Origin of the sequence: Corynebacterium sp. 5QC2CO, from assembly GCF_024580435.1 — a bacterium.
In the GTDB taxonomy this organism is placed as follows: domain Bacteria; phylum Actinomycetota; class Actinomycetes; order Mycobacteriales; family Mycobacteriaceae; genus Corynebacterium; species Corynebacterium jeikeium_D.
This window is the reverse complement of record NZ_JANIKI010000005.1, coordinates 1-57,671: the sequence shown is the minus strand read 5'-3', so window position 1 is coordinate 57,671 and position 57,671 is coordinate 1. Positions and strand designations below refer to the sequence as shown.

Below are 57,671 nucleotides of genomic sequence, written 5' to 3'. Positions count from 1 at the left end.
AGGGCGTAGGCTACGGTGGTTACTTCCGCTCCGGTCACGAGAAGGAGTGGGACGAGCTGCTGGACTGGTTCCAGACCAACAAGGGCTAAGTAGGAGGTTTCATGGCGATTGCCAAGGTGGAAACGCCCTTTGGAGCGCTTGGAATCGCCACCTCCGCTCGAGGGGTCGTCGAAGTCAATCTCTTAGGTCCCGTGCTTGACGACGACCCCAGCGCCGCCGACCCCGAAGCGCAGGCGGTGGCGGAACGGGCAGCGCAGCAGTTCCGCGAGTATTTTGCCGGGCAGCGCCGTGAGTTTGCGCTGCCGTTGGACTGCGACGTATTCACGCAGGATTCTTTCCGCGCTCGTGCGCTGACCGCACTGCGCGATGTGCCGTATGGCCAGGTCGTGACCTACGGTGAGCTCGCTGAAATGGCCGGCTCACCCCGTGCCGCCAGGGCTGCAGGCTCGGCCTGTGCCACCAATCCGCTGGGTATTCTGATTCCCTGTCACCGCGTGGTGCCCGCCAGTGGGGGAGCGGGGTCTTTCGGATCCTATGCCGGCGGCCGCGAAATGAAGCGCTGGCTGCTCGAACTCGAAGGTTGGCAACCCGCTAATCTCTAATGCATGACTTCACATTCTCCGCGCGACCAGTTCGCCACCGAATTTGAGAACATCATCCGCAACCGCCGTGCCACGCGCGTCTACGCTGACGAACCGCTTGACGACGCTGACGTGCGCCGCCTCCTGGAGCTATCTCTGGAAGCTCCCAGCGCCTTTAACATTCAGTCCCGCGCAATCGTGCGCATCGAGGACCCTGAGGTGCGCCAGAAGGTAGCGGAAGCTGCCGGTGGTCAGAAGCAGGTTGCCAATGCGCCGCTGCTGCTCGCCTTCATTGGTGAGCCGACCGGATGGAAGCGCGGTATTCCGCGCCTGGTTGAGGCCAACAAGGCGACTGGCCTGTGGGACGAAGTTGCCGCTGCTGAGCGGGAGGCCTCGATGACCTCCTTCCATGAGGCCCGCGAGGAAAAGGGTCTCTCCCGCGAGTTCGCAATCCGCGACGCCATGATTGCCGCTTCTTTCGCTATGGTCACTGCCAGCGCCTTTGGTTGGGCTAGCTCCCCGATGACGGGCTTTAGTGAGCAGAAGGTCAAGGAAGCTATCGGTGCCGGTGACACCGATGTGGCGGTAGCGTTGTTGCTGGCCATCGGTGTCCCGGGTGAGTTCCCGGCTCACCCGGGCCGTTTCGAGTTCGAGCAGCGCGCCTACACCGACCGCTACGAGGCGTAGCAGCCCTAGCCCTACAGCGCGAGCGCTACCTCGACGGCCTGGCGGATGGCACGCTTTGCGTCCAGCTCAGCGGCCACGTCCGCGCCGCCGATGATGGTGACATTGGAGTTATCGCCGGTGACGCTCTCGCGATCCTTTCCGCCCAGGCAGTCCAGATTGGATACCTGACCAGTACAGACAATCACGTTGTCAACCGCGATGACCTGTGGCTTTTCATCGATGGTGATGTGCAGGCCCTCGTCATCGATACGGTTGTAGGTCACGCCGGTGTACTGCTTGACACCGGCCTTCTTGATCTCCGCACGGTGAACCCAACCAGTGGTCTTGCCCAGGCCCTTACCGATGCGGGAGGTCTTGCGCTGCAGCAGGTGCACCTCGCGCTCGACCTCGAACTGCTCAGCCGCGCCAGAGACCGTGCCCGGCTTGGTCAGACCCGCGCGGAACTCCGCAGGGTCGCCGACGCCCCAGGCGTCCTTCCAGGCTTCGATGGTCTGGTTCGGTTTGCGAGTGAGGTATTCACACACGTCCACACCGATACCACCAGCACCGATGACAGCTACCTTGTTACCGGCCTGCTTCGCACCTGAGAGCAGCTCGTCGTAACGAATGACCTTCTCGTGGTCGATACCGTCAATGCCCGGGATACGCGGGGTGACACCCGTGGCCACAATCACGTGGTCAAACTTGGTCTTGAGCTCGTCGACGTCGGCACGCGTGTTCAGGTGAACTGGAACTTCGAGCACCTCCAGGCGACGGGAGAAGTACTTCAGCGTCTCGCCGTAGTCCTCCTTGCCCGGAATCTTTGCGGCGAGATTGAACTGGCCACCAATCTGGTCGGCGGCCTCGAAAATCTCCGGGTGGTGACCGCGCTGAGCTGCGGCTTCCGCGAAAGCGAGTCCAGCCACACCAGCGCCGATGACGGCGACGCGCTTGGCCTTGTCCTTCGACACCGGCACGGATACCAGCTCGGTTTCGTAAGCCGCCTTTGGGTTGACCAAACAGGTGGAGCGCTTGGCCGCGAAGGTGTGGTCCAGGCAGGCCTGGTTACAGGCGATACAGGTGTTGATCTGGTCAGCTCGACCATCGCCCGCCTTGATGGCGAAGTCCGGGTCAGCCAGCAGTGGGCGGGCCATGGAAATCAGGTCCGCATCGCCGTCAGCGAGGATCTTCTCCGCAACCTCGGGGCGATTGATTCGGTTGGAGGCTGCCACCGGGACGTCGACAAGCGAACGGAGGCGACCTGTCAAATCCGTGAATGCGGCGCGCGGTACGGACGTAACGATGGTGGGGACGCGTGCTTCATGCCAGCCGATGCCGGTGTTGAAGACATCGACGCCAGCCTCGACGAGACGTTGCGCGAGCTCAGTGGTCTCGGACCAGGTCTGACCGTCTTCCACCAGGTCAAGTAGCGAAATGCGGTATTGGAGCAGGAATTCCTCACCGACTTCGGCGCGAATGCGACGGACAATTTCGATGGGCAGGCGCATGCGAGCCTCGGCGCTGCCACCCCAGTTGTCCGAGCGGTGGTTGGTGCGCTCGGCCAGGAACTGGTTGAGCAGGTAACCCTCGGAGCCCATAACCTCGATGCCGTCGTAACCAGCACGTTTCGCGAGCTTCGCAGCGCGGACATAGGCGCCGATAGTGCGCGAGACATCAAAGCCGGTGAGGCGGTGAGCCTTAAACGGGCTAATCGGCGACTGACCGGTATTGGCGGAGCGCGCCAGCGGGCTGTAGCTGTAACGACCGGCGTGCAGCACCTGCAGCACGATGTGGCTGCCGTGGGAGTGCACGAGGTCAGTAACGCGGCGGTGATTATCCGCCATGCGCTTCGACGCCATCATTGAACCGGCTGGAGTCAGCCAGCCTTCGATGTTGGGAGCATAACCGCCGGTGACGATGAGCCCCACGCCACCTTCGGCACGCCGACCCAGGTAGGCAGCTAGTTTCGGGATATCACGGGTGCGGTCTTCCAGACCGGAGTGCATTGAGCCCATGATGATGCGATTGCGCAGAGTTAGAGGACCGACATCGAGAGGGGAGAGAAGATGTGGGAAGTGAGGCTGGTCAGACATGCAACCAGTATCGCGGTTTTAGCGCCGGTGTATGGGGTGAATCGGAAAAATTCCTGCACAGTTTTATATACGTTTCACGTGGAACATCAGGTGTAAAGCACGCGCAGTTTTGGGCGCAGAAAGGTGTCCTATGACTACAGTCGGGAATATCAGTAGACGCATGTAGCAAGGAGTTGAGCCCCCATGACCTCTGAAACTTCAACTAATGGCAAGAAAGTAGCTGTAGTTACCGGTGCTTCCTCCGGCATTGGTGCCGCCACTGCCAAGCAGTTCGCAGCTGAAGGTTTCCGCGTTGTGCTGGGAGCCCGCCGCGAGGACAAGCTCGAGGCTGTCGCGGAGGAGATCCGCGCCGCCGGTGGTGAAGCGACGGTCTACAAGGTCGATGTCACCTCTGACGACGATGTGGCGGCGCTGGCTAAGGCCGAACCGCGCGTCGACGTGCTCGTTAACAACGCAGGTGGTGCCTGGGGCATGGAGTCGGTTGAAGGCGCCGTCGAGGAAAAGTGGCGCTGGATGTACGACGTCAACGTGCTGGGCACCCTGCGCGTCACCCGCGCACTGCTGCCCGCACTGAAGTCCACCAGCGGCATTGTGCTCACCGTCGGCTCGATTGCCGGCCGTCAGGTCTACACCGGCGGTGCCGGCTACAACGCAGCCAAGCACGCTGAGCGCGCCCTGGTGGAAGTCCTGCGTCAAGAGGTTGCTGCCGATGGCGTGCGCGTCACCGAAATCGACCCGGGGCGCGTCCACACCGACTTCTCACTCGTGCGTTTCGACGGCGACGAGACCAAGGCCGCAGCGGTCTACGACGGCGTTGAGTCGCTGACCGCCGATGATATTGCCGACATCATTGTGTTCGCGGCCACCCGTCCGAAGCGCGTCAACATTGACTTCCTGCAGGTGACCCCCATCGACCAGGTGGGCGGCGCGAAGCCGAAGAAGTAAACCGACTACATAGAGGAGCCGTACATGAGCATCGATATTGCCGCTGACACCAAGATTGCCCTGGTCACGGGCGCAAGCCGCGGTATTGGCCTGGCGGTCGCCAAGGATCTCTCCCGTGATCACCATGTCATTGTGGGCGCTACCAGTGCTGAGTCTGCTGAGAAGGTAGCGTCGCAGTTGCCGTCGGCAAGCGTATTCGTTGCTGATCTGGGTGATACCGACGCCGTAAACGCGGAAGTGGCAAAGTTGTTGGAGGCGCTCGGTGGGCGCGGGCTGGATGTGCTCGTGCACTCGGCGGGCGTGTACGTCGATGGGGACGTGGCGGAGGTTTCGCGTGCGGACTGGTCGCGAATTATGGACATCAACGTCGTCGCCGTTGCCGACCTGACCCGCCAGCTGCTGCCGGCGCTGCGCAAGGCAGAGGGCACGCTGGTGACCATCAACTCGGGCTCGGGATTCCGCGCTTCAGCTGGTACTTCGCCGTATGCGGCGTCGAAGTTCGCGCTGCGGGCCTTCACCGATGCGCTGCGCGAGGAAGAGCGTGGCGCGGTACGAGTCAGCTCCGTGCACCCCGGACGCGTCGATACCGATATGCAGGTTCAGCTGCAGTCGAATTGGCACCGCGATGATGCGGATTGGCGTTACGACGGAACGAAGTTCATGCGGCCTGAATCGATCGCAGCCGCAGTACGTCTGGCCGTTGATACCGGAGCGGATGCCAACGTGGATGAAATCCAGGTGCGCCCGCGCGGATAGTCGCGCAAAAGGTAGCTGAGACAAGCAAAAAGTGTGCCCACCAGGCGGATAGCCGGTGGGCACACTTTCGTGTGCAGGCTTCTTACTGAGCGTCCAGGTTCAGGCGCTCGTGCATTGCCTTGACCTCGCGCGGGACAACCTTGCCGATGGCGTTGCGCGGCAGGGAGTCAACGAAGAAGACGCGGTCCGGAGTGGAGTGCTCGGCCAGAGTTTCGCGGACGTACTCGCGCAGCATGTCCTCGGTGAGGTTCTTGCCGGCCTCATTGTCCTCGCGGACAACATAGAGGAACAGGTCAGCGAAAATCTCATCGTTTTCGTTGCTGCCGTGGCAGAAGACATCGGCGATACCCGGCACCGGGCCCAGAATTTCTTCGACCTCGCGTGGGAAGACGTTCTCGCCGCCCTTGATCACCATGTCGTCGGAGCGACCACAGATGTACAGGTAGCCGTCCTGGTCGATACGGCCGAGGTCACCAATCTGGAACAGGCCATCGACGGTGGTGAACTTGTCCTTCTTGTTCAGGTAGCCGATGAAGGAGAGCTCCTGAGCGGTGTGGATCATGCCAACCTCACCCGGCTCGACTTCCTTGCCGTCGTCACCCAGGATGCGAACCTTGGCGCCAATTGCCGGGCGACCTGCGGAGTCCGGGCGGGCTGCGAGGTCCGCGCCGGATGCGATGGAGCACAGGCCGGCCTCGGTGGAGCCGTAGAAGTTACAGATAACCGGACCGAAGCGGTGAGTCAGCGCGGAGACGAGCCAGCCCGGGATGGCGTTACCAGAGGAGACGATGAAGCGGAACGGACCAATCTTGCGGTTCGGCTCCTCATCCAGAACATCCTTGATCTGGCGCAGGAAGAAGGCTGCGGAAATCATGCCGTTACAGCCGTACTGTTCACACTGGTCAACAGCCTTCTTCGGGTCGAAGACACGCATGGTGACAATGGTGGAGCCGGTAGCCATGCCAATCAGCACATTTGCCCAGCCCCAGGCGTGGAACATGGATGCGGACTGGTGAATTACCATGTTGCGGCGCCACGGAATACGCTCGGCGATTGCACCCACAGTTGCCGGTGTCTTCGGCTCATTGCGCAGGACACCCTTCGGGATGCCGGTGGTGCCGGAGGACATGATGATGATGCGTCCCTGTTCCGGCTTCGGATCTAACTTGGCGTTCGAGGTACGGCCTTCTTCAATGAGGTCTTCCATGAACAGGAAGTTCTTGCCCGCGTTCTTGCGGGTCTCTGGCTTGGTCACGGAGGTAATAACGACGGTGACATCGTCGAGGTCTTCCGGCAGGTTGCCCAGGAACTCGTCATCGACGAACAGGAACTTGGCCTTATTCTGGTCAACGACGCCGCGAATCTGAGTCGGGCCGGAACCGATGTTCATCAGCATAATTTCGGAGCCGATGAATCCCTTGATAGCCATCGGCAGAATAATGCCGCGGCCGTTACGTGCGATAACACCGAAGCTGGACTTCTGAGTCATGCCACGGTCCATCAAGGCACGAGCCAGGGCGTGGGCGTTGTCCAGCAGCTGAGAATAGGTCAGTTCGCCGTCATCATCGACAAGGGCGAGGCGATCCGGGTAGCGCAGCGCACCCATGGAAATCAGGCTGGCGACGGAGAACTTCAGGCGACGCAGGTAATCGAGGACCTTCGGCGCCGTCTTCGGAGTCATGTACAGGGCGCCGGTACGCAGGAGCGGTGGAATCGACTGGGCAAAAGCCTTGATTTGCAGCCCAAGTGGTACTTGCGGAGCCTTCATTTCAGCTGCCATGGGTGAGAATCCTCCAAGGTGATGGACAAGCGATTAATAGTGCCAAGCGACTCTTCAGTCACATTGACACCATCAGTCACGATAGTGCGTTTTTGTAACAACCAGACTTTAACAAACCTGTGCCGCGTCAAAAAGTAGTTTCCAGCAAGAAAAGTAAAAATACGCAGTCAGTGTGCGCAGCGCTTTACGACGGATACCTTTTTCGCGAACGGACTCGAGGATACAGTGTTATCAAACGGTTATAAACCGACAGGAAGCAGTGAATATAACGAGATGATAACACTGTGGTAACGAATTCAATTCTGATACTGACGTATATAACTCTATGAATCCAGGGGTTTTCGGTTGGTTTCTTTGAAGGGGGTGGGCCGTAAGTGAATGGCGGTCGCCCCCAGAAATTAGGGGCTAGGAATCTTCAGGAAAAATGAAACGCTCGCGACCGAGAGGGGAGGGAGGTTGCGAGCGCGTAGCTGAATAGGTGGCATATTCGCCGGCTTGAGCCTCGGTGTGTGGCATCGGTGAGCGCCGGAGGAAGTTGCCCTAATTCAGGGTTAGGGCGGCAAGTGCGGGGTCATCCTCTGGTGTGCAGGTGGAGAGCCAACGGTCGATGGCATCGTACTCCGCCTGTGTGAGCCACAGGTGGTATTTCTGTTTTACTGCCACCTGGCGAGCGACATACTGGCAGCGAAATGGCTTATTGGCGGGTACCCAGGATGCGGCATCGCTATCCCGCTTCTGTTGATTGGCGGGGCCATCGACGGCCAAGAGGTTGAGGGGGTCATTGGCAAGGTCCTGCCGAACCTCGGGTGGGAATTGCTGTGCCCCCTTTTGCCAGGCGTCGCTTAAGGCTACGACATGGTCGATTTGAACGGCAGAAGAGGTATCGCGGCCACGCTGGAACTCAATCATCGTGCCGGTATAGGGATCCAGTAATTGCCCTGAAAGCACGACGCAATCGCGGCTATTTGGTTTGTACTCCTTATTAATAAGGTCACGATTCAAAATATCGTTTCGCGTGTCACATCCGTTGTGCCCAAACTCGGCAGAGACGTCGTCACTCCAACGTTGTCCGAACTCATCGCGCGCATAGCCGGTTTTCGGTGCGCGCCCTTTTACCTCCAGCTGGTTGAGGGCGCTACGGATGCCGTCGATAGGCGATGTGCCGGGCGCTGGGGTGTCCGGGGCGTCCGGGGAGTGGGGCGCTTCAGGAATCTCGGGCGCGGGTTCCTCTGGCTCGGGCGTGAATGCGGGTGCCGGAGCCGGGCTGTACGACTGGCTCTCTGGAGTGGGGGCTGTGGGAGCCGTGCAGCCGCTGAGGATTGTCACTGCGCCGATAAGGAGGGCGAGGCCCTGCAGTGGCGAGCGGAAACGACGGTTGACGAGCATGGAGCTAACCATAGCGGTGGGAGCGGATTGGGTATGGAGGGAGGTTTGCCAAAGAATCGAACAACTGTGCGTAGTTGGCGGGGGTGGTAGCTCGATTAGGGGGTTATGGCGTTAAAGCAGGTAGTGAAAGCCCGATTTTAGTCGAACGGGAAGGGCATTCTAGCTCCTTCGGGGGTGGGTAAATATAGCCAGTTCCCTAAATACGTATTGCAATACGCCTAGATGAAAGTGCATTGTTAAAACAGTTGGAAATATAGATAACCCGTGTCCCCCAATTGGCACATTGCACCTACAAGGGGAAAACAGCCATGACAGCTAAGACAGCCATGACTCTGACCGAAACAGCGACCACATTGCCTCGTGGTCCTCAGAGGGAAGGTCTCTACCACCCGTCGAACGAACATGATGCGTGTGGCGTGGCCTTTGTTGCCGACATTTACGGTCGCCAGACCCATGACATTGTCGAAAAGGGCATTCAGGCACTGGTCAACCTCGACCACCGCGGTGCCGCCGGCGCTGAGAAGACCACCGGCGACGGTGCCGGCATTCTCATTCAGGTTCCGGATGCCTACTACCGTGCTGAGCTGAGCAAGGAAGGCGTTATTTTGCCCCCGGCCGGCACCTACGCCACCGGTATTGCGTTCCTGCCGCAGTCGCGCATGGCCACCCTCGATGCCATCCGGGCTATTGAAGATATCTGCGCCGAAGAGGGCATCGAGATTTTGGCATGGCGCGATGTGCCGATTAACGCTGACGGGCTTGGTCAGATGGCTCGCCAGGCTATGCCGGTGCTGCGTCAGCTCTTCGTTACCGCGAAGAACTACGAGGGTCGCCAGCTCAGCGATATCGATCTCGACCGCAAGATGTTCTTCCTGCGTAAGCGGTGCGAGCGTGAGCTGGGTGAACAGGGCGCCGGCGAGGGCTCTGGTGGCGACACCGTGTACTTCCCGTCGCTGTCCAGCCGCACGATCGTCTACAAGGGCATGCTGACTACTCCGCAGCTGAAGGATTTCTACCTTGACCTGCAGCAGAAGGAAGTCACTTCCGCGCTCGCCATCGTGCACTCGCGCTTTTCCACGAACACTTTCCCGTCCTGGCCGCTGGCACACCCGTACCGCTACGTCGCTCACAATGGTGAAATCAACACCGTGCGCGGCAACGAGAATTGGATGCGCGCCCGCGAGTCGCTGATTCGCTCTGGCAAGCTGGGCAACATCGACCGCGCGCTGCCGGTGTGCGACCCCAACGGTTCTGACACTGCGCGTTTCGACGAGGCCCTGGAGTTGCTACATCTCGGTGGTCGCAGTCTCCCGCATGCGGTCATGATGATGGTTCCGCAGGCCTGGGAGCACGACGACAACCTCAGCCCGGAGGTTCGCGCGTTCTACGAGTACCACGCCTGCCTGATGGAGCCGTGGGACGGCCCTGCAGCCATCTGCTTTACCGACGGCCAAGTCATCGGCGCCACCCTGGATCGCAATGGCCTGCGCCCGGGGCGCATCTGGGTGACCGACGAGGGCCTGGTGGTCATGGCCTCCGAAGCTGGTGTCTTGGATATCCCGCCGGAGCAGATTGTGCGGCGCACGCGCGTCCAGCCGGGGCGCATGTTCCTGGTGGACATGAAGGCCGGTCGCATTATTGAGGACAAGGAGATTAAGTCCACGCTGGCCGCTACCGGTCCATACGAGGAATGGATCAAAGAGGGCCTGGTCGACATCACCGACCTGCCACGAGAGCGCTACCAGTACATGCCGCATGCCCGCGCGGTGTTGCGGCAGCGCGTCTTCGGCATCACCGAGGAAGACGTTGACCTAATCATCCGCCCGATGGCACTCACCGGCGCGGAGGGCCTGGGTTCGATGGGCTCAGACACGCCGATTGCGGCACTGTCCAACCGCCCTCGCATGCTGTTCGACTTCTTCTCGCAGCGGTTCGCGCAGGTTACCAACCCGCCGTTGGACTCGCTGCGCGAAAAGTCCATCACCAGTATGAATACGTTGCTGGGTGCAGAGACCAACATCCTGGAGCCCACCGCCGATGCCGCCCGTCGCATCCGGCTTGAGCATCCAATCCTGGACAACCACGACTTTGTCACCCTGTGCCAGGCGGGCAAGAACGAGGAGTATTCTGAGTTCCGTGCCGAGGTCATCTCCGGCCTGTACCCGGTCGCCCGCGGTGGCCGCGGCCTGCGCAACGCTATCCGTCGTGTCCGCCGTGAGGTCTCTGAGGCCATCGACCGTGGTGCCCGACTGATTGTGCTGTCTGACCGCGAGTCCAATGAGCGCTTTGCCCCCATCCCGTCGCTGCTGCTGACCTCTGCGGTCCACCACCACCTGGTGGAGGAGCGCACTCGCACGCGCGCCAGTCTCATCATTGAGGCTGGCGACGCCCGCGAGGTGCACCACATGGCCATGCTGCTGGGCTTTGGCGCCGATGCCATTAATCCGTACATGGCTTTCGAAACCATCGATGAGCTGCGCATGAAGGACCAGCTCGGTGATCTGACGCTGGATCAGGCCTGCTCGAACTACTGTAAGGCCGCCTCCAAGGGCGTGTTGAAGGTCATGTCCAAGATGGGTATCGCCTCACTGCAGTCCTACCGTGGCGCACAGCTGGCCGACACCGTAGGTCTGTCGCAGGAGTTCCTGGACGAGTACTTCACCGGCGCTGTTTCTCCGCTGGAGGGTATCGGTCTCGACGAGGTCGCAGAAGATGTTGCAGCTCGTCACCGCAGCGCATTCCTGCCGCGTCCGGAAGAGCAAGCACACCGCGAGCTGGATCTCGGCGGCGAGTACAAGTGGCGTCGCGAAGGCGAGTACCACCTATTCAACCCGGAGACCATCTACACGCTGCAGCATGCGACCCGCACTGGTCAGTACGCGGTCTTCCGCGACTACACCAACAAGGTCGATGAGCAGACCAAGCAGCTGGCAACTCTGCGCGGCATGCTCGAGTTCGCCTCGGACCGCAAGCCAATCGACATTGATGAGGTCGAACCGGTCTCCAGCATCGTCAAGCGTTTCTCCACCGGCGCGATGAGCTACGGCTCCATCTCTGCGGAGGCACATGAGACGCTGGCCATTGCTATGAATCGCCTAGGTGCGATGTCCAATTCCGGCGAGGGCGGCGAAGATCCAGACCGTTTCGAAATGGAGGCCAACGGCGATTGGAAACGCTCTGCCATCAAGCAGGTAGCATCGGGCCGCTTCGGTGTGACCAGCCACTACCTGTCCAACTGCACCGACATCCAGATCAAGATGGCCCAGGGTGCAAAGCCCGGCGAAGGTGGCCAGTTGCCACCGAACAAGGTCTACCCGTGGATTGCGGAAGTGCGCATTACCACCCCGGGCGTGGGTCTGATCTCGCCACCACCGCATCACGACATCTACTCGATTGAGGATTTGGCGCAGCTCATTTACGACCTCAAGAACGCCAATCCGCGCGCCCGCATTCACGTGAAGCTCGTCTCCGAGCAGGGTGTGGGTACTGTCGCCGCTGGTGTGTCGAAGGCGCATGCCGACGTTGTGCTGATCTCCGGCCACGATGGCGGCACTGGTGCTTCGCCGCTGACCAGCCTCAAGCACGCTGGCGGTCCGTGGGAGCTGGGGCTCGCTGAAACCCAGCAGACCCTGATGCTCAACGGGTTGCGCGACCGCATCCGCGTGCAGTGCGATGGCCAGCTCAAGACCGGTCGCGATGTCGTGGTCGCGATGCTGTTGGGCGCTGAGGAGTTTGGTTTTGCCACCGCTCCGCTGGTGGTTGAGGGCTGCGTCATGATGCGCGTCTGCCACCTGGACACCTGCCCAGTCGGTATTGCCACCCAGAATCCGACGTTGCGGAGCAAGTTCACCGGCCGCGCCGAGCACGTGGTCAACTTCTTCACCTTCATCGCCCAGCAGGTCCGTGAATACCTCGCTGAGCTGGGTTTCCGCACCATCGATGAAGCGGTCGGACATGCCGAGTGCCTGCGTCCGCGCAAGAATCTGGGCAACCTTCCGCGCGTCGCAAAGCTTGACCTGGAGCGAATCCTGCACGTCGGCGAGAGCCCCTTCTTTGCGGACCAGGATCCCTACTGCACGAAGGCGCAGGACCACGGGCTTGAGGGCGCGTTGGACGAGCGCCTCATCGACGAAGCGCAGCCCGCGCTGCGTACGGCGCGCGCGAATGGGCTGGCACCGACACCGGTATCGCTGCACCACGCCATCAGCAATGTGAACCGTTCCGTGGGCACGCGCCTGGGGTACGAAGTCACCAAGGTCGCAGGTAAGCAGGGGCTTGCCGACGACTCCATCGTCGTCAACCTGCTCGGTTCCGCCGGTAACTCGCTGGGCGCGTTCCTGCCGGCCGGTGTGACCATCAAGCTGGACGGCGATGCCAACGACTTCGTCGGCAAGGGCCTGTGTGGCGGCAAGATTGTGGTCCGCCCTTCGCGTTCGGCCCCGCCGACCGCGGATGTGGCTACCGACACCATTGCCGGAAATGTCATTGGTTTTGGTGCCACCAGCGGTGAAATCTTCGTCCGCGGCACTGTCGGTGAGCGCTTCTGCGTGCGTAACTCCGGTGCTACGGCCGTGGTCGAGGGCATCGGTAACCACGGTTGCGAGTACATGACCGGTGGCCGCGTCGTAGTGGCGGGCCCGGTCGGTCACAACTTCGGCGCCGGTATGAGTGGCGGTATCGCTTACCTGCTGGATAACGAGGCGACGCGGGCGAACATCAACACCGAGTTGGTCGATATCGTGCCGCTCGATGATGAGGACATCAGCTGGTTGGAGGCCACGCTGTCGAAGCATCGCAAGCTCACGGGTTCTAAGACTCGGTTCCCGGCTGCACAGTTCATCAAAATCATGCCGCGTGATTACGCCCGAATTCTCGACGTAGTCGCGAAGGCAAAGGACAACGACGCTGACATCAACGAAGCAATCATGGAGGCAGTAACCAATGGCTGATCCGAAGGGTTTCATGAAATTCCAGCGCGAAGAGCCTGCTCATCGCCCGGTTCCGCTGCGTCTGATGGACTGGAAAGAGGTCTATGAGGAGGCTAGCAACGAGCAGGTGCAACAGCAGGCGACCCGCTGTATGGACTGTGGCGTGCCGTTTTGTCACTCGGCCTGCCCGCTGGGCAACATCATTCCGGAGTGGAATGACCTGGTTCGTCAGAACCGCTGGCACGAGGCTTTCGAGCGCTTGCACGCCACCAACAACTTCCCGGAGTGGACGGGCCGCCTGTGTCCGGCACCGTGTGAGGGCGGTTGTGTGCTCGGCATCAACGACGATGCGGTGACCATCAAGAATATCGAGTTGGCTATCGTCGAGCGCGGTTTCGATGAGGGTTGGGTGCAGCCGATTGTGCCGACTTTCGACACCGGCCAACACATCGCTGTCATTGGCTCCGGGCCGGCGGGTCTTGCTGCAGCACAGCAGCTTACTCGCGCCGGGCATGATGTCACGGTCTTCGAGCGCGACGACAAGATTGGTGGCCTGATGCGCTACGGCGTGCCGGACTACAAGATGGAGCAGCGTTTCCTCGACCGTCGTCTTGAGCAGATGGAGATTGAGGGCACCGAGTTCTGCACCAACATCTCACCGACTGCCGCTGACCTGGCCGATTTCGACGCTGTTGTCTTGGCTACCGGTGCGTCGCTGGCCCGCGACCTGCCCGTCGATGGCCGTGATCTGGAGGGTATTCACCAGGCTATGGAGTACCTGCCGGGAGCCAACCGCGTTGCCGCAGGCGAGCTCGACACCCCGCCGATTGATGCCAAGGGCAAGAAGGTTGTCGTCATCGGTGGTGGCGACACCGGCATTGACTGCTTCGGTACCGCGCTGCGCCAGGGAGCGGCGTCCGTCACGCAGTTTGATATTCGCCCACGTGCGCCGAAGTCCCGTGCGGCGTCGACTCCGTGGCCGATGTACCCGCTGGTCTGGCGCGTGGCGACTGCTCACGAAGAGGGCGAGTACACCATCACCGGTTCCGAACCACCAGAGGTTACCGAGGCACTCGGCCTCAACGCTCGCGTCACCGGCGAGACTCTGGGCAAGCGCGTCTTCAACGTCAACACCGTCTCCTTCCACGGCGAGGACGGTCACGTGACCGGCCTGTCCGCCAACGAGGTCGAGGTCATCGATGGCAAGCGTGTGCCCATGGAGGACACGGATTTCGAACTCGATGCCGACCTAGTTCTCATCGCGCTGGGCTTCTCCGGTCCGGAGCGCGGCGGTCTGCCGCATGAGCTGGGTATTCAGTTCAACGATCGCGGTGTGATGATGCGTGACGACGACTACCTCGCCGTGCGCAGCGACATCGAGCAGAACTTCGACGGTCCGGTGTTCGTGGCCGGTGACAATGGCCGCGGTGCCAGTTTGATCGTGTGGGCTATCGCCGAAGGTCGCGCCTGCGCCGAGGCCGTGGACCAGTACCTGATGGGCGAGTCCAATCTGCCTCGCGCGGTGGAGCCAGAAGACGCTCCAATTAAGTTGTAAACCCTGGTTTAGTTCACCACTATGTTGCCGCGTGCCCCCATTTCGGCATGCACCATCTGGTGGTCGACAAAGCGGTACGTGCCTAGCTCCGGGAATTCGGCCTCAACATAACCCCCCTGAGCGGCACCGAGGTCAAGGGCTTGAGCACCGCCCACGCCGTCGTCAAGCAAAAGCGCGCCCTCCTTGTACACGCGATGGAACTGCGTGCCGACGATGTGGAAGCTCGTGCCCTTGTTGGGGCCGGCGGCGAGTACCCAGAAACGTACCGTCTCACCTGCGCGAATACGAATTGGGTGGGTGAGATACTGGTCGGGGTAGCCGTTGAACTTGTAGATATCGGGGTCCTCGGCCATGGCCTTGTCGGCGTCGGGGCCGTCCTCGCCCCAGTAGCTTTCCGACTGCACCAGAAGAACCTCGTGGTCGACTTCGGTGAGATTCGGTGGGTCGATGATGACGGCACCGTGCATACCGGCGGCGATGTGCATGGACATGGGCATGGTCGCGCAGTGGTACATCCAGATGCCCGCACGGTCAGCGCGGAAACGGTACTCAAGCTTCTCACCAGGGGCGATGTCGCGCATCGGCTCATCCGGCGAGATAATGCCGGCATGAAAGTCGATGGAGTGACTCATGGTGCCATCGTTGATGAGCGTGACGACGAACTCGTCGCCCACCTTGCCGCGCAGAGTTGGCCCCAGCGGTTTGCCGTTGTAGACCCAGTGCTGCTGCTCGACGCCAGGGGCAGCGTAGCCGGTGAATTCGCTGGCCCGCAGCGTGACGTGGTGAACCGTGGCATCCTCGGCGGGTTCTAATAGCGGGTTGATGGTGGGGGAATCCGGGCCGGGTAGCTCGCCGACATTCCCGAGTGCGCCTGGTGTTGCGTGGTCGGAGTGGCCGCTGTTCCCGGTGCGGTGTGAATGATCCGAGCCACCTGCATTGACCGTGAGCGTCATGCCCATCTGGCGGTGACCAGCAATGGTGCACCAGCCGTCAATGTCACCGGGAACAACCGGCACTTCAATGGTGGCGGAGTTGCCAGGGGCGACACGTCCGGTGTCCTCCCCGGTGGCCAAGCGCAGATCGTGGACCTGGGAATCAGCGTTGACCATGGTGATGACCAGTCGGTCGCCGGGGTTTGCCTCTATAACGTTCGGGGTATAGGTCATATCGTTGGCGGTCACTGTGACCTCGACGGTTTCTCCGGTGGGCGCAACATCGCTGGTGGTTTCAATGCTTCCCGTACCGCCACCGCCACCGCTCAGCGCAACGCCGACGGTTACTACCAGGCCCAATACAGCCAGAGCAGCGGTAGTTTGAGCACCGAGTCGACGTGCAGTTGCGTGCAGTTCGACCGGCTTCGGTGATGCTTCCTTGTTAGCCCGTGCCTTCTGACGTTCCTTCAGCGCACTAATCTGTGCCTTCGCGGCACGGCCGACAAGTGGCAGATAAGACACCAAGGCAAGGGAGACCATTGCGGAGACCGCCACTTTGGTCCAGGAAGGCAGCGGCATTAGCCACAGTGCCAGACCAATATTGATGGTCGACCAGCGGAATGCGCCCGCGCGGTCAAGTTCCTTCATGCCGGCAGAGACTGGGCCAGCTCCTCCGCCGATGGTGGCGGGCAAGAGTTGGCTCATCATGCCGATGAGCAACTGGGCGCCGAAACCGATTACCAGCGGCAGCGTGAGGGATGAGATTACGAAGCCGTCGTCAAGCGCCTTGACTGTGGCGACTGCGAGTGTGCCGATTAGCCATACGATGGCGGCCGCGACAGACAGCGCCGGGTAGCTGAGGCGGTCGCGAGGGTCTTTAGCGACGGTCATGACGTTGTGCGCCCACGGGATGGCGGCTATGACCCAGCCGATAGTGATAATGCCAAGGCCGACGGAGTCCAACCAGTTGATGCTGGTCAGTGCGCCGATCGCGGTAATCGCGATACCTATGAGCTGTATTGCTAGTGCCAGCTTCGGGCGGGAACGCGGCGACATCTGGGTTCGCCACAGCGCTGGGAACATGGTGATGAGCGTGCCGCAGGCCGCGAGCCCGAGGAAGCCAATGAGGTTGACGGCTTCATGTGCCAGTAGGAGGTCGTCGTGAAGCGCTTTGCCCTTCGGAGATGCGAGGATGGCGCCGAGTGCAGCGCCGATGGGCAGTAGACATGCCGACGCGACGTAGTGCGCAACGGAAATGGCGAATGGCCGATCGCGCTTCGCCATCAGGTCGCGGCCGAGGGAGATTGCATGCCATGCGACGGCGACGCCGACGACCGCCGCGCCGACGGTGGTCACCGGCCACCAATCACCCAGCTTGCCAACGACCGTAGCGACAATGCCTACGTTGAGCAGGTAAATGTTTGTTAACTGAATGTGCCGATTGCCATCGGGCACGTCGATTTTCAGTAGCTTCTCGGTGAAGTGGCGGCCCCAGATGAGGATGGAGTTGGTGACTGCGCCGAGGGTAAAGAGGTGTACTAGCAGCCAACGGCCATCGGTGACGAAAGGGTGAATGAGTGCTGCCACGATGATGGAGGCGAACCACCAGCGCACTGGCATGCCGGCCTTGCGATGCCAGGACATGCGGCGCTTCTTGTCAGGCTTTTTAGGCGGTTTGGTTGTGGGGGATTGGGGTTCTGGTGTGGCGTGCGACGACATATATCAATAATACGCATACTGGGTGCGCATTTAATATGGGCGCATGTAAGAGTGCTTTTATTTGGGCAGGTCTTCGCCGTTTTTGTAGGCCTGCCAGAACTGTGTGGTCTGCTGCGCCCGACGCGTTGATGATGTGCTCACGGGGGTGTAACCCTTTTGTCAAAAACGATTGTTTGAGTATTCACGCAAATACTTCCTTGAATAAATATCTCAATAAAGAGGTGATTTTGCATTAATTGCAATCGTTAGGAAGTGGCTACGTTAGAAGTTAGTTTGTACAGCTAGTTATATGAATGTAAACAGATTGAAGTTTCAGTAAATAGTTGGTGAAACGTTGTTTTACCAGGGAGAATGATAGGAGAAAAGGGTGGCCTTTTGGCTACCCAAGTGCTGGGGTAGCCCTATGGAGTAAGGGGCTGTAAATGTAGTTCATATCGCATAGTATGCCAAGCCTGTGGAACGCATTGTGCGTAGGAAAATTTAACCAGCAGTAAAAGGCATAAGAATGTTTATCCGAGACTGGAAGCAGCTCGCCTGGTGTGTATTTGACGTACTCGCCTGGCTGATTGCGCTGTCCGCCGCTAACGGAATCGTCCGCGGTGAATTGGTATCTTTCTCTGAAATATCAGGCACGAACTTTTTGGTTGTCGCTGTCGCCGTGGTAGTCATCGTCTTGGTCGGCCTGCTGCTCGGGGAATACACCAACCCGCAACGCGTATGGCCCGGCAGTCGAACTGAAGATATTGTCCTGCTGGCTATAAGCATGGGCGGCGCTACCGCAGCCACTGGTTTAGCTCAAGTCCTGAAGACCTTCCCGGAAATTGAGTGGTATGTTCCGTTTGCTGGTGGTTGTGTCGCGACTTTGGTGAGTATTTATACCCGTACTCTCGCTCGCTGGATTACCAACAACTTTGGCTCCCGCCAGACGGATGATCGCTTGATTGTTCTCGGTGCAGGCCGGCGGGCCAAGTTCTTTATCAACAGCCTGACGGATTCTGGTATCTCCCGTGAGAACCGCTTCCACTTGGTGGGAATCGTTGATCCCGATGAAAACGGCGAGAACCATATTTCTCGCATCCACGGTCTCCGTGTGATTCGTGGCATTGATCAGCTGGGCGAAGTCGCATCGCGCACTTCGGCGCAGTCGGTCATCATTGCTACTGATGAGCCGCTGTCCACTGAGTGCATTAATGTCCTCAACCACATCTGTGAGGAATCGTCGCTGCGTCTGCTCGTTCTGCCTCCAGTGGAGGAGTACTCGCGCCACCGTGGCGCTGTCGCTACCGCGCAGGTGCGCGAAATTAACATCGCCGACCTCATTGGCCGTCAGCCGCTGCACCTGGATGAATCCAAGGTCGCTTCCATTATTCGCGGTAAGAAGGTGCTGGTCACGGGCGCTGGCGGTTCTATCGGTTCCGAGATCTGCCGACAGGTTCACCGCTTTGAGCCGGCAGAACTGATCATGCTGGATCGCGATGAGGGCGGCTTGCACTCCACGCAGCTGTCGCTGACGGGTTCAGCGCTTCTCGACGGTTCCGATACCGTCCTGGCTGATATCCGAGACGCGGAAATGCTGACTCAGATCTTCACCGAGCGCAAGCCCGATGTTGTCTACCATGCAGCGGCTCTGAAACACCTGCCGCTGCTGGAGAGCTACCCGGCAGAAGCGGTGCAAACCAATGTCATTGGCACGCAGAACGTGCTGGATGCAGCGGCTGCGGCCAATGTTTCAACGGTTATTAATATTTCCACGGACAAGGCTGCGAATCCGGCGTCGATTCTGGGTGAATCCAAGCGTGCCGCGGAACGCCTGACTGCGCACATGGGGTGCACCCATGAAGGTGTCTGGGCATCTGTCCGCTTCGGTAACGTGTTTGGCTCGCGAGGTTCGGTCATTACGACTTTCCAGCGTCAGATTGAAGAGGGCGGGCCGGTTACCGTGACGCATCCTGACGTTCAGCGCTACTTCATGACCATCCCGGAGGCGTCGCAGCTGGTGCTGCAGGCCACCGTTATTGCAGAGTCCGGTGAGACTCTGGTGCTGGAGATGGGCAAGCCGGTCAGGATTGCTGAGCTGGCGGAGAATCTCATCAACCTCCATGACGCAGACGTCGAGATCGTCTATACGGGTCTTCGTGACGGTGAGAAGATCTCTGAGGACTTGGTTGATGACCGTGAGGTTCCCAAGATCGGTGACCGTCATCCGCTAATCACTGAGGTACGTGTTGAGCCGGAACAGCTGAATTCGCGGATTCTGCCCTGCACACATAATCACGATGCTGCACGCCGCTGGCTTGCAGAGCACGGTGGGGGCGCAAAGCAGTATTGCGGCGCATCCCACCGGTGCACAATCACTTGCAACCGCTAGCTCGAAAGCAAAATAGTTAGGATGACTCCCCACCGTGACAACCACCAGCTCCTCTAACTCCGGGCAGCTGGCGCAAAGAGTTCGAACAGTTGCGACGATTTCGGCAGCTTCAGCGCTCGCCGCAATCGTCGCCTTTGTGGTCAGTATTCTTTCCGCGCGAGTGCTGGGGCCCGCCGGTCGAGGCGAGGTCGCTACCGTTTTGCAGTTCGCCTATATTGTGGCACCATTCGTTGGCTTTGGGGCCGATCGGCTTTTGCTGCGCCGCGATGATTACGACCACGGTCTCATTCCGAGTGGTTTTGCCATGACTGTAGTCACTCTGATTGCCTGTGCCATCGCAGGCGTCGTCTACGGACCGTGGACGGCAATGGCCGGCGTTGTCGCCTTGGTTACCGTGTCGTTTTCCATGGTTCGTGCCATGGCTATCAGCCGGCATCGGGTGTCCTTCTTCGTCGCGGTATTCGTCTGTTTCCAAGGCTCGGTGCTGCTGATTAGCACTGCGCTGTATTTCGCTGGAGTCGAGGACTGGCGCTGGTGGGCTGCGGCCTACATTTTCCCGGCGCTGCCCCTGGCAATCTGGTCGCTGGCGAAGTCACGCGAGCATACCGATTCCCGTGTCGGCGGAGTTGTAGAGACAGCTCGTACAAATGCCCCGTTCATCGCATCGGGTCTGGGGCCGCTGACGACGACACGCTTGGGGCGCGTTTTACTGCCGGCGCTGGCCTCGCCGGCGTCGTTAGGCCTTTTCGTGGTCGTGGCGACGGCGACAGAGCCGCTGTACTGGGTCGCGCAGTCGGTCGCCGATCAGCGCACTAGCGACCAGAGGGGTCGCGAACTCACCCCGTCTCGCGTGCTCCGACATCTTGGCATAGTCACTGCAGCGTACGGCGCACTTGGTGCTCTCGGTGGTGTGGCACTCTACTTCCTCATCGTGCCGGTATTCGGCCATGAGTTTGAGCCTGCCCGGGAGTTGGTGCTGCCACTGACTATCGCGGCCGTGGTGCTCGGCTGCTACCGACACCTGTGCGGTGAAATTCTCGGCAGCGACAATCCCCGTCGAATTGGCCGAGTGGAGCTCATTTCCGCCGTCATCGCTGTCGTTTGTTACCCGATTGGCATTCTTCTCGGAGATGCCCTCGGCCTCGCGTGGACCAGCGCAATTGTCTACTTTGCAGCAGCAGTTGTTGCCGCAGTGGCGCTGATGCGGCCAAGCGAAGGCCAGAAGAATCCATCAACCACAACTGAAGAACTCCCCGTCGACGTAATCGAGGAAGCCTAAACAATGCGAATCACTTATATCCACCAGCACTTTGTTCTCCCCGGTGAGCCGGGTGGTTCCCGACCCTACGAGTTTGCCCGCCGAATGGCCGCCGCAGGCCACGAGGTGACAATGATCTGTGGTCGCGATGAGGCCATGGATAAAACTGTTGATGGTATCCACGTGCGTCGTCTAGCGATTCCGTACCGCAATGAAATGTCGAAGCGCGAGCGTATCGTCAGTTTCTTGAACTTCCTGGTGCGCGCCTCCGCGGTCGCTGCCCGTGTGCCTGCCGACGTGATCTACGCGTCCTCGACCCCGCTGACTGTGGCGGTTCCGGGAATTGTGGCGAAGTTTACCCAGCGTGCGCCGTTGGTGGCGGAAATTCGTGACCTGTGGCCAGAGGTGCCGATCAAGTTGGGCTACCTCAATAATCCGGTGGCAATTTTCCTGGCCAAGCAGCTGGAGAAGGCATTTTATGCAGCATCGAGCGAGGTCGTGGCGCTGTCGCCGTCGATGGCCGATGGCGTCAAAGAGGTCGCTCCGAAGAAGCGCGTGACCGTGATTCCGAATGCGTCGGACTTTGAGCGTTTTGATGTCCCGGCCGAGCAGCGTGCAGCTTTCCGCAAGGAGCAGGGCTGGGGCGATGACGTGGTGGCGGTCTACGCCGGTGGTTTTGGCATGTCCTACCAGCTGGAGTGGCTTGTGGATCTGGCGGCGCAGCTGCGTCGTGATGGCGTGGAGAATGTGCGCTTTGTCCTGCTGGGGCAGGGAAGCGACTCGGATGCGTTGTACCAGCGCGCCGAGAACGCTGGCCTCGATGCCGATGCGATGTTCCTTGGCCGTCAGCCGAAGGAAGATGTCGCCAAGTACGTGTCTGCCGCCGATATCGCGCTATCGCCGCTGCGTGATGACCCCTGCCTGGAGGGCAACTCCCTGAACAAGGTCTTCGATGCCATGGCCGCATCGCGTCCGGTGGTGTTCAACCACGGTGGCTGGCTGGAGGAAGCCGCAACCGAGCACGATGCCGGTTGGCGTCTCTCGCGCGATATTCCGACCGCGGCTAAGCGATTCGCTGAGATCGTCTCCGACCGCGATGAGATGCGCGCAGCTGGACAGCGCAACCGCGAACTAGGTGAGAAGCGTTTTGCCCGCGACAGCCTGTACAACCAGCTCATCGAGGTACTCAACCGCGTCCGAAAGGTGCAGAAGTAATGATTAACGCCGACGCTAACAAGCCCAATGAGCGGATCTTTCTTTCGCTCGCGACAGTCACCGAAGCCGAAGAACAGGCCGTCGTTCGTGCACTCCACTCTGGTTGGGTCGCGCCGCTGGGCCCCGAGGTAGACGCGTTCGAGGCGGAGATTGCCAAGCGCTGCGGTGTTGATCACGCGCTCGCGCTGTCTTCCGGCACCGCTGGCCTGCACTTGGCGCTGCTCGCACTGGGCATTGGGGAAGGCGATTACATTCCGGTTTCCACCATGACCTTCGCGGCCACGACCAACGCCATTGCTTACGTCGGCGCTACGCCGGTGTTTGTCGATGCCGCGGAGGACGGAAACATCGACCCTGAGCTGCTGCTCCGCACCGTCGATGAGCTGCTTGCCGAGGGCAAGAGCGTTCCCGCCGTGATGATTGTCGACCTCTTTGGCCGCTGCGCCGATTACCCGGCCTTTGCGCCACGCCTGGAAGAACTCGGCATCGCGCTCATCGAGGACGCCGCCGAGGCGCTCGGTGCCAGTGTCGATGGTCAGCCGGCCGGCAGTTTCGGCCGTGCCGCCGCGCTGTCTTTCAACGGCAACAAGATTATGACCACATCCGGCGGTGGCATGCTGCTGTCCAACGATGCTGACCTCATCTCCCGCGCCCGCTACCTGTCCACACAGGCGCGTCAGCCCGTCGCTTGGTACGAGCACACCGAAATCGGCTACAACTACCGCCTTTCCAATCTGCTTGCCGCACTGGGGCGGGCGCAGCACTCGCGGCTGGACGGCATGATTGCTCGCCGCCGCCAGATTCGCGATGCGTACCTAGATTTGCTCGCCTCGCTTGACGACGATGCCCCTGGTAAAGGTACCCGCTTGCTCTCTGACTCCGATGTGCGTTTCACCGAGAACTGCTGGCTGACCTCAATTGTGCTGCCACAGGAGGCCGTCGATAAGGGCATGTTGAGTCCGGACAGCGTGATTGCAGCACTTGGTGAGGCCAACATTGAGGCTCGTCACCTGTGGAAGCCGATGCACCTACAGCCGGTGTATGAGGGCGCGCGGGCGACCATCAACGGCACTGCTGAGAATCTTTTCTCCCGTGGCATTACTCTTCCTAGTGGTCCGGCGCTGGATGATGATGACGCCGCGCGGGTGATTGGTGTTTTGAAGGAAGTGCTGGGATGACCAATGCTATCGATGCGGGAATAGCCCGGATATCGCAACTGACAGCTATCGAGGCGGTTCTGTGGCTGTTCTCAGTCGTCGTAGTGACATCGTGGACGGATCCGCTGCAGGGTGCGCAGATCGGTACCATTTTGTTGGCTTTGTTCTGCCTGCGTACGTTCTTGGGCAACGGCGGTCGGATGATCACACCGTTGGGCGTATTTACGCTTGTGACCCTCTTTACGGCAGCTTTTCCTGCTTATGAAGCGTGGGATGACACAAGAGTTTCAACCGAAGCGTTGCGCACAGCCGTTGGCCTTACCTACTTGCTGACCTTTCTCGTGACCATGATTTCTTGGCGCTTTGGCCGAGAAATACGTTTCGATAAAAAGGTGCTTCCTGGCCGGTGGCTTTTCATCCTCATCGGCCTTGTGCTGTACGCGTTTTCGTACCAATTCCGCGCCTCTGAGCTACTGCCGGGCATCATTATTGAAAGCCCGGCAATTGTGGGAATCCTGCTGGTTGCTTTTGGTGCCTGGTGGTCGCGATCGGTGATTCTCCTGGTACTTTCGCTGCCGGTAGTGTTAGGTATGTCGGCGGTATATGTCCTAGATATTCATAGTGGACAAGGCCGTTTGCGTATCGCCGCCGTGGGACTTGGTCTCTTGGTGTTGTTCGCGATTCGTGTTCGTGGTTTTTGGATCAAGCTTCTGACCATTCTGATGGGCCCCGGTGCGTTGATGGTGTTTGCAACGCTGCGTAAGGCTCACCAGGAGAGCATCAATAAGGGTAATTCAGCCAACCGCACGGGCCTGGAATCCTTGACTGACCCGTTTGTTACCTTCGCAAATCTGGTCGATCTGCATGAGCAGGGGCGCTTTGAATTTCAAGGTGGCAAAAATCTGCTGACTCCGCTAACGCCGATTGCGCCGGAGAGCTGGGATTTACCGCGCGCAGTGGGGTACGAGCTGGTTAAGTACTGGAAGCCAGAGAAGGCAATCCCAAAGTACGACTGGTATTCGGTGGCCGCTAACGCTACCGGTGAGTGGTACTGGATGTGGGGCAGCATTGGTGTCGTCATCGGTGGATTTGTACTGGGACTCGGCATTGCCCTGTTTAACTGGGCAGTTACTCGTGGACATGCTGCACTACAGACGCGCTGGTGGGCTCCAGCATTGTTTATAGCCGCAGTGACTTTCGCGGCTGGCCTGGGCGACCTGGTTTGGGGCGGCCTGCATATTTACTGGTTCCGAACCCTGCCGCGAATTGGCCTTGAAATTGCTGTTGCGTTCTTCGTTGCCCTTGTGGTTGGAATCGTTTCCGTGTTCCGCGGCGACAAGACTAAGTCGGCCGAAAGTAGCGCGGAAGAGGAACTTACTTCTCAGCCAGAGCAGGCGGCGAGCGCTGTCGAGCAAGCTGCTGATGAACCTGCATTCGAAACGGATGAGCAGCTGGAGCCGGAACTGGAAACCGAGCCCGCAGCCGAGGCCACAGCGGAAACCGCAGTCGAGCCAGAACCCGCAGCCGAGCGCGAGCCGGTCACGGTCACCGATACCGCAGAGTCGGTTGTTTCGGAGTCGAGGCCAGCGGTGGCCGTCGTCAAGCAAAGTGTGCCTGACAACAAGAATGACAACAAGAAACTGCGCGTTGCGGCAGCGTCGTTTGCCGCGGCTGGTGCAGTGGGTGCGATCGGATGGCTGGTCAGGAACCGTTCCAATGCGGAAGTCGATGCGCGTGCCGAAAAGCTTCTGCGCGAAATGTTCAACGAAAAGTAGGAGATGACCAATGGATTCACCGAGCATCCGTGCGCAACGGGTAATTAAGCGTGGCATCGACATCGCGGCATCTGCAGCGGGCTTGATTGTGCTGTCGCCAGTTATGGGCGCTACGGCTCTGGCAGTGCGACTTTCCATGGGAAAGCCAGTCCTATTCCGCCAGGAACGCCCGGGCCAGGATGGTGAGCCGTTTAATATCCTCAAGTTCCGGACGATGCACCACGTCAATCCGGCAAAGGGGCTTGTCGACGATGCGTCCCGCCTCACCGAAGTGGGAAAATTCCTTCGGTCCACAAGCTTGGACGAGCTCCCGGAGCTTTTTAACGTTCTGCGTGGCGATATGAGCCTCGTTGGTCCGCGCCCGCTGCGCATGAAGTACCTAGAGCGCTATTCGCCGCGCCAAGCACGCCGCCATGAGGTGCCACCGGGAATTACGGGGCTTGCCCAGGTTTCGGGCCGCAATGGCATCACATGGGAAGAACGTTTCGAGTACGACGTGCAGTACGTGGATAATTGGTCGCTACTGCTCGATGCAAAGATTCTGCTCGACACGATCTTGGTGGTGCTCAAGCGCGAAGGCATCTCGGAAGAGGGGCAAGTGACTATGACCGAGTTCACCGGTTCGTCGGATGAGAATTCGTCGGATAAGAACGTTTCGGCTAACGCAGGTTCTTAATCACACTTGCAGGAACACCGGCGACAACGGTGTAGTCATCGACATCTCTAGTAACTGCGGCTCCGGATCCGATGTACGCTCCCTCGCCGACGGTGAGACCGGGGTTGATTACGGAGTTGGCGCCTAGGGTGCAGGCTTCGCCAAGCGTGACAAAGCCCGACACAGCATTGAGCGGGAAGATTGTGCAGTAGTCCCGCAGCACCGCATCGTGGCCGATTGTGACATTCATATTGATTTGGGCATGCTTGCCTACCTCAATATTGCAGGTCAGGCGCGCTCCGGGGCAGATGACCGTGCCCTCGCCGAGCGTGACCAGCGCGCCAATGCTGGTGTCTGGGTGGACCAGAGTCGCAGGCACGAGCCCTTCGATATCTGCGCGTTGCGCAATCGAACGTCGAGCAGCGCCGCTGCCAATTGCGACTGTGTAGTAAACCCCCTCGGGCAAGTCCGCGAGGACCTCAGTTTTGCCCAAGAGTTGCACGCCCATTTTGTGGAAAAAGGTCATATCTGGGGTGCCATCATCGATAATGCCTAGGATTTCCCACTGCGCTGGTAGGCCGTTGGCTGCTGCGTAGTCGTTGATGTCCTTGATGAAGCTGACCACGTTTCGGCCAAAACCACCAGCGCCGACGATGACAATTCTCTCGGTTTTCTCGCTATTAATCCACGGATTAGGCATGCCGCTTATTATCCCACCGCAGAGGCAATTATGCGTAATGGCCACGGCCGGAAATCAGCCTGTGCCACCGATACTCGTAGGTGCGGGGAGAGTGATGACAGGTGGGGGCATCGTAATGCGTTGCGTGTTTAACGACGCGTCAACTCCGACCCAAGCGGTCTGGAACCGATTTACTACGCGTTGGAGGTTTAGATCCGCTTGGAGACATGATGCCAAGCGGTTCTGCGCTTTTGTTTTCCTCGTACATAGATTTATCTGGGAATGACTGTTAAGTACCCTTAACAGCTATGAACATATTACAGCTTTTAAACTGGGCTAATCTCAATCTCGAACAAAGAAAAGGAAATCGAGTTCCGAGAGTGAGGTGAAGAAGATGCCCGCCCTAACAATTTCAATGCAACGCATTGCTGACTTAGCGGATGTCCAGCGTCCATTAGTAACTATGTGGCGCAAGCGTCACTCCGGCGGGTCCGATGCTCCTTTCCCGGAACCACTATTGCCAGTTGAATCCGCTGCAGCGAGAGATACTCAACTGAAGTTTGATGCTATCGAGGTAGCAAAGTGGCTCGTTGAGACTGACCACGGAAACAACTCCGATGCTGTTGCGGATGCGCCTTTCTACAGCGACTTGTTTAACGAAGCTGTCGAGGATCCTCGAGTGTGGGCGGCGCTTGTTGCACATGCCCGTGGCGGTGAGGAGGTAACCCCGGAGACTGTCCGTGATGAGTTGTTCTCGGAGTCACTGGTGCCATCTGAGATTTTGGAAGGCGACCTGGAGCACGCGGTGACCTCCGCAAATATCCTGGCTGAAGCGGCATTTTCCGCAACCAAAGTGCTCGTCGAGATTATCCGGCGTCGTCGCTCGCAAACGCCAGAAGCGCTCGTCGAGAACGCAGAGGCGCTACTTGCCGCCATTGGCTCGGAGCTCATCAAGGAATTGCACCGTGATAAGGAGACTCGGGAGGTTCTTGCTTTTGGCCCAGGTGGCGGCGCGTGGGCGCAGCACGCTATTGAATCCCACGAGTCGCCACTCGGTATTGGCTTTGAACACGACGATTTCACTCCAGAGCTCTGCCTGAGCCTAGCGCGTGGAATCGAAGTCCTGGAAGTAACTGATGAATGGGACCCGTCTGCGGTCGCATTCCTTCAGTGGGCAAGCGCCAAGCAGGACGACGCCCAAGAGCTCTTCGATCAGATTGGCTACGTGCAATCGGGACTCGATGCGCGGGGCTGCGTCGTTGTTATTGCTCCGGCTGAGCTCCTCATTGAGTCTAGCAATGCTGTGGTGAACCTTGAACGAAGGAACTTTCTGTGGGGTTCGAAGAATAATCTGCATTCTTCCCTGCGGTATGCGGCGCTGTTTCCTCATGGGTGGACGAGAAGTCTTGGGCAGAGCCAGCTCGCGCTGTGGATTCTGCGAACGCGAGATCCAGAGAAGTTCGATTCCGATCTTGTCATTCTGGCAGATTATTCCTCCCTCGATTTCAGTGGTACTCGCCCGCGTCAGTTCGTGATGGATGTCTTGGCTGCGGTCAATGATGAGGTTTCTCCTCGTCAGCACGCGTTTTATAACTCACTGGTGCTCACCGACGAGAACCTACGCATGCGGAATTCGCTGCGCCCGATCCGCGAACGGGTATCCGAAAAGGAGGAAATCGCAACAATCGCCGAGTTGCGACTCCAGGCCGACGCGGTGGGTGTCGACTTGTCGCGTGTGCCGAACCTCCAGCAGGCGGGCAATCCCTACGAGATTCACCGCAGAAAGCTCCTTAGCTGGACCGAGGCGACCAAACAGCCGGCACCGTTGGTGAAGGTCATCAAGGGATCGAAGCTGCAGGACCTGGATACTGGAAACCCGGATGGAACCATCCCGGTTATTGGTCGAAGCGAACTGAGCGGGCTCGCGCCAGCCGGAGCACGGAAAGCCAACATCGTCGATATCAGTGTGAAGCTGCCTCGCTCAACCCTGACCGAGCCCGGTGACGTGGTGTGGATTTACCTCAATAAGCCCGTTGCGATTGTTGATGCGCAAGGAGGCTCGCTGGTCGAGGCACCTGCCCAGATTCTGCGGTGTATGAAGACCAGGGCTCGGAGCAAGACCCCTCTTGAGGAAGTCACATCACCGTATCTGTTGGCGGAGCAGCTGGGCCACGCGCAGACCAAGGACAAGAAGGCGTGGCAGGTGCCCGTAATTGAGCAGCGGGATGCGGAAGTGTTCGAAGCAGTGATGCGTGAGGTGGATGCACGTAGAGCAGAGTTGCTTGAGCAGCTCGAGGGCATTTCCGCTTTCCGACGTGACTTCGGTGTGTCGCTGGCAAGTGGCGGTATTCGGGCGGCACCGGAGTAATCGCTGCTTGGCGAGGATTCGGAAATCGTATCTAAACAGCTTAATCAGATAGCTAAATCTAAGAGTTAAGGAAACGAAGTAATGGCAAGAAAGAAGAAGGAAGCGGTCAAGGTTCCTTCCACAATGAGTGAGATTAAGGACATGCTGTGGAAGTCCGCGGATAAGCTACGCGGGTCCATGGATGCCTCGCAGTACAAGGACGTTGTGCTGGGGCTCGTATTCCTGAAGTATGTGTCGGACTCTTTTGATGAGCGTCAGAAGGAGATTCGCGTTGAACTGGAGGAGCAGGGCTTCGATGAGGAGGTAATCCAGGAAGACCTGGAAGATATTGATTCCTACACCAGTGAGAATGTCTTCTGGGTTGATCCCGAAGCTCGGTGGGAATTCCTGACGGCTAATTCCAAAGGTCGTCTAGGCGAAGGCGGCAAGCAACAGTCGATTGGCAAGCTCATCGATGCTGCAATGCAGCATGTGATGCAGGACAATGAGTCGTTGACGGGTACGCTTCCCTTGATTTACGGCGCGGAGAATATTGACCAGCGCCGCCTGGGTGAGTTGGTTGACCTGTTTAGCTCGACCTATTTCGGCTCCACTAAGGAGAAGAAGGCTCGCGATCTTCTCGGCGAGGTGTACGAGTATTTCCTGGATAAATTCGCAAAAGCCGAGGGCAAGAGGGGCGGAGAGTTCTACACTCCGCAGTCCGTGGTGCGAACTTTGGTGGAAATTCTGGAGCCTACGGAAGGGCGCGTGTATGACCCTTGCTGTGGTTCGGGCGGCATGTTCGTGCAGGCGGAGAAATTCCTGGAGGCTACAAAGCGCGATCGCAGCAATATTGTGGTTTATGGCCAGGAGCTGAACGAACGCACCTGGCGCATGGCGAAAATGAACCTTGCTATTCACGCCATAAGTGCTGCGGGCTTAGGCCAGCGCTGGGCTGATACCTTCGCACGCGATATCCACGGGGGTATACAGATGGATTACGTGCTGGCAAACCCTCCGTTCAACATCAAGGACTGGGTGCGCAACGAAGAGGATAAGCGATGGAAGTACGGTGTCCCGCCGGCGCGTAACGCGAACTTCGCGTGGATGCAGCACATTGTTTCCAAGCTAAGTGCCCATGGTTCCGCCGGTGTGGTGATGGCCAACGGCACCATGACCTCGCAGAGTTCGGGTGAGGGGGAGATCCGCAAGAACATGGTGGAAGATGACGTGGTCTCCTGTGTGCTGGCGCTACCAGCGCAGCTATTCCGCGGTACGGGTATTCCAGTGTGCATCTGGTTCTTCGACATGGATAAGTCCGCAGGTCAGAAGGGTAGCATCGACCGCTGTGGTGAGGTTTTGCTTATCGACGCCCGCCAGCTCGGCCATATGGTCGATCGCACGGAGCGTGAATTCTCTGATGAAGATATTCAACTGATTGCCAATACTTTCCGCACCTGGCGCGGTCGCGAGTCCGCCGAAGGGGAGTATGAGGACGTTGCCGGCTTCTGCAAGTCCGCAACCATCGAGGAGATCCGTGAGGCTGGCTATGCGCTAACGCCTGGCCGCTACGTAGGCATGCCGGAAGCGGAAGAAGACGATGAGTCTATCGACGAGAAAATCGCTCGATTGACAAAGGAATTGACCGCTGCTTTGGATGAGTCTGCGCGTCTGGATGCGGTAGTGCGTGAGCAGCTGGGGAGGATGAAGTGAAACCTGAATTAATAGAGCTGTCTAAGGTCGCGGTAGTCACGACTGGTCTTACGCCTACCGAACACCTACAGGATTCTGAAGGAGCCAGCGGACTGCCTTTCGTAACACCCTCCGATTTTTCGCATAAGGATCTAATTCGTAGTAGTGCTCGGGTAGTGGATGATGAGGGGATTAAAAATGTCGGCAAGAGGGTTATCCCCAAGTATTCCACTTGCGTTACCTGCATCGGTTCGACGATCGGCAAAACAGGTTTTTCGATGGAAAGTGTGCTAACTAACCAGCAGATTAACAGCGCTACTGCAATGCCGACCCTGATAGATTCTAGGTACCTATACTATGCAATACTCAGTCGTTCCAAATTGCTGAAATCAATCGCAGGAGGGTCGGCTTCTCCAATTATCAACAAATCCACTTTTGGAGAGCTGATGATTCCACTGGTAGATCTAATTTCACAGAAGGCTATTGCCGATGTCCTGGGTGCCTTGGACGACAAAATCGCAGCGAATCAGCGGGTAATGCAGCTATCTGATGAACTTATTCATGCTGAATATCGGATGATTGAAGAGTACGTTGTCATCCCATTCACAGAGTTGAGGATTACGAACGGTGCGCCATTTACGGGGGCTCACTTTAACTCTCATGGTGAAGGTTTGCCTCTGATTCGAATTCGAGATTTGAGGACGAATGCACCTCAAGTGTGGACCACTGAGCAGCGGACTGACTCTACAGAGATTCAGCCAGGAGACCTACTGGTTGGCTTAGATGCCGAATTTAGACCGACTACTTGGTTGGGAGCTCCAGGCTTGTTGAACCAACGAATGATGAAGGTTAGTAGTGAATTCTACGGATCGGCTCTGCTGAGAGAGGCGATTAAGCGGCCTTTAGCAGAAATTGAAAACTATAAGACTGGTACCACCGTCATCCATTTGAACTTGATGGATTTGAAGCAAGCAACGGTCAAGGTTCCAAATGACTCCGTGGTGGCCACAATTCGAAGCCGCATTGATCCCGTGTACGAAGCAATGGTTGCGAAAGCTCAAGAAAACCAAGTCCTCGCCCGCACCCGAGATGAACTGCTGCCGCTACTCATGAACGGCAAGCTCTCCGTCTCCGAGGCAAGTGAGGCCGTTGAGGGAGTGGTCGGAAAGCAAAAGGAAGGAGACGGCGATGTTTAGCGAAGACATGTTGGAACAGCTCACCCTGGACAAACTCGGCGAGAACGACTGGCAGCCGATGGCAGGTGCGTCCGTCGCGCCGGGCTCAGGGGAGCGGGAAAGCTGGAAGGATATTGTCCTCCGCGGAACGCTCAATGAGAGCGTCCGCGCGCTCAACCCAGGTGTGCCGGAGGAATTCCTTCAGCAAGCGATTGGTGAACTGCTGACCCCGAAGTCGCAGGATCCCATCGCCGAAAACCTGCGCATCCACGAGATTCTGGTCAACGGCTACTCCGGAATCCAGTACAACGACCTCGATGGGCAGCCGAAGAACCCAACAATCTACTTCCTCTCCGCGGACTGGAACAAGAATGACTTCAAGGCGGTCAATCAAGTCACCATCCGCAATGTTGAATACGAGCGGCGTTTCGATGTCGTGTGTTACATCAACGGCCTGCCGGTAGCGTTCTTCGAGCTGAAGAAGCCGTCCGGCAAATCCACGGCGGAGGAGGCATTTAATCAGCTGCAGACCTATGTGGAAGAATTCCCGATGGCCTTCCGCTTCGCCAACGTTGTGGTGGCTAGCGACGGACTCGACGCGAAATGCGGCACCCCGTTCACGCCATACAACCACATGGCTCCATGGAACGTCGATGACGATGGCGTGCCCATCAAGATGGATGAGCCAGACGAGAACGGCCAGGCGCCACTTGCCCTGGAAAACCTCATCTGGGGCGTATTCAACCCAGTGCGCTTTGCCCAATTGCAGCGCGACTTCACCGCTTTCGATGACGCATCGACTGGCTTGGTCATGCGCATTGCGAAGCCTCACCAGTACTTTGCGGTGACCAAGGCCGTCGGTAAGACCATCGAAGCCGTGCGCACGGACGGCCGCGCGGGCGTCGTGTGGCACACCCAGGGCTCCGGCAAATCCATGGAAATGGAAATCTACACCGCCTCGGTAATGCGACGCCCCGAACTGGAGAGCCCGACGATTGTGGTCATCAACGACCGCACCGAGCTTGACGGTCAGCTCTACAGCACTTTCCTCTCCAGTACACTGTTGCCCGAAAAGCCACAGCAGGTGGAGTCGCGTGAGGAGCTGCGTACGGCGTTGGCGACGCGGACGTCGGGAGGCATCTACTTCACCACGCTGCAGAAGTTCGGGCTGACTAAGGATGAGCGCGAAGCCCACAAGTCGCACCCCGTTCTGTCCGAGCGACACAACATCATCGTTATTGCTGATGAGGCGCACCGATCTCACTACGGTTTCGGCGACATCAACGCCGACGGCTACGCCGCGCACCTGCGCGCAGCACTACCGCACGCGACGATGATTGCCTTCACAGGTACACCGATTGCTGAAGGTGACCGCGATACCCGCGAGGTCTTCGGTGGCGAGATTGATACTTATGATCTGCAGCGTGCTGTCGACGATGGTGCCACAGTGCCCGTCTACTTCGAGCCTCGCCTGATTCCGCTAGCGCGAGTTAAGGAGATTACCGACGAGTACATCGATGCCACCGCCGAAGTAGCCATGGAAGGCCTCAGCGAATCCGAGCGCGTCCGGATTCAGCGGACTACCGCAGCGCTGGAGGCAATGTACGGCACGGACGACCGTCTCAACACCCTGGTGGACGATTTGCTGATGCGCTGGGACGACCGCCGTGAAGTGATGCAAGACTTCATCGGATGCCCTGGAAAAGCAATGGTGGTCACGTCGACGCGTAGCATCGCAGCGCGAATCTACGAGAAGATCATCGAGCGCCGACCGGATTGGCACAACGATGCTGACGACAAAGGCAGGATCAAGGTCGTCTATTCCGCGAACCCCTCCGATCCTCCGGAGATTAAGAAGCACATGCGTCGACCGAGTGCGACAAAGGCCGTCAAGGAGCGGATGAAAGATCCTGACGATGAGCTAGAAATCATCATCGTCAAGGACATGATGCTCACTGGCTTCGATGCGCCGCCACTGCACACTCTGTTCATCGACCGTCCACTGCGTGGTGCTTTGTTGATGCAGACCCTCGCGCGCGTCAACCGCACCTTCCGAGGTAAAGAGGACGGCCTGCTCATTGCCTACGCGCCGCTGACTGAAAACCTCCGCGCAGCACTTGCCGAATTCACTGTCGATGCGGAAAAGCAAGGCAAGAAGGTCATTGGCCAGCATGCCGATGAGACGCTCGAAATCGCCAAGGGGTTTTTGACACAGATTGACGCATTGGTGCAGGTGGACTGGCGGGAGAAGCTCGCTGCTGGCGATGTGCATGGTGCGATTGCAACTGCGGTGGGATTCCTGCGTTCGCCACGGACCGAAGGGAATGTCGACCCAGAAGATCCGATGGCACGCCCAGTGGCGAAACGCTTCCGCCAGTTGGCTGGCTCGTTGGCCCGAGCCTGGACAATTGCCGTGACCGCCGACGGTGCGGTGGATATTCGCGATGACGTTCGCTTCTACCTCGAAGTTCGTCAGTGGTTAATCAAGATGGATGCTTCGGATCGAGCGAGCCGTGGAGAACCTATCTCGGATACGGCACGGCGTGTACTGGGGCAGCTTCTCGTTGACTCTGCGGAGAGTAAGTCGGTGATCGACATCTATGCAGAGATTGGCCAGGATGTGCCAAACCTGCAGGAAATTGCGGCCCAGGGCTTCGACGAAAGGAACCTCAAGTCCAATATCGAATTGGCTATCGAGGCCCTGCGAACCAAACTGCAGCAAGGCATTCGTGATGCCACTGGCAATAACGAAGTGCGCAGCAAGCTGTTCTCCGAGCGCATCCGCGACGTGATGACGCGCTACACGAATCAGCAGCTAACTGCGGCAGAAGTCATCGCTGAGTTGGTGAAGCTGTCGAAGGAAGTTGTCGAGGAGTCCAAGCGTGGCGAGAAGTTCACGCCAGCTCTGTCTAACGATGAGCTGACGTTCTTCGACGTGATCTCGCAAAACGAGTCTGCAGTGGACGTGTTAGGTGACGACGTGTTGGCGGAAATTGCACGCCAGCTCGTTGCAACCATGCGCCGCGACACCCGCACGGACTGGACAGTGCGAGATGACGTCAAGGCCAAGTTGCGTCGAACTATCAAGCTGCTGCTGCGTAAATACAACTATCCGCCGGACCGCCAAAAGGAAGCGACACTACGCGTTTACGAACAGATGGAGAAGTTCGCGCCGCGGTATGCAGTGAGGGATGAGGGATAAGGGATGCTTCGAGAGTTTTTGTATTTGGACGAATTGTTGGTCAATCAGTTTGTAAGCCAGATTGATTTCGGGTTAATCGAAAGCGAAGACGTAACGACTTCGAATTCCAAATCTAAAGGTGGGAAACTCGGTTTAAGTTCTGTTGGAGGAAATATCGATGCGGGTTCAACTAGTCAGAGTTCCTATCAGCGTGCCATGACGCCGGAATCTAAATTCAATCATCTTTTTCCTCACTTGGACGTAACCACTGTGGATTTGGAGCATCCGCTTGGTTTCAGTGAATTGGTGCCGCGAAGCTTTATTGAGGTCGATTGTGAGATATCCATTCCGATGCTCGGCAAGGTTATCGCGCAACCTGATGAGATAGCCGATATTGGAGAATTGCTCAGGATGTTTCCAGGGCATAAAGATTCAGTTAATCAAGAAACGATTAACCAAATCAGGACAATGAGTAGTCTCTCAGGAAGATCCATAGTTTGCATGGGGGAGGTTGACGAGGGACTGCAGACTTACCTCTTCAAACTCGATCCAAAGTTCTTGAAACTAGGTCTGGATGACATTGAGTGTGAAGCCTTTGTGCTCGGGAAGGTTGAGAAAAAATTTCCGGAGGGTCAACGCTATCCGTTGCTCAACGTTCCGGGGATGAACTTGTTGAACCGCAAGGCGCGACGTCGTATGGAAAAGGAACAATCGTACGAACAGCCACTGAATGAGGAGTCTGAGATCGAAGGTCCGGCGGCAGTACTCAGGGTGTTGGCGATTTATCGCTAGTTGCCGCGTCTATTACGTCCAGCGCGACAGACTTTCATCGGAGCTTATCCCCCAGGCACATTCCAGCTAACGTTAGTTTGGTTTCAGTGAACGTGGCATTGATTGATAGCAAATGGAATTCGCGGTACCAAGGGTAGTCAACTACTTCTAAGGGTGGGCTTCGAAATCATAATCTGGGTTTCTCTGGTAGAGGTTCTAACAGGGAAGTGGGAGCTAGTTAGTCATCGTGTTGTTCAGATGTAGACCGATATAACCTATGTAGGCCTTGCCGGTGTTATGAACATCTGCGTGATAGTACATTCGCGGAGCATTCGAGTCCTTCGTACCGAGATCAAAGTGCGTAGTCATGAAATTCTCTCCAGAGGGATCGACCTCCGTAGGCACCGGGAAGGTGCGCTCCCGACGCCGTTTTGGATTTGAACGCACGGTCTCGCTCTCGTTTGCCTTGTGCCGATTTGGAGCTAGCTGACGGCCATGCACGCCCTTGTCCAGCAGATACATGTGCAAATTCCCTTGGAACCCGTGTTCAACGCACTCCTTGACATAATCGTGCAAAACCACAACCGTTTCCCACAGGTTCTGGGCATAAATGCCCAAGTGATCTTTCTGATCCAGAATTGCAGCGTTAGCAAGTGCCTTTTCAGCATCGGTGAGTACGATGTACTTAGTCAATTCCTCGTAGGTGTCGGTGTCCTTCATAATCTCGATAACCTCGACCACACTCGATGGCGTGGGAATCGAATCAATATCGATTCCCTCAGGCTCCTGGTTCTGGGGAGCCGCGTAGAATTTTTCGAGCTGTGCTTTATAAGCGTAAGCATCCATGCGATCTTCCTCAGCCTGTGCCAGACGGATGTACAAGTCTTCGGTGCGCAGCTTGAGCTCATCGATACGGTCGTTCAACGAAATGTTTTCTGCTTGTAAGTCTGCGTTTGCAGCTTCCTGCTCGTCCAGAAGAGTCTCCATTGCCTCCAGGCGAGCTGAAGCCTCTTCAAGACGAAAAGTCTTTTCCTCGAGCTGAGTAGTCAGACGCGAAATCTCATGAGTCATCGAGTCCATGTCGTTTGCGCTATCTTTAGGCACCGTTGAACACCTCGTTCATCAGCTTTGTAGACACGGCTGCAATGCTCTCTCGGACTGCGCCAATCTCGGCAGCAAACAAATCTAACGTGCCGAGGACATCGACCAATTTGGTCTGCTGGTCAAGCGAAATGATAGGAATCTTGATTTCACGAATCGAACGGTTCGGAATCATAACCCCCGACGATGGACCCTTATTGAAATCGGCGTTCACACAAGCTGCGAGGTATTCCGGAAGGAACATCGAATCATCGGTGCGGAGCACAGCGCTGAACCGCGGCGCAATCCAATCGCCCTTCTCGCAGAAGACACGTGCAGGCATGGTCTCGAAACGAGGAACGACCACAGAATTAGGGGTCAAGAATTCATCGCTGCTGGCAACGGAACCTTTGCAGGGGGTATCGAGCCTCTTGTAAGGCTCGAAGATTTTCGCCACAATGCCATCGGCAGAAGCCTCCTTGAGATCCTTCGTCTTAGCACGAACTCGCTCGATATAGCCTGCCTCAATCAGCTCGTCGAGCTTCTTCCACTCAAGCTCGACTGTGGTGTGGACCGCATCCTTATCCTTAAGGAACTTCTCCAGCGCGGAGGAAGCAGAATTCGCAGCCTTGCCCAAAGAAGCAACCTGAGTGGCGAAATCTGTGAAAGCATCATCGCTAATCTGCGGTTCAGCGAACAGCTCGGGGAGCAGTGGCCCACCCTTCTTCACCACATCGGCCAGAGTCACGCGGAAGTGCGACACGGGGAGCTTCCCGCCCGACTGCACGGTCGTGAGCCACGACTCCAAATTAAGGTCAGCAGCGGGCACGGAAGAGGCGTCGATGAGCGAAATCGAGTCGCCTTCGTGAGCCTCGGAGGCGGTACGCAGGATCCAGAGGGCAGTCGGAATCGAAGTCGAAGTCAGCATCTTAGACGGCAGCTGGACAATCGTGTCGATAGCGTTGAGAGCCACCAACTGCTGGCGGAGCTTCGCGTACGAAGGCTGGAAAAGTGGTGCAAGCGGGGTGAGAACGATGGCTCGACCACCTGGAGAGAGCTGGTTGAGGCACGTGGCGATGATAGCGGCATCTGCCGTTCGGATGCGGGGATGTGGCAAGTTCAGCACCTGAGCAAAGACGTTTTCCGTATGGGGAAGCTGCTCACGAGAGAGCCTCATACCAAAGGTAGGCTCACACACAATCAGATCGGCAGGCTCCGACGAGTGAGACAACGAATCCATCACAGAGAACGAGGCATTCGTTCCGCGGATAAGAGCGCGGAGGGAAGCAATCGCCAAGGCGCGAGGGTCGATATCGAATCCGATAGTAGAAACCGGAGCATGATCATGTGCCACTTGCAGCAAGGTGGTGCCAATGCCGCACATTGGGTCGAGCACTCGGCTCAGGGGCTTGCCGTCACGGCTAGCAACCTGCTTGCTGCGGACAACGTTTGACGTAGCCTCGCGGAAGACTCGGGCACAAACCGAATCCTCACTGGTGAAGTGGCCGACATTGCTGCGACCGGCATCTCCGAACAGAGCATCAATCACGACGTGCTCGGCGTTAAGGATGGAATCAGGGCTCAAGCTGCGTGCATGCTGCATTGCCGACTCGAGGTTTTCGGGAGAAACCGTGCTCAGGGTCGTGTTAATAGACTCGTGGAACGCCTGCCGCGTAGCTTCGTCGGCAACCTCACGCAGGCGAGCCGCCACACTCTCCTCCCATGCGGTCTTGTAATCGGAAAGAGGTTCGGAGGCGGGTGCCACCAGCGTTGACAGTGCGAAGATCGCAGTGTCCATAGGGCGGAGGCCATCGGCTCGGAGCAAGTTAATCCGCGAGCTCATGGAAAGGGTTTCAGCATTCTTTTCCCATCCTGGTGGCAAGAGCTCGTTGGAGCGGAGCCAATCATGAATCTCCGTAGCGTCAAAGAGAGGCTTAGAGGGTGAAGAGCTGGAAGTGGGACGGGGGAAATCAACCTTACGGCGGCGCCAGTTGCTCACCGTCGGACGGCTCACCTCGGCCAGCTCGGCAATCTCCTTTAGAGACAGAATGCCGGACAGGTTGGCCTGGTCGGAAGTCATTTTCGCTCGCTTTCTTTTAGATGTTGAGGATTCGTAAAACCGGGAGATTTCGATGTTGTTCGAACCCGTTCAACCGGTGCACCTATGTTAAAACGGCTATTCCATAATAGGCAAGCGAAAACGCCATTTTCAGGTCTATGGGGGTGTTTTATGCATTGATGACTTGTTGGGTGTGGGTGGTGTCTCATGTATCGACTGAGGTTTGGAAAGGGGGTATGAAATGCTGTTTTTATAGTCGAGAAACCGGGAATTGCAATGAGAGATACCTGTTTCACCGAGTTTGCCCCGGGGGTAGGGCTGATGGTGGCGGTAGCTATTGGCTGAGGCGTGGCAACCAACGATTTGTCTTGCTCTCTAAGGCGTTCATTCTGGATCTGTCCGGCTCGATTTTAAAGGCCGGGAATCGTCGGAAGTAAAAAGCTTCATGCAGGATGAGAGCGAGGTTAAGGGGCTTATCGCTAAATCCGGAGAATTCGGTGGCGCGGATTCACAGGTGAGTCCGGACTTCAGGGCCGCCTACCACCAGTAGGTGGGGTAGCGAAGGCCGCGCAGTCGGTTGGCGAGGATACCCAGCACCACAATCATGATTGAAGAGGCGAAAACCAAGCCAAGGAGGCGGAAGTCGTTGCTGATGTCGGGGCCGTGCGGCATCAGTGCGGTGACAATCGCGGTAGCGGTAGCGGGGGAGTGAGCTGCCCGAGCAATGAGCATAAGTGCGAATGCGATACCGGCGGCGATTGCCGCGGTGATGATGGAGACACCTAAAAGTCGCGAGAAAAGGATGCCAGTTATGCAGCCAATCAGGTGTCCAACTACAACATTTCGCGGTTGTGCCAGGGGCAAGTTTGGTGCGCCGACGATAAGGGCCATGGCCGCACCAATAGGGGGCAAAAACAGCAGGTCGGAAATGGAGGTTGAGATGAGCGCCATTGTCATAAGCGGCAAACTCACAGCCACTGAAGCGGCGGCAATATGGCGCAGCGGAGGGCGGGGTGGCGCTTCGCTGGTGATCCGGTGCCACTTCGGAGACCGTGAATTAGACATGAGAACGATGTTAGGGTCTGCTGCCTCATCTGCGTAGCGGTTCGAGGTTTTTATTGAAATAGAGGTTTAAATGGGGTGGCGACCAGGCCTCCAAAGGTCTCTAAATCAGACCAGACCCTGGCCAAAGCCAAGCCAAACCCGAACCAAACGCCGATCATTTTCACCAGATATGACACACTTAAGGGCATGGAGCCTATCGATGTCGCAATCCGGGATGAGTCCATCCGTCTCGGGCAATTCCTGAAGTTGGCAAACCTGGTGGAAACGGGCGGTCTGGCCAAGGAACTCATTGCCGAGGGCCAGGTCAGCGTGAACGGTGAGGTCGACACTCGCCGTGGCAAGGTGCTGCGTCCAGGGGACGTCGTCTCTGTTGCTGGTATGTCAGCACGCGTGGCCACCGCCGATGAAGTCGATGATGACTACTTTGATGAGGCCACCGCCGACGATGACTTTGATCCTGAAAAGTGGAGGAACCTGTAACTCATGCCCGCATTTCCCGCCGAATTTGGCATGCCCCTGCGCGTAGATCTGCTCTCCGTCGCACCGCGTAAGACCGAGCGTTTCTATCGCGGTGTTCTCGGGTGGGCTTATCGCAATACCGCACCAATCCATGAGGATGCCCGCGAGGCTTCCGCTGGTCGCCGTGTTGCCATGCTGTCCGGAATGCCGGTGTCGGTGCTGCTGGAGGCCGATAAGGACGCTGAGAATGCCTTCGTCAACCAGTGGCGCGTGAACTTCCATGTCGACTCCGCCGCTGGTGCCGTCGAGAAGGCGCGTGAGCTCGGCGCCGAGGTCTTCCAGGAACCGACCCCGCTTGTCGACGGATCCACGATGGCCGTTGTTTCCGACCCCGCCGGTGGCCTGATTGGGCTGCTGGAACAGCCGGGTGAGCAGGCCTTCATTGCAGCGGGCGAGCCCGGCACCCCGGTGTGGTTCGAGCTGGTCGCAGGCCCGGAGGAGACCTTTGAGCAGGTCGCGGACTTCTACCACAATTTCTTTGGCTGGGAAATCGCAGTGCGCAACAAGAACGAGCACGGCACCTTCGCAGTCGCGATGGAAGACGGGGCGCCGTTCGCAGGTTTGGTAGCCAGCTCGGTTGCTGCACAGACCGATGCGGCAGATAAGAGCTTCGTTGGCTGGCTGGCCTACCTTGGCGTGGAGAACATCGACACCGCTGTCGCCAAGGCTGAGGAACTGGGCGGTTCCGTGCTCGTTGCCCCGCAGGCTACCGAGTTCGGTCCGCTGGCGACCGTGCAGGATCCGTGTGGTGCGGCGGTTGTACTCTGCGAGGTGCCGCTGCCACCGGAGGAGGACATCCGTGAGTCCGACCCGCTGGAAGGCATTGACCTCAGCCAGTTCCAGTAGGGGCTAGAGCTCTTCTTCGTCGTCCTCAGGGTCCTGTTTTCCGGTGTAGTTAACGTGTAAAGGATCGTCTTCGTTTTTGGGTGGTTTGCTTACGCACTCGCGAATGCCATCAATGTGTTCGCTAAGGCTATCGGTAATCGGGGCCCACAACGGGTCGAGAATGAAATCTATCCCAGATCTGCGGGCATGTTTGGCTGCAGGAACGAAATCGCTGTCACCCGAAATCATGATGATTTGATTTACATGTCGTTGTTCAGCAAGAGAAGCGATGTCGAGACCGATTCGCATGTCCACTCCTTTCTGAGAAATATCAAGGGTGAAATCATTTTCGGTCAGCTGTGAAACATCGATAGTGCCACGGCAAATCTTCTTGAGCGGAGCCTCTTTTAGGGTGTACCCACCTTGAGTTTCAAGAGGCTCTCCTCTTCTAATCGCAACCTTTCGTTTTTTAGCCAATGCAGCGAAGAAGTCATTGGTCCAGGTAAAAAGTTCACTTTTACCCAGGTTGACTTGCTGCTGGAGCAATGGGTGATAAACAACCCGCTGTGACGGTGGGCAGTCGTAGTAAAAGATTCGGTACAGTCCAGCGCGCGATTCACGTATATGGCGATGGCAGTACTTGACCAGTTCATCAGCACGATCCTCTGCGGTCTTATGACCAAACAGTGTTGCCGCACGTTTGCGGTAAAAGCCACCATCAACAAGCACTGCTGTAGTAATCTCGCGTAAAGGCACAGCTCGCGCAACACTATATCTGTTTCTACTCATATTTCTTGGCCCTCCCCCTATGAGTAATCCCAGTCATCGGCGCTCTCCTTATCGGCGGAGGGTCAACGGCTGGGATTGATAGCAACCACTTTAATTGCGCTTCGTAATCGAGTCAATGCCTACGACCCCAGCTCCGCACGCACCGCAGCCACAAACTCGCTGGTAGTTGCGGTGCCGCCGAGGTCTGGCGTCGCGGCAGTGCGTGTCGCGGCGTAGACGGCCTCGCGCAGCTTGGCTGCCGGTGCAAGTTCCGAGGTCGGATGCCCAAGATGCTCGGCGCACATTGCAGCAGAGAGCAAAAACGCAGCCGGGTTGGCGATGCCGCGCCCGGCAATGTCCGGTGCCGAACCGTGCACCGGCTCGAAAACCGCAAAGTCGTCGCCAACATTCGCCGACGCCGCCAGCCCCAGCCCGCCAATCAGTCCTGCGCCGATGTCACTGAGGATGTCGCCGATGAGGTTCTCCGCGATGATGACATCAAAGTGCGCCGGGTCGGTCACCAGCTGCATTGCCACGGCATCCGCATTGGCAAAATCAAATGCGACCTGAGGATACTCCTCCGCCACCTCTTCAACTGCCCCGCGAATCACACGCGCAGAGTCCCGCAGGATATTCGGCTTGTCCGCCACCGTCACCATCGGCGTGGCCTCCGAATCGGGGTTTGCCGCCTGCCGCGCGAGAGCCAACTTGGCCGCCTGTCGCGCAAGGCGGTGCCACGCAAAGGACGTCGTCACGCGCAAAGAAACCGCAACGTCGCCACGCTTATCGACGGCGCGAGCCACCGTCGAGTCCTCCACCACCTCTGCCCACAGGTGGTGGTGCGGGGAGTCGGCCGGGGCGTCGTGAGGCGGCAGGAGATAGTCGTGACTGTAGAGGCCCTCGGTGTTTTCGCGGACGATGGTGAAATCGGCAGTCGCGCCGGGCAGGGTGACCGGGCGGATGTTGGCGAAGAGGTCGAGGCGCTGGCGCAGCTGGAGAACAGGGGAGCGGTAGGTCAGGCCGGTACCGCGCAGATGCGGTGCTAGTTCTTCCTCGGCCTCGCGAGCGGGCTTGGAGGTAATCGCCGCGAGCAGAGCGGCGTCGCTGCGTCCGAGTGTTTCCCAAGTTTTCTGCGGAACGGGATTGCCGTGCGCGCACCACTGTGACCAGCCAATTTGTGCCTCTGTTAGCTCCCAGTGGGGGAAGACGCCGGTGATGAGTCCTCGGCAGGCATCGGTGATTTCGGGGCCGATGCCGTCGCCGGGCAGGAGTGTGATGCGGCGCGGTGCCGCCTCTTTGGCAGTCGCAGGCTGGTCGGTTTCCATGGCTCTTAGCCTAGGTCTGCGACACCTGCGCGTGTGTGGTTTGGCTACTTTGCGAAAGTAACCGGGATTTCGGTGATGTCCTCGAAACCCTCGCTGTGGTCGCCGAAGAGCTTCAGCACGCACTCCTGCTGAGTACAGTCCACGGCCTCACCGGTGGGGACGACGCTGAGCTCGAAGTGCGCAGTGTTGTCGTCGGCGATGGTGGTGGTGCCACCGGACTTCTTGGTAATCCACTGCTGCGACTGGGTGCCGGCACTGCGGTCACCGGTGCAGTCCGGGACGGGGTTGCCTGGAGCCTTCTCTGCGGCGCAGAGTGCGGCGTAGTAGCCGTAGTCGGGGTCGAGGCCAGCGAGGTCGACGGTGATGACATCGCCCTCGGACAGGTCGTTGACCGGCTCGGCCTCCATGGTTACTTCACGGGCGGGGGCGTCGGTTTCTTGAGCCTCAGCCGAACTGGTGGTTTCCGAGGCGTTGGCAGCATCCTGCGCGGCACCGTCTGGGTCATCTGAGCCACAGGCGGCGAGAAGTGGAAGTGCGGCGACGGCCGGAATAGCCAGGAAAGCCGCGCGACGCTGGAATGTGCGAGTAGTCATAGGAGGTAACGTCCTTCCGAAGATTGTAGAAATTACTATCTTTATTTAAGGGTAGGCTAACCTAGAACCAAAAGATAGCCTAAGATTCTATGGGTGAGTAGAGCAAAGTCCTTTCTAAGCTCTTTGTTACTAGTTGTTAGTCGTTATTTAGTCATTCTTTTGTCGTCTATCTCCGTGCAGCGTCAGCTCACAGAGGGGGAATATGTTCACCGTGTCTGCCTGTCGCGTTCGCGGCCTTGCCGGAACACTGCTGAGTGTTGTCCTAGTCGCAGGACTAGTCGCCTGTGGTTCCGATGATGCCGCGAGGGAGGGGGCGTCGTCGTCAAGCGCTGGCGTGACGACGGTTCCGCGCGCTAACAACATTTCCGCTCACGGTGCCGTGCATGCGAACCTGCCTTCGGAAAACCCCGAAGTGCTGCTGAAAGACCCGAAACCGGCGGCGGACAAGGACTACCAGCGTATTCTCACGCTTGATCGGGCGGGAGCACTCAGCCGAGCGGTCTACACGCTTGGCCTCGGAGACCGTTTGGTGGGGCGCGATGCCACCTCCGATTTCCCGGCGGTAAAGGATCTGCCGAACCTCACCATCGGCGGACATGCAGTCAATGCTGAGTCGGTGATGAAGCTAAAGCCGGAGCTCATCATTACCGATGGCTCGATCGGCCCCAGCCGCGTGTTCGACACGTTTGAAAAAGCGGGGATCACCGTCGTCCATGTGTCGGACGAGCGCACTCCCGAGACCATCAACACGCTTATCGACGAAGTTGCGGACGCAGTCGGCCTTGCTGACCAAGTTGGCCCGGTGAAGGAGCACCTGGATAAGGAGATGGCGGCTGCGACCGAGTACGCGCAGGCCAAGGCCGATGGCCGCAAGATGATGATCCTCTACGTGCGCGGAACCGGTGTGGCCATGATTGCGGGGCCGGATTCTGGTGGGCGTTCTCTGATCACTCGTCTCGGCGGTGTTGATGCCGGTGAGGGCGTGGGTATTGAGGGTGCGTTCACGCCGATTACGCCAGAGTCGCTCATCGCTGCGGCTCCAGACACCATCTTGGTTATGTCTGGTGGCCTCGAGTCCGTCGGCGGGATTGAAGGCTTGAAGGAAATCCCGGGCATCGCACAGACCCCGGCGGGCCAGAATGAGTCCGTTGTGGACGTGCCCGATTCGCAGTTGCTGTCCTTTGACTCGCAGTCGCCGCGTGCGATCCGCGCCATTGCGGATGCTCTCTACGGTGGCGGTGCTGGTGATGATTCTGGTGCTGGTGCAGGCTCTCGTGTGAGCGCTGACAAGACTGCGGGAAAGTGACTGGCTGAGCAATGCAGACAACCGCGAACAAAACTAGTCCGTTCAGACAGGCGGCCGTTTTCATTGGGCTCGCCCTAGCGCTGGTGCTGGCAATAGGTTGGTCGGCCTCCGTGGGGCAGTTCGGCGCCACCATCGGCGAATCACTGAGCTCGATGGTGAGGCTAGTGTTCAATGGCGGTCTCGGTGACGCGCCAGAGCCCATCGACACCGTGCTGTGGCAAGTGCGACTGCCGCGCATCGCGCTGGCCTGCCTCGTTGGCGCGGGGCTAGCCCTCGCAGGTGTGGCGCTGCAAGCGGTGTTCGGCAACCCACTTGCCGAACCCGGCCTCATTGGCGTTTCCTCCGGCGCCGCCGTCGGCGCTGCCACCGCCACAGTTTTGGGCACCGCCGCCGGGCTTTCCGGAGTGCTCGGCGGAGTGTTGAGTGTCTTCGCCAGCAGCTGGGCCATTGCGGTCTCAGCTTTTATCGGTGGTGCGGTGGCCACGGCTATTGTGGCCGCCAATGCGCACGGTGGCCGCGATATCGCCCGAATCATTCTGGTCGGTGTGGCTGTGAACTCCATCTGTGGTGGTTTGGTGTCGCTTCTGACATTCGTAGCCTCCACGGCTGCCCGCGACCGCATTGTGTTCTGGCAGATGGGCTCGTTTGCCAGCGCCACCTGGACGCAGGTCCTCATTATTACGCTGGTGACAGTTCCGGCCGTAATTGCCATGTGGGTCAGCTACCGCAAGCTGGACATTCTGAGCCTCGGTGAAGCGCAAGCCCGTCACCTGGGTATTAACGTCGTCACGCTGCGTCGCGTCATTATTTTCGGCACGTCTCTGGTCGTGGCGGCTGGAGTGGCATTTTCCGGCATTATCGTTTTCATCGGTCTGGTCGTGCCCCACGCTGCACGACTGCTGCTGGGGCCAGCGCATCGCACGCTGATTCCCGCATGCATCCTCGGCGGCGCGCTGGCCACAACGCTGGCCGACCTCGCGGCCCGCACCATGGTCACCGGTGCGGACCTGCCGCTGGGAATGCTCACCTCGATTGTCGGTGGCCCACTGTTCTTCTGGCTGCTCCTGCGTTCGAAGAGGGCGGTGCACTAATGGAAATCCACTCTGGCCTGGGAATTTATGCCGAAAATGTCAGCATCACCCTGGGTGGTCACCGCATCCTCAAAGATGTTTCCGTGGTCGCCGAGCCCGGAAAAGTCACCGCGCTGGTCGGCCCGAATGGTGCCGGAAAGTCGACACTCCTTGCAGCGCTTTCCGGCGACCATGAGCTCAGCGGCGGCAACGTCCGGATTGGCGAGCACTCCATTACCGAGCTCTCCATCGCCGACCTAGCCCGCTACCGCGCCGTCCTGGTACAGAGCCAAGAACTGTCCGTGCCATTCACCAGCCGCGAAGTCATCGACTTCGGACGCAACCCCTGGGGCTGCCCGAACGAGGAGCTGCTCGAGGAAGTCATCACTGAATGCGACGTCGCGCACCTCCTTGACCGGGAAGTCCCGACCCTCTCCGGCGGCGAGCGCGCCCGCGTCCACAGCGCACGCGTGTTCTACCAGGACACTCCCGTCGTGCTTCTCGACGAACCGACCGCGGCCCTGGACCTCCACCACGCCGAAAAAATCATGGGAATGATGCGCGCCCGCGCGGCGGCGGGCAAAGCCGTGGTCGTGGTCCTGCACGATTTGTCCGCCGCAGCGGCGTATGCCGATCACGTTGTGGTGGTGGCGCAGGGGCGCGTCGTAAAGCAAGGCCCGCCTGCGGAAACCCTGGATGCACAGACCGTCAGCGAAGTCTACGGCATCGGTGTGGAAGTTCTTCAGGACTCCGCGGGCAACCCCGTGCTGGTGCCTCAGCGCACGGGCAAAAATCTCTCACCCCAGTCTCCGAACCTCACAGAGAAAGAAGAAAATCATGGTTGAAAACACGATTAAAGAAGGTGACAAACCGGCTGCTCAGCCCTTGGCAGAGAGACTCAAAGTGGAGACCTCCGGTGTTCACAGTGAAGCGGAGAACTCCGACTTCATGTCGAGGCTGCTTGCGGGCGAACTGAATGCGCAGGCGGCCATCGATCTAACTGGTCAGCTCTACTTTGTGTACGAAGCGTTGGAGCAGGCAGTGCGGTCCACTGCGGAGTCGCCACAGGTCAGCGCGGTCTACGATGCGCAGCTGGAGCGCCTGGAGGCTCTGGCGGCCGACCTTGAACATTTGGTGGGGCCTGGCTGGCGAGAAAAGATCTCGCCTGTGGAGGCGACAAAGAACTACGTGGCCGAGCTTCGTGAAATCGAAAGCAACGGCAACGCCAACGCCGCATTGGCACACCATTACGTTCGCTACCTGGGCGATCTTTCTGGTGGCCAGGTGATTGCGTCCATGCTGGCCAAGCACTACGGCATCGGTGCGGAGGGAACCCGATTCTATGACTTCTCCGCGATCGGAAAAATTAAGCCCTACCGCGACGGTTACCGACAGAGTCTGTCTGAGCTGGGCATTTCGGATGCCGATAAAAATGCCGTGGTCGACGAGGCGAAAAAGGCATTTCGTCTCAACCGGGCCATTTTCCACGACCTAGACGGCGGTCTCGACGACGCTGTGGCGTAGGTCGCGGACTGGAGTGCTGTGACCGTGGCGGTGGGCGGTACGCGTTAGCCGATGTACACCACTGCGTTACGGCCACCCGTGCACTTGATGTTGCTGCCAGATGGGCGGCACCACATGTTGTAGGTCAGGCCAGTCGTTGGGCTGTAGGCCGTGATGGTGCCGGATTCCGCGCCGGTGGAATTGCGATAGCGGACGTAGGCGCTGTGAACATTTCGAACGAACGGATCGCTCGTTGAGGACGTGCCCTTCCACGCGCTGGAGAGGTTGCCGCCAGCCAGGCCTGATGAGCGAGACGAGCCCGAATTACCGGATGAGCCACTCGAATCTTGAACAACCACGGTCTCAGTCTGCGTGACCGGTGGGTTGGGCTGGCTCGAAGCATCGGCAGCGGCCTGTGTAGTGGCAGCCGTCTGTGTGTCAGCCGCAGTCACCGAGTCATCTTTACCCAGGGTGACATAAAGTACCGCGCCAACCAGGCCCAGCAGGACCACGACCAGCACTGAGATGAGCGCTATCATTGCGCCGGAAGTACCTGATCTTTGCTGCGGATACGCCGGGGCTGCGTAAGCGAAAGTTGGTGCCGGCTGCGCAGCGAATTGGGGCTGTGGTTGTGGTTGGGGTTGAGGTGCCTGGTTCGGGTACACGGGGCCGAAAGAACCGGTGGAAGGATTCGAATTGTAGTTGGGGTCTGAGCTGGGGAACTCGTTATGCGACATGCTGGACGTACCAATCACGAGGAGGAAGTGTTCCCCCTGTGATGAGCCCAACCCGCGTAGCGAATGGTGCTCCATCCCCTGGGGACACGGTTAACGGCTTTTATTGTATTACTGGGAAAACTGTAAAGCATGTTAGGAGACGCATGTCGTCCGCAAAATGCGGCCAGGACGGGTTTAGCTAGACCCGAAATGAGGTGGTGAGCTTCAAATGAGGTTGTGACCATCGAGAAACTGCCTAAGTTTATGTCAGTTTCGGCACTAATTTCTGCTTGTTTTTGTCATAAACCTAGTCAGTAACTTGTGAGCCGGCCCAAGACTCCGGGCTGCACATGCGAAACTGGGGTGCGCGTGAGACTTCACGGCCATTTTTCGGCCGTTTTGTTCATGCGCACCCCAGTTTGTTGCCGGGTGTAGCTGGTAGCTGCCTATTGGTTAGCTGCTTAGTGGCTACATCCCCAGGATTTCCTTGAGCTCGGCCTTAATCCGGTCGAGCCGTTCGGCCGCGGCCACGTGTGGAATCGCAGCCGGCGCGACCGGCAACACGACTTCCAGGTAGCACTTCAGCTTCGGTTCCGTGCCGGAAGGCCGGGCAATGACGCGGTCGTTTGCCTCGGTGAGGATGAGAATGCCGTCGGTAGGCGGGATGTGATAGCTCTCGCCCTTGGCGTCGACCATGTCTAGGCCGTCATTCATGTCCGTGACCTGCGTGACCTTCGATCCGGCCAGCTGTGCAGGCGGGTTGGCGCGCAGAGTGGCCATGCCCTTGGTAATGAGCGAGCGGTCCTCGACACGGAAGGTCAGCGGGGCGGTCTTGTAGAGACCATGGGCACGGGCGACATCATCCAGCAGGTCCTGGATGCCAAGACCCTGGCCCTTCAGTCGCGCCACCGCGTCGGCGACACGCACCGCCGCAGATACGCCGTCTTTGTCTCGCACGACTGCCGGGTCAGTGCAGTAGCCAATGGCCTCCTCGTAGCCGAAGACGAGCCCGTCCACACCAGCAATCCACTTAAAGCCAGTCAGTGTAGCGCGATAATTCAGTCCGTGACCTGCGGCAATCTTGCCCAGCAGGCGCGAGGACACAATCGAGTTAGCCATTGTGGCCGGGAACTCTGCGCCCTCATCATTGGTCACGGTCGCAATCCCACGGGCCTCGGCATCCGCAGCGATGACTTCACCCAGAAACGCACCGATGTCATCGCCGGAGAGCTGTCGCCAGCCGCCATCGACGCCGCTATCCGGAATAGCTACCGAGCAGCGGTCCGCATCCGGATCAGCCGCGATGATGACATCCGCGTCTTCAGCACGTGCCAGCTCAAACGCAAGATCCAGCGCACCGGCTTCCTCCGGGTTCGGGAACGATACCGTCGGGAACTCCGGGTCCGGCGCGAACTGCTTTTCGACCACGCTGACATTCGAGAAACCTGCCGCGTTCAGTGTGCGCACGATGGTCTCGCCGCCGACGCCATGCATCGGGGTGAGGACAATCTTCGCTGCCTGCTTCTCTTCGCTTGACGACGTCGTTGCGAGCGCAGCCGCCCGTTTCACATAGGCATCCAGCAATTCAGGACCAACCTGCTCGACGGCATCGAAGTCACGCGGGACCTCATCAGCCGGTGGAGCAGCTGCGATGGCTTCCGCAATCTGCTTGTCATGGGGCGCGATGATCTGGACACCTCGGCGGGAATCCGACTCCACCGCGCGGCCACCGAGGTAAACCTTGTAGCCATTGTCCTTCGGCGGATTGTGACTGGCTGTGACCATAATGCCGGCATCCGCGTTGAGGTGGCGCACTGCAAAGGCGGTCACCGGTGTGGGCAGCTGCTGTGGCAGGGCCAGGGCCTTGCCACCGGCTGCGGCGACAACCGCGGCGGCATCGCGGTGAAAATCAGCGGAGCCGTGGCGGGCATCGCAACCAATGACCACGGTGAAGTCATCGCCCACAATGTTCTTTAGATGCGCGACCAAGCCAGCGGTGGCACGGATGACCGTGGCACGGTTCATGCGGGACTGACCAGCTGCAACGACACCGCGAAGACCTGCAGTGCCGAATTCGAGTGGCCCGGCGAAACGACTTTCCAGCTCGGCAATCGCATCGGGGTTGGCGGCCTTGGCTTCGTCGTAAAGCGAGGAGAGCTCGGCGGCGGTGGCCTCGTCCGGATCGTGGGCGATCCAATCGGTGATGGTGGCTTGTAGCTGTTCGGAGAGCATCGGGGTTCGCCTACTTCAGACCGTCGAGGACAGCGGCGGAGGAGGAAAGGCCCAGGCGAGAGGCGCCAGCGGCGATTATTTCCTCAGCGGCAGCGGCATCGCGGATACCGCCAGAGGCCTTGACACCCAGGCGGTCGCCCACAGTTTCGCGCATGAGCTTCACAGCGTGAGCGGAAGCGCCGCCGGCCGGGTGGAAGCCTGTGGAGGTCTTGACGAAGTCTGCGCCTGCGGACTCGGAGGCCTTGCAGGCTGCGATGATTTCCTCATCGGTCAGGGCGGCCGACTCGATGATGACCTTCAGGATCTTGCCCGGAATGGCGTCGCGAACAGCCTTGATTTCGGCCTCGAGGTCGTCGAAGCGGTGCTCCTTGGCAAAGGCGATGTTGATGACCATGTCGACTTCTTCAGCGCCATCGGCCACAGCGCGAGCGGCTTCAGCGGCCTTGATCTCGGCCTTTACCGCGCCGGAGGGGAAGCCGACGACAGTGGCGATGTGCAGGCCCTCCGGCACCTCGACTGGGAGCTGCGAGGGGGAGATGCAGATGGAGTAGGTGCCGAGCTTGGCGGCTTCTTCAATAAGTGCCTTGACCTGGTCAGAGGTGGCTTCTGGCTTGAGTAGGGTGTGGTCAATCATCTTGGCAACATCAGCGCGGGAAGTCATGGGAGAAATCAAGTCCTTTCGGAAATTTGGGAGAGAGCTTAAAAGTAGGGAAGTGACGGGCTCGGGGCGGGGAAGTGGCGCCGGCGCGAGCCCGTCAGTAATTTTTCTAGGACACGCGATCGAGGATAATCTCGCGCTCGGCTGTCGGCGCGGTGTCGCCGATTTCAATGCCCGGCTCGATGGACTCGAGAGCGCGCTCGAACTTATCCGGAGTTTCAGTGTGCAGCGTGAGCAGCTTCTGGCCCTTGACTACCTTGTCTCCCGGCTTGGCGAAAATCTCAATACCGGCAGTGGCCTGCACCGGATCATCCTTACGAGCACGTCCCGCGCCCAAGCGCCAGGAACCAACGCCGAGAGCCAGTGCATCCAGCTTGGTCAGGTAACCGTCGGCCTGCGCAACCACATCGTGCGTGTGAGGTGCCACCGGCAACGCGGCATCCGGATCGCCGCCCTGAGCGCGGATCATCTTCTTCCACGAATCCATAGCGCGGCCATCCTTCAGAGCCTGCTCCACGTCGGCATCGTGCACACCGGCCAGCTCCAGCATGTTGCGAGCCAGCTCACAGGTCAGCTCCACGACGTCCGCGGGGCCACCGCCAGCGAGAACCTCCACCGATTCGCGGACCTCGAGGGCGTTGCCGATGGTCAGGCCCAGCGGAGCGGACATGTCCGTCAGTAGCGCGCGGGTGTTCACGCCCGCGTCGTTGCCCAGGTCAACCATGGTGCGGGCCAGTTCGCGGGCCTGATTCAAATCCTTCATGAAGGCGCCCGAGCCGACCTTGACATCCAGCACCAAGCTGGAGGTGCCCTCCGCAATCTTCTTGGACATGATCGACGAAGCAATCAGCGGAATGCAGTCCACCGTCGAGGTGATGTCACGCAGCGCGTAAATCTTCTTATCCGCAGGTGCCAGGCCCGCACCGGCTGCTGCGACGACCGCGCCGGAATCCTCCAGGATCTGCATCAAGCGGTCATTCGGAACATCAGCCTGCCAGCCCGGAATGGATTCCAGCTTGTCCAGGGTGCCGCCAGTGTGGCCGAGGCCGCGGCCGGACAGCTGCGGGACAGCCACGCCGTAGGAGGACACCAGTGGGCCCAGCGGCAGTGTGATCTTGTCACCGACACCACCGGTGGAGTGCTTGTCCGTGGTGGGCTTGCTCAGCGATGCGAAGCTCATGGTCTCGCCCGAGTCAATCATTGCCTGAGTCCAGTCCACAATCTCTCGACGGTTCATGCCGCGGATGAAGATGGCCATGTTCAGCGCCGCCATCTGTTCATCGCCCACGACGCCGCGAGTGTAGGCATCAATGACCCAGGCGATTTCCTCCGGACTGAGCTCACCGCCATCACGCTTTACCTTGATGACGTCAACTACATCGAACTTTTCAGCCATTGTTCGCTCCTTTTATAGGCGATTGTGCTTGGCGATATTGGTCTTGTGAACTCTGCTGATTCCGATTATCATCAGCATTAGAACAAATGTCAATAGTCAACTTTCCATTTGTACCCACATAAGTATGTTTGCATAAACACCTCGAACAGGCTCGGGGAGGGAGAGCACAATGTCCTACATCTCAGACAAAGAACTACTGGCTAAGGCCTACGTGGCCACGGAAAAGTCGTACGTTCCCTATTCAGGTTTTCCGGTCGGTGCAGCGCTCTTGCTTGACGACGGCACGGTGGTCACCGGCTGCAACGTGGAAAATGCGTCCTATGGGGTGACCAACTGCGCAGAGCGCACAGCCGTATTCCGCATGGTCGCGGAGCACGGTGGCAACCACAAGATTGCGGCCTGCGCCATTGTCGGGCGAAAGGCGGCACCTTGCCACCCATGCGGTGCCTGCCGGCAGGTTCTGCACGAGTTTGGGTGCAAGCGCGTCATAGTGGAGTCCGAGCGCCCCGAAAATGGTGAGCTGGGTGCTCCGGCCAGCATTGACTTCGAAAAAATCCTTCCCTATGCCTTTGGTCCCGAGGACCTGTAGGCACCGTCACACAGCCGTCCTTAAAAGAAAGAAGACCTAAGCCATGGATAGACTGCAAGGCTTACTGGGCATCATCCTCATCATCGGATTTGCCATTGCTATCTCAAAGAACAGGAAAGCCATTAACTGGCGCACACTCGGCGTTGGCCTGCTGCTGCAAGCGGTGTTCGCGCTGGTAGTGCTGAAGTGGGAACCCGGCTTCCAGGCGTTGAAGAGCGTGGCCGGTGCCATTGAGAAGATGATCGACTTTACAAATGAGGGCACCTCGTTTGTCTTCGGTAATCTGTTCGACGGCACGGGAAAGAACTTCGTCTTCGTGCTCAACGTGCTGCCAGTGATCATCTTCCTGGGCGCAGTCCTCGGCGCCCTCTACTACCTGCGGGTAGTGCAGTACTTCGTTGAATATGTCGGTTCCGCACTGAAGTTCATCATGGGAACCTCGAAGGTGGAGTCCGTCTTCGCTTCCACGGTGATTTTCCTCGGGCAGTCGGAGGCTCCGCTCGTCGTTAAGCCGTATATTCCGAAACTGACCAAGTCGGAGCTGTTCGCATGTATGTCGGGCGGTTTTGCGTCGGTGGCCGGATCGACCTTGATTGGTTACTCCCTGCTCGGTGCGCCGTTGGAGTACCTGCTGGCGGCATCGGTAATGAACGCGCCGGGCTCGCTGCTGATTGCGAAGACTTTCTGGCCGGAGACGGAGGAATCCGATCTGGATGCGTCGGTGAAGGATGTCCGCGACACTGAGTCGAAGAACGTCATTGACGCGCTTGGATCGGGTGCGTTGGCCGGCGGTCGTATCGCTGTGGTTGTGGCATGTCTGTTGATCGCGTTCATCGCAGTGATTGCGATGCTGTCGGCGATGATTGGCGGCATCGGCGGCTGGTTCGGTCAGGAAAACTGGTCGCTGGAGGGGCTGTTCGGCCTGATCTTCGCGCCGATTGCCTGGCTGATTGGTGTGCCGTGGGAGAACGCAGGGCTGGTCGGCAGCTTCATTGGTGAGAAGACGATTCTGAACGAGTTCGTCGGCTACACCTCGTTCTCGGAGCACGTCGACTCGCTGGATCCGAAGTCCATCATGCTGGCGACCTTCGCTCTGGCTGGCTTCGCCAACCTGTCGTCCATTGCAATTCAGATTGGTTCCTTCGGTGCGCTATCGCCGGAGCGCCGCGGTGAGATTGCCAAGAACGGCCCGCTGGCGCTGATTGCGGGCCTGTGTACCAACCTGCTCAACGCTGCAATTGTGGGTGTGATTGCGCTATAGCTAGGTGCTGTGTGGTTAGTTACTGGCCTTGCTAGTCGATCCTCTTGAACGGATCGGTAGCAGGGGCAGTCTCAGCAGCGGGCTGCGGGGAAAAATCTTCAGCTGCTTCTGCCGGCATCTTATCCAGGCGGTCGAGTTCCTCAGTTCGGAATTCGGCCGCCTGCTTTTCTAGATTCTGATGGATTTTCTGCTCGCCCTCGGCGGCCGCGGTAGCTCGGGGTGGAAGCTGGATGTATCGCTCTGCGGGCAGGCCGGCGCGCAGTTGGCGCATCCTCTCAACCTCGGCATCGAGCTTGAAGCCGAAGACCACGACGACATTAATGCCCCAAAGTGCAGTCATGAGAGCAATGACGGCACCCATGGCGCCGTAGGGGTTTGAAGCCGCAAAGTTGAACAGGTAAAGCTGCAATGCCTTGCCAATACCCAGCGAGCTGATAATTGCCAGTGCCGAACCGGTACTGAGCCAGCGGAATTTGCGCATGCGCACGTTCGGCGTGAAGTAGTACAGCGAGCCAATCAGAATCATCGACATGACGATAATGACCGGCCAGCGCAGCCAACTCCAGACGGAGATGCAGAAGTCAATGACCTGTCGCGTGGTCGATTCAATACCCAACGGGCGGGCAACCGGTTCGACGATGGTGATAACTAGCTGGTCATTGACAATAATCGCAATGAGCAGCACCACCGTGCCGATGAGTAGCAATAGCGTAATGGCGACCATGAGCAGGTGGTAGCGAATTAGCGTGCGACCTTCGGAAACGCCATAGATGGAGTTACCCGTGCGCGAAAATGCGCGCGTGTAGGCCGACGACGAAATCAGCGCGAAGATAATACCGATAGTCAGTGCGACGAGACCGCCTGTGGCGGAGCCGATAATCGTTGAGATGACATTGCGAATCGGTTCGGCATACTCAGCTGGAATGTAGCTGCGGATGAAGTCCTCAGTCAGACGGTTTAGGTCATCGGTGTAACCGGCCAACATCAGCGTGGCAATTGAGTAAATCGCCAGCAGTGCAGGCGCGAAGGTCAACACAGTGTAGTAGGTCAACTTCGCGGCAGCGTCGAAACCGAGCTCCAAGAAAAACTCGATACCCGCACGCTTGAGAGCGTAGAGCGCTCCTTTCCATCCCACGGGTGGTAACTTCTTCGCGGACTGAGCAAAAGATGCGTCCGCCGACTCGTAGGCCTGGAGTGTGTGCTTGATCTGCTGTGCTGGTGACACCTAAAGAATCGTCCTCTCCGACCGGACAGCGGCTGCAACATATATGCGGACATCTGCGCTCGCTTAAGTCTATCGGTCGAAGAGGACAAAGACGCTTCTCAGGTGTTCGTGTTAGTTCTTTCGTGCCCGCTGGCCCGCCGACCAGGTCAGGTAACCACCGGTGAGGTTCTTTGCCTTAATGCCATGACCGGCAAGGATCGCAGCCGCAATATGGCCGCGTAGACCAACCTGACAGTGGACAATGACATTCTTCCCGGCCAGCTTGTCGCTGCCGCCGTCGTCAAGCCAGGCGCGCATTTCGTCGACGTTGACGTTGACCGCGCCTGGGATGTTGCCGTTGGCGTACTCGCCGGCCGAGCGGACGTCCAACAGAACCGTATTGTCATCCGCCAGCGCACCCTCGAGCTCGTGCCACTGCACCAGCTCCTCGCCGTTTAGAGCATTGTCATCGACAAAGCCGAGGAAGTTGATCGGATCTTTCGCCGAGCCGAACTGCGGTGCGTACGCCAGCTCCAGATCGGCGAGGTCAGCGGCCTTGAGACCAGCGCGCATGGCAGTGGCGATGACATCAATACGCTTATCGACGCCATTGTCGCCAACCGCCTGTGCGCCCAAGATGGCATCGGTATCAGCATCGACCACGAGCTTGAGATGCAGCTGCGTTGCGCCCGGGTAGTAGCCAGCGTGGTTGACCGGGTGAATGTGAATGGAGCGGACGTTCTTACCGGCAGCGCGGGCGCGGCGCTCATTCCATCCCACGGAGCCAGCGGCCAGCCCCAGCACGCCGACGATAGCGGTTCCGAGAGTCAGCTGTGCCTTCTGTTCCCGACCAGTGATGATGTCCGCGACCATACGACCATGACGGTTCGCGGTCTGCGCGAGCGGCACCAGCGTGTCCTCACCGGAGATGGCATCGACCTTCTCGGCCGCGTCGCCGAGGGCGAAAATCGCCGGATCGGAAGTGCGCTGATGACGATCGACCTTGATGCCACCGCGCTCGCCGACAGCGAGGCCTGCGTCACGAGCCAGCTCGGATGCCGGGCGCACGCCAATGGCGGCGATAACAACATCGGCGTTGACGGTGACCTGTTCGCCGTTATCGCGGACAATCTCCAGCGTGGAGTCAGTGATGTTCTTGGTGTCAGCGCGGGTGACAACCTTCACGCCGGCCTCGGTCAGACGGTTCTGGACGTAGATCGCCATTTCCTCATCGAGCGGGGCCAGAATCTGCGGAGAACGCTCCACGACGGTGGTTTCGATTCCCAGTTTGTGCAGGTTTTCCGCCATCTCCAAACCAATGAAACCACCGCCGATAATGGCGGCGGACTTTACGCCCTCAGCGCGGACGGCCTCGGAAATCAGGTCGACATCCTCTACCGTACGCAGCGTCTTAGCACGCTCGATGCCCGGGATCGGTGGGGTGAACGGTACCGCGCCGGGCGAAAGAACCAGGTAGTCATAGCGCTGTGTGCGCTCATCGCCAGTGACCTCATTGCGCACGGTCACGGTTTTGTAATTGCGATTGATTGACGTGACGCGGTGAGAGACAAATACGTCGAGGTTCAGGCGAGCCTTCAGCGATGCCGGGGTTTGCAGCAGGAGTGCATCGCGGCTGTCGATGGTGCGGCTGATGTAGTAGGGCAGACCGCAGTTTGCGAAGGAGACATGTTCGCTGGCCTCGAAGACGACAATTTCCATGTCTTCGTCCCGCCGGCGCAGACGAGCTGCAGTGGACATTCCGCCGGCGACGCCGCCGATGATGACAGTAGTGGTCATGGTGATGGGGACTCCTTTTTTCCACAGGAAGTTTCCCCACACAACAGATACCCCTATGGGGTTTATTCCGTGGCAGGGGGAGGGGTGGGGC

43 protein-coding genes (1 of these 43 running past the window's edge) are annotated in these 57,671 nt (G+C 58.7%); 26 read left to right on the top strand and 17 right to left on the bottom strand.

Annotated features, from left to right (window positions below; all coding sequences use genetic code 11):
* The 3 genes in view from NQ014_RS05840 to NQ014_RS05830 are tightly spaced (at most 12 nt apart) and all read left to right on the top strand, a layout consistent with a single transcriptional unit that may run on beyond the window.
* On the top strand, positions 1-89 hold the final stretch of the coding sequence (locus tag NQ014_RS05840) for an alpha/beta fold hydrolase (protein ID WP_257074229.1). The gene continues 859 nt to the left of window position 1, outside the view; only the last 89 of its 948 coding nucleotides appear in the window; the start codon falls outside the window, past its left edge; it ends in the stop codon at positions 87-89.
* 12 nt (positions 90-101) lie between these two features.
* Positions 102-602 carry a methylated-DNA--[protein]-cysteine S-methyltransferase gene (locus NQ014_RS05835; RefSeq protein ID WP_257074227.1) on the top strand — a complete coding sequence of 167 codons (501 nt, stop codon included), beginning with the start codon at positions 102-104 and terminating at the stop codon, positions 600-602.
* Positions 603-605: 3 nt separating this feature from the next.
* The gene (locus NQ014_RS05830) at positions 606-1,268 is read left to right on the top strand and encodes a nitroreductase family protein (RefSeq protein WP_257074226.1); all 663 of its coding nucleotides are present in this window, start codon (positions 606-608) and stop codon (positions 1,266-1,268) included.
* An 11-nt stretch (positions 1,269-1,279) separates the two neighbouring features.
* On the opposite strand, the gene NQ014_RS05825 is transcribed toward NQ014_RS05830, so the two are convergent.
* Positions 1,280-3,340: an FAD-dependent oxidoreductase gene (locus NQ014_RS05825; protein WP_257074225.1), complete on the bottom strand. Its 2,061-nt coding sequence runs from the start codon at positions 3,338-3,340 to the stop codon at positions 1,280-1,282.
* Positions 3,341-3,523: 183 nt separating this feature from the next.
* Here NQ014_RS05825 and NQ014_RS05820 point away from each other — a divergent pair, with 183 nt between their 5' ends.
* Positions 3,524-4,285 (top strand): SDR family oxidoreductase, encoded by a 762-nt coding sequence (locus NQ014_RS05820; protein WP_257074224.1) that lies wholly within the window; start codon positions 3,524-3,526, stop codon positions 4,283-4,285.
* 24 nt (positions 4,286-4,309) lie between these two features.
* Positions 4,310-5,041: an SDR family oxidoreductase gene (locus NQ014_RS05815; protein WP_016421787.1), complete on the top strand. Its 732-nt coding sequence runs from the start codon at positions 4,310-4,312 to the stop codon at positions 5,039-5,041.
* Positions 5,042-5,123: 82 nt separating this feature from the next.
* Here the strand turns inward: NQ014_RS05815 and NQ014_RS05810 are convergent, their stop codons facing one another.
* Complete coding sequence (locus NQ014_RS05810; protein ID WP_101687974.1) at positions 5,124-6,821, bottom strand: AMP-binding protein; 1,698 nt, start codon at positions 6,819-6,821, stop codon at positions 5,124-5,126.
* Positions 6,822-7,361: 540 nt separating this feature from the next.
* On the bottom strand, positions 7,362-8,207 hold the full coding sequence (locus NQ014_RS05805) for an HNH endonuclease family protein (RefSeq protein WP_257074221.1): 846 nt from the start codon (positions 8,205-8,207) through the stop codon (positions 7,362-7,364).
* A 326-nt stretch (positions 8,208-8,533) separates the two neighbouring features.
* Between NQ014_RS05805 and gltB the strand changes: the two genes are divergently transcribed.
* Together gltB and NQ014_RS05795 are read left to right on the top strand one after the other, a co-directional pair.
* Positions 8,534-13,156 carry a glutamate synthase large subunit gene (gene gltB / locus NQ014_RS05800; RefSeq protein WP_257074322.1) on the top strand — a complete coding sequence of 1,541 codons (4,623 nt, stop codon included), beginning with the start codon at positions 8,534-8,536 and terminating at the stop codon, positions 13,154-13,156.
* A complete protein-coding gene (locus tag NQ014_RS05795; RefSeq protein WP_257074220.1) occupies positions 13,149-14,690 on the top strand; it encodes a glutamate synthase subunit beta in 1,542 nt (513 codons plus the stop codon). Before gltB ends, NQ014_RS05795 begins: the two co-directional genes overlap by 8 nt.
* Positions 14,691-14,698: 8 nt before the next feature.
* Here the strand turns inward: NQ014_RS05795 and NQ014_RS05790 are convergent, their stop codons facing one another.
* Positions 14,699-17,266: a multicopper oxidase domain-containing protein gene (locus NQ014_RS05790; RefSeq protein WP_257074219.1), complete on the bottom strand. Its 2,568-nt coding sequence runs from the start codon at positions 17,264-17,266 to the stop codon at positions 14,699-14,701.
* A 580-nt stretch (positions 17,267-17,846) separates the two neighbouring features.
* Here NQ014_RS05790 and NQ014_RS05785 point away from each other — a divergent pair.
* The 6 genes from NQ014_RS05785 to NQ014_RS05760 are packed head-to-tail and all read left to right on the top strand — an operon-like array spanning position 17,847 to position 25,790.
* Positions 17,847-19,709 carry a polysaccharide biosynthesis protein gene (locus tag NQ014_RS05785; RefSeq protein WP_257074218.1) on the top strand — a complete coding sequence of 621 codons (1,863 nt, stop codon included), beginning with the start codon at positions 17,847-17,849 and terminating at the stop codon, positions 19,707-19,709.
* Positions 19,710-19,743: 34 nt separating this feature from the next.
* Positions 19,744-20,988, top strand: coding sequence for a hypothetical protein (locus tag NQ014_RS05780; protein WP_257074216.1), 1,245 nt, complete (start codon positions 19,744-19,746; stop codon positions 20,986-20,988).
* Between the two features lie 3 nt (positions 20,989-20,991).
* Entirely contained in the window at positions 20,992-22,182 is a 1,191-nt protein-coding gene (locus NQ014_RS05775) for a glycosyltransferase family 4 protein (protein ID WP_257074214.1), read from the top strand.
* Entirely contained in the window at positions 22,182-23,360 is a 1,179-nt protein-coding gene (locus tag NQ014_RS05770) for a DegT/DnrJ/EryC1/StrS aminotransferase family protein (RefSeq protein WP_257074213.1), read from the top strand. Before NQ014_RS05775 ends, NQ014_RS05770 begins: the two co-directional genes overlap by 1 nt.
* On the top strand, positions 23,357-25,114 hold the full coding sequence (locus NQ014_RS05765) for a hypothetical protein (protein ID WP_257074212.1): 1,758 nt from the start codon (positions 23,357-23,359) through the stop codon (positions 25,112-25,114). The genes NQ014_RS05770 and NQ014_RS05765 overlap by 4 nt, the downstream gene beginning before the upstream one ends.
* Before the next feature lie 10 nt (positions 25,115-25,124).
* Positions 25,125-25,790 (top strand): sugar transferase, encoded by a 666-nt coding sequence (locus NQ014_RS05760; RefSeq protein WP_257074211.1) that lies wholly within the window; start codon positions 25,125-25,127, stop codon positions 25,788-25,790.
* Here NQ014_RS05760 and NQ014_RS05755 read toward each other — a convergent pair.
* The gene (locus NQ014_RS05755) at positions 25,774-26,469 is read right to left on the bottom strand and encodes a NeuD/PglB/VioB family sugar acetyltransferase (protein WP_257074210.1); all 696 of its coding nucleotides are present in this window, start codon (positions 26,467-26,469) and stop codon (positions 25,774-25,776) included. The genes NQ014_RS05760 and NQ014_RS05755 overlap by 17 nt on opposite strands.
* 394 nt (positions 26,470-26,863) lie before the next feature.
* Here NQ014_RS05755 and NQ014_RS05750 point away from each other — a divergent pair, with 394 nt between their 5' ends.
* The 5 genes from NQ014_RS05750 to NQ014_RS05730 all read left to right on the top strand — a co-directional run bounded on the left by NQ014_RS05750 (position 26,864) and on the right by NQ014_RS05730 (position 35,635).
* The gene (locus NQ014_RS05750; RefSeq protein ID WP_083326707.1) at positions 26,864-28,816 is read left to right on the top strand and encodes a hypothetical protein; all 1,953 of its coding nucleotides are present in this window, start codon (positions 26,864-26,866) and stop codon (positions 28,814-28,816) included.
* An 81-nt stretch (positions 28,817-28,897) separates the two neighbouring features.
* Complete coding sequence (locus NQ014_RS05745) at positions 28,898-30,508, top strand: class I SAM-dependent DNA methyltransferase (protein WP_257074202.1); 1,611 nt, start codon at positions 28,898-28,900, stop codon at positions 30,506-30,508.
* Positions 30,505-31,683, top strand: a complete 1,179-nt coding sequence (locus tag NQ014_RS05740) for a restriction endonuclease subunit S (RefSeq protein WP_257074201.1) — start codon at positions 30,505-30,507, stop codon at positions 31,681-31,683. The genes NQ014_RS05745 and NQ014_RS05740 overlap by 4 nt, the downstream gene beginning before the upstream one ends.
* Complete coding sequence (locus tag NQ014_RS05735; protein ID WP_257074199.1) at positions 31,676-34,864, top strand: type I restriction endonuclease subunit R; 3,189 nt, start codon at positions 31,676-31,678, stop codon at positions 34,862-34,864. Before NQ014_RS05740 ends, NQ014_RS05735 begins: the two co-directional genes overlap by 8 nt.
* Before the next feature lie 24 nt (positions 34,865-34,888).
* A complete protein-coding gene (locus NQ014_RS05730) occupies positions 34,889-35,635 on the top strand; it encodes a hypothetical protein (protein ID WP_257074197.1) in 747 nt (248 codons plus the stop codon).
* 213 nt (positions 35,636-35,848) lie between these two features.
* Here NQ014_RS05730 and NQ014_RS05725 read toward each other — a convergent pair whose 3' ends face one another.
* The 3 genes from NQ014_RS05725 to NQ014_RS05715 form a co-directional block, all read right to left on the bottom strand.
* Positions 35,849-36,718, bottom strand: coding sequence for a hypothetical protein (locus NQ014_RS05725; protein ID WP_257074195.1), 870 nt, complete (start codon positions 36,716-36,718; stop codon positions 35,849-35,851).
* Complete coding sequence (locus NQ014_RS05720; protein WP_257074194.1) at positions 36,711-38,774, bottom strand: N-6 DNA methylase; 2,064 nt, start codon at positions 38,772-38,774, stop codon at positions 36,711-36,713. Before NQ014_RS05720 ends, NQ014_RS05725 begins: the two co-directional genes overlap by 8 nt.
* 516 nt (positions 38,775-39,290) lie before the next feature.
* Positions 39,291-39,818, bottom strand: coding sequence for an HPP family protein (locus NQ014_RS05715; protein WP_257074193.1), 528 nt, complete (start codon positions 39,816-39,818; stop codon positions 39,291-39,293).
* 186 nt (positions 39,819-40,004) lie between these two features.
* On the opposite strand from NQ014_RS05715, the gene NQ014_RS05710 reads away from it, so the two are divergent.
* Both NQ014_RS05710 and NQ014_RS05705 read left to right on the top strand, forming a co-directional pair.
* Positions 40,005-40,298, top strand: a complete 294-nt coding sequence (locus NQ014_RS05710; protein ID WP_005510922.1) for an RNA-binding S4 domain-containing protein — start codon at positions 40,005-40,007, stop codon at positions 40,296-40,298.
* A 3-nt stretch (positions 40,299-40,301) separates the two neighbouring features.
* The gene (locus NQ014_RS05705; RefSeq protein ID WP_257074187.1) at positions 40,302-41,183 is read left to right on the top strand and encodes a VOC family protein; all 882 of its coding nucleotides are present in this window, start codon (positions 40,302-40,304) and stop codon (positions 41,181-41,183) included.
* 3 nt (positions 41,184-41,186) lie between these two features.
* Here NQ014_RS05705 and NQ014_RS05700 read toward each other — a convergent pair whose 3' ends face one another.
* From NQ014_RS05700 to NQ014_RS05690, 3 genes are all read right to left on the bottom strand, one after another.
* Positions 41,187-41,951 carry an NYN domain-containing protein gene (locus NQ014_RS05700; protein ID WP_257074186.1) on the bottom strand — a complete coding sequence of 255 codons (765 nt, stop codon included), beginning with the start codon at positions 41,949-41,951 and terminating at the stop codon, positions 41,187-41,189.
* A 119-nt stretch (positions 41,952-42,070) separates the two neighbouring features.
* Positions 42,071-43,255, bottom strand: a complete 1,185-nt coding sequence (locus NQ014_RS05695; RefSeq protein ID WP_257074184.1) for an isocitrate/isopropylmalate dehydrogenase family protein — start codon at positions 43,253-43,255, stop codon at positions 42,071-42,073.
* Between the two features lie 44 nt (positions 43,256-43,299).
* Positions 43,300-43,848, bottom strand: a complete 549-nt coding sequence (locus NQ014_RS05690) for a neocarzinostatin apoprotein domain-containing protein (RefSeq protein WP_038627230.1) — start codon at positions 43,846-43,848, stop codon at positions 43,300-43,302.
* Between the two features lie 202 nt (positions 43,849-44,050).
* On the opposite strand from NQ014_RS05690, the gene NQ014_RS05685 reads away from it, so the two are divergent.
* From NQ014_RS05685 to NQ014_RS05670, 4 genes are read left to right on the top strand one after another with little or no spacing between them, the layout of a single operon-like run.
* On the top strand, positions 44,051-45,154 hold the full coding sequence (locus NQ014_RS05685) for a hemin ABC transporter substrate-binding protein (RefSeq protein ID WP_257074182.1): 1,104 nt from the start codon (positions 44,051-44,053) through the stop codon (positions 45,152-45,154).
* 11 nt (positions 45,155-45,165) lie between these two features.
* Positions 45,166-46,245, top strand: coding sequence for an iron ABC transporter permease (locus NQ014_RS05680; protein WP_257074180.1), 1,080 nt, complete (start codon positions 45,166-45,168; stop codon positions 46,243-46,245).
* Complete coding sequence (locus NQ014_RS05675; RefSeq protein ID WP_257074178.1) at positions 46,245-47,069, top strand: heme ABC transporter ATP-binding protein; 825 nt, start codon at positions 46,245-46,247, stop codon at positions 47,067-47,069. The genes NQ014_RS05680 and NQ014_RS05675 overlap by 1 nt, the downstream gene beginning before the upstream one ends.
* Complete coding sequence (locus NQ014_RS05670) at positions 47,062-47,748, top strand: heme oxygenase (biliverdin-producing) (RefSeq protein ID WP_257074177.1); 687 nt, start codon at positions 47,062-47,064, stop codon at positions 47,746-47,748. The genes NQ014_RS05675 and NQ014_RS05670 overlap by 8 nt, the downstream gene beginning before the upstream one ends.
* A 44-nt stretch (positions 47,749-47,792) precedes the next feature.
* Here the strand turns inward: NQ014_RS05670 and NQ014_RS05665 are convergent, their stop codons facing one another.
* The 4 genes from NQ014_RS05665 to NQ014_RS05650 form a co-directional block, all read right to left on the bottom strand.
* Positions 47,793-48,482 (bottom strand): hypothetical protein, encoded by a 690-nt coding sequence (locus NQ014_RS05665; RefSeq protein WP_257074176.1) that lies wholly within the window; start codon positions 48,480-48,482, stop codon positions 47,793-47,795.
* Between the two features lie 429 nt (positions 48,483-48,911).
* A complete protein-coding gene (locus tag NQ014_RS05660) occupies positions 48,912-50,675 on the bottom strand; it encodes a phospho-sugar mutase (protein ID WP_257074175.1) in 1,764 nt (587 codons plus the stop codon).
* 10 nt (positions 50,676-50,685) lie between these two features.
* A complete protein-coding gene (deoC, locus tag NQ014_RS05655; RefSeq protein ID WP_257074173.1) occupies positions 50,686-51,336 on the bottom strand; it encodes a deoxyribose-phosphate aldolase in 651 nt (216 codons plus the stop codon).
* Positions 51,337-51,442: 106 nt separating this feature from the next.
* Positions 51,443-52,729, bottom strand: coding sequence for a thymidine phosphorylase (locus tag NQ014_RS05650; RefSeq protein ID WP_257074172.1), 1,287 nt, complete (start codon positions 52,727-52,729; stop codon positions 51,443-51,445).
* A 169-nt stretch (positions 52,730-52,898) separates the two neighbouring features.
* Between NQ014_RS05650 and NQ014_RS05645 the strand changes: the two genes are divergently transcribed.
* Positions 52,899-53,318, top strand: coding sequence for a cytidine deaminase (locus tag NQ014_RS05645; protein WP_257074171.1), 420 nt, complete (start codon positions 52,899-52,901; stop codon positions 53,316-53,318).
* Between the two features lie 43 nt (positions 53,319-53,361).
* Positions 53,362-54,579 carry a NupC/NupG family nucleoside CNT transporter gene (locus tag NQ014_RS05640; RefSeq protein WP_257074168.1) on the top strand — a complete coding sequence of 406 codons (1,218 nt, stop codon included), beginning with the start codon at positions 53,362-53,364 and terminating at the stop codon, positions 54,577-54,579.
* A 31-nt stretch (positions 54,580-54,610) separates the two neighbouring features.
* Here the strand turns inward: NQ014_RS05640 and NQ014_RS05635 are convergent, their stop codons facing one another.
* Complete coding sequence (locus NQ014_RS05635; protein WP_257074167.1) at positions 54,611-55,714, bottom strand: YihY/virulence factor BrkB family protein; 1,104 nt, start codon at positions 55,712-55,714, stop codon at positions 54,611-54,613.
* A gap of 201 nt (positions 55,715-55,915) precedes the next feature.
* Entirely contained in the window at positions 55,916-57,580 is a 1,665-nt protein-coding gene (locus NQ014_RS05630) for an FAD-dependent oxidoreductase (RefSeq protein ID WP_257074165.1), read from the bottom strand.
* Between the last annotated feature and the right edge of the window lie 91 nt (positions 57,581-57,671).

Bases quoted from the DNA above. Each gene is read 5' to 3' on its own strand.
- NQ014_RS05700 (WP_257074186.1), bottom strand. From the start codon at position 41,951: ATGAGTAGAAACAGATATAGTGTTGCGCGAGCTGTGCCTTTACGCGAG.
- gltB (WP_257074322.1), top strand. From the start codon at position 8,534: ATGACTCTGACCGAAACAGCGACCACATTGCCTCGTGGTCCTCAGAGG.
- NQ014_RS05820 (WP_257074224.1), top strand. From the start codon at position 3,524: ATGACCTCTGAAACTTCAACTAATGGCAAGAAAGTAGCTGTAGTTACC.
- NQ014_RS05685 (WP_257074182.1), top strand. From the start codon at position 44,051: ATGTTCACCGTGTCTGCCTGTCGCGTTCGCGGCCTTGCCGGAACACTG.
- NQ014_RS05815 (WP_016421787.1), top strand. From the start codon at position 4,310: ATGAGCATCGATATTGCCGCTGACACCAAGATTGCCCTGGTCACGGGC.
- NQ014_RS05835 (WP_257074227.1), top strand. From the start codon at position 102: ATGGCGATTGCCAAGGTGGAAACGCCCTTTGGAGCGCTTGGAATCGCC.
- NQ014_RS05650 (WP_257074172.1), bottom strand. From the start codon at position 52,729: ATGGCTGAAAAGTTCGATGTAGTTGACGTCATCAAGGTAAAGCGTGAT.
- NQ014_RS05750 (WP_083326707.1), top strand. From the start codon at position 26,864: ATGCAACGCATTGCTGACTTAGCGGATGTCCAGCGTCCATTAGTAACT.
- NQ014_RS05710 (WP_005510922.1), top strand. From the start codon at position 40,005: ATGGAGCCTATCGATGTCGCAATCCGGGATGAGTCCATCCGTCTCGGG.
- NQ014_RS05765 (WP_257074212.1), top strand. From the start codon at position 23,357: ATGACCAATGCTATCGATGCGGGAATAGCCCGGATATCGCAACTGACA.
- NQ014_RS05825 (WP_257074225.1), bottom strand. From the start codon at position 3,340: ATGTCTGACCAGCCTCACTTCCCACATCTTCTCTCCCCTCTCGATGTC.
- NQ014_RS05680 (WP_257074180.1), top strand. From the start codon at position 45,166: ATGCAGACAACCGCGAACAAAACTAGTCCGTTCAGACAGGCGGCCGTT.
- NQ014_RS05645 (WP_257074171.1), top strand. From the start codon at position 52,899: ATGTCCTACATCTCAGACAAAGAACTACTGGCTAAGGCCTACGTGGCC.
- NQ014_RS05675 (WP_257074178.1), top strand. From the start codon at position 46,245: ATGGAAATCCACTCTGGCCTGGGAATTTATGCCGAAAATGTCAGCATC.
- NQ014_RS05745 (WP_257074202.1), top strand. From the start codon at position 28,898: ATGGCAAGAAAGAAGAAGGAAGCGGTCAAGGTTCCTTCCACAATGAGT.
- NQ014_RS05630 (WP_257074165.1), bottom strand. From the start codon at position 57,580: ATGACCACTACTGTCATCATCGGCGGCGTCGCCGGCGGAATGTCCACT.
- NQ014_RS05790 (WP_257074219.1), bottom strand. From the start codon at position 17,266: ATGTCCTGGCATCGCAAGGCCGGCATGCCAGTGCGCTGGTGGTTCGCC.
- NQ014_RS05640 (WP_257074168.1), top strand. From the start codon at position 53,362: ATGGATAGACTGCAAGGCTTACTGGGCATCATCCTCATCATCGGATTT.
- NQ014_RS05660 (WP_257074175.1), bottom strand. From the start codon at position 50,675: ATGCTCTCCGAACAGCTACAAGCCACCATCACCGATTGGATCGCCCAC.
- NQ014_RS05805 (WP_257074221.1), bottom strand. From the start codon at position 8,207: ATGCTCGTCAACCGTCGTTTCCGCTCGCCACTGCAGGGCCTCGCCCTC.
- NQ014_RS05760 (WP_257074211.1), top strand. From the start codon at position 25,125: ATGGATTCACCGAGCATCCGTGCGCAACGGGTAATTAAGCGTGGCATC.
- NQ014_RS05735 (WP_257074199.1), top strand. From the start codon at position 31,676: ATGTTTAGCGAAGACATGTTGGAACAGCTCACCCTGGACAAACTCGGC.
- NQ014_RS05715 (WP_257074193.1), bottom strand. From the start codon at position 39,818: ATGTCTAATTCACGGTCTCCGAAGTGGCACCGGATCACCAGCGAAGCG.
- NQ014_RS05695 (WP_257074184.1), bottom strand. From the start codon at position 43,255: ATGGAAACCGACCAGCCTGCGACTGCCAAAGAGGCGGCACCGCGCCGC.
- NQ014_RS05810 (WP_101687974.1), bottom strand. From the start codon at position 6,821: ATGGCAGCTGAAATGAAGGCTCCGCAAGTACCACTTGGGCTGCAAATC.
- NQ014_RS05720 (WP_257074194.1), bottom strand. From the start codon at position 38,774: ATGACTTCCGACCAGGCCAACCTGTCCGGCATTCTGTCTCTAAAGGAG.
- deoC (WP_257074173.1), bottom strand. From the start codon at position 51,336: ATGACTTCCCGCGCTGATGTTGCCAAGATGATTGACCACACCCTACTC.
- NQ014_RS05775 (WP_257074214.1), top strand. From the start codon at position 20,992: ATGCGAATCACTTATATCCACCAGCACTTTGTTCTCCCCGGTGAGCCG.
- NQ014_RS05785 (WP_257074218.1), top strand. From the start codon at position 17,847: ATGTTTATCCGAGACTGGAAGCAGCTCGCCTGGTGTGTATTTGACGTA.
- NQ014_RS05830 (WP_257074226.1), top strand. From the start codon at position 606: ATGACTTCACATTCTCCGCGCGACCAGTTCGCCACCGAATTTGAGAAC.
- NQ014_RS05705 (WP_257074187.1), top strand. From the start codon at position 40,302: ATGCCCGCATTTCCCGCCGAATTTGGCATGCCCCTGCGCGTAGATCTG.
- NQ014_RS05690 (WP_038627230.1), bottom strand. From the start codon at position 43,848: ATGACTACTCGCACATTCCAGCGTCGCGCGGCTTTCCTGGCTATTCCG.
- NQ014_RS05795 (WP_257074220.1), top strand. From the start codon at position 13,149: ATGGCTGATCCGAAGGGTTTCATGAAATTCCAGCGCGAAGAGCCTGCT.
- NQ014_RS05770 (WP_257074213.1), top strand. From the start codon at position 22,182: ATGATTAACGCCGACGCTAACAAGCCCAATGAGCGGATCTTTCTTTCG.
- NQ014_RS05670 (WP_257074177.1), top strand. From the start codon at position 47,062: ATGGTTGAAAACACGATTAAAGAAGGTGACAAACCGGCTGCTCAGCCC.
- NQ014_RS05755 (WP_257074210.1), bottom strand. From the start codon at position 26,469: ATGCCTAATCCGTGGATTAATAGCGAGAAAACCGAGAGAATTGTCATC.